Origin of the sequence: Alloactinosynnema sp. L-07, from assembly GCF_900070365.1 — a bacterium.
Taxonomy (GTDB): domain Bacteria; phylum Actinomycetota; class Actinomycetes; order Mycobacteriales; family Pseudonocardiaceae; genus Actinokineospora.
Genome location: NZ_LN850107.1, coordinates 3,491,174 through 3,547,834, shown reverse-complemented (window position 1 = coordinate 3,547,834; position 56,661 = coordinate 3,491,174). Strand labels below are relative to the sequence as shown.

Genomic DNA, 56,661 nt, shown 5'->3' with positions numbered 1-56,661 from the left:
AGGATCGTCGTGGCGGTCAGCGTTTTCGATTTGTTCAGCATTGGGATCGGCCCGTCCAGCTCACACACCGTGGGCCCGATGCGGGCCGCGCTGATGTTCGTCGACGGTCTTGGGCCCCGCCTTGGTGAGGTCGCGCGGGTACGGGCCGAGTTGTTCGGCTCGCTCGGCGCGACCGGCCACGGCCACGGCAGCGACAAGGCGGTGCTACTGGGCCTGGAGGGCGCGCGGCCGGAGGACGTCGACACCGACTCCGTGCCGGTCCGGGTCGCCGAGATCCGCTCCAGCGGCAGACTCTCGCTGCTGGGCACCCACGAGATCGCGTTCACTGAGGACGACGACCTCGTCATGCACCGTCGCAAGTCGCTTCCGTTGCACCCCAACGGAATGACCTTCGCGGCCTGGTCGGCGGACGGGACGCTGCTGGCCGAGCGGACGTATTACTCGGTGGGCGGCGGCTTCGTCCTCGACGAGACGGCGGCCGACGGTCCGGTCATCTCGGCCGACACGACGCCCGTGCCGTTCCCGTTCCGCACGGCGGCGGAACTGATGGACCACTGCTCGGCCAACGACCTGACCATCGCGCAGGTCATGCTGCGCAACGAGTTGGTGTGGCGCACCGAGGACGAGGTCCGGGCCGGGCTGCTCGCCATCTGGCAGGTCATGCAGGACTGCGTGACGCGCGGCTGCGAACAGGACGGCGTGCTCCCAGGTGGGCTGAAGGTGCCCCGCCGGGCCAAGGCGCTGCACGAGAAGCTGCTCTCCGAGGACGGCGCGGGCGACCCGCTGTACGTGATGGACTGGGTCTCGCTGTACGCGTTGGCGGTCAACGAGGAGAACGCCTCCGGCGGCCGGGTCGTGACCGCCCCGACCAACGGCGCGGCCGGGATCATCCCCGCGGTGCTGCACTACTACACGCGGTTCATCTCGGTGGCCTCCGAGGACGGTGTCATCGACTTCATGCTGACCGCCGCGGCGATCGGCGTGGTACTCAAGGAGACCGGCTCGATCTCCGGCGCCGAGGTCGGCTGCCAGGGCGAGGTCGGCTCGGCGTGCGCCATGGCCGCCGCCGGTCTGACGGCGGTGCTCGGCGGCTCGGTCGCGCAGGTGGAGAACGCCGCCGAGATCGGGCTGGAACACCACTTGGGACTCACGTGCGACCCGGTCGGCGGGCTGGTGCAGATCCCGTGCATCGAACGCAACGCCGTGGGGTCGACCAAGGCCATCAACGCCTCCCGCATCGCTTTGCGCGGCGACGGCACCCACGTGGTGCACCTGGACAAGGTCATCAAGACGATGCGTGAGACCGGCGCCGATATGCACACCAAGTACAAGGAAACGGCGCGCGGGGGCCTGGCCCTCAACGTCATCGAATGCTGATGTTCCTCCGGAACTCGAACGGCTGAACCGGCGCCTCAGTTCTTGTTCGACCTCCAGACCCTGGTAGCGTGGAGTGGCTGTGCGTAATTGCACAATCACTCAACGTGACGGTTGGCATGACCGCGACTATGAGCAGCACCGAAGTCGAGCCCACCGACGCCGAATTCGAGGCACTGGTGCGAGCCGAGGCCGCGCACGACATCGCCAGCGCCCAGTTGGCGCTGGCGGCGGGCTTCACCGGGAAGACGAAGCCGTACCCGTACACGGCCCAGTCCACCAGCACGGTCGAAGAGTCCGCGGACAAGCTGAGAGACCTGCTCAAGAAGGCCAGGACCGCTGCTGCGGCTGATCTCCAGTGCGATCAGCGCGTTCTTCACCTCGATCTGGAACAAGATCCAGACCTTCATCGTGGAGCTGTTCCGGAAGATCGTGACGTGGCTCAAGAACGCGTGGCAGAAGGTGAAGGAGTTCTTCGAGTCCGTCGGCCGGTTCTTCAAGAACCTGTTCTAGCCCGTCGACCGGGGATCTGCCGCCGCCTCGACATCCGGCGGCGGCGGATCCCTTCGTCGTTCAGGCGCAGGCGGAGCAGGTCACGAAGCCCTCCTCGGACGTGCGCCCGCGCCCTGTGCCGCCTTCACCGCCTTCTCCAACTCGTCACGGTTCAGCTTCGAGCGGCCTTTGACGTCCAGGTCGCGGGCCAGCTTGTCCAGCTCGGCCTTGGTCAGGCCTGCCAGATCCGCCTCCGGCTCCGGGGATTCCTCGCGGCGCTTCTTGCGGCTTTCCACGCTCTTGCTCAGCGCCTCGAACAGGTCCACGACCTTGGTCGGCTCGCTCGGGGCCTCCTCGGTGACTACCTCGCGGCCTTCCTTCTTGTCCTCGATGAGCTGCTCGACGCGCTGGGTGTACGTGTCGCTGTACTCCTCGGGCTTCCACTCCTCGCTCATCGACTCGATCAGCGAGATGGCCATGTCGAGTTCCTTGCCGCGCGCGGGGGCGATCTCCGGCATCGACTTCAGTTCCTTGGCCGGGTCGCGCAGGTCCTCGGCGAACAGCATGGTCGTCAGGATCAGCAGTTCCTCGCCCGCGCGCACGACCGTCAGGTATTCCTTGCCGCGCATGACGAAGGTGGCCACGCCCGCGCGGTTGGACTTGCGCATGGCCTGCAACAGCAGGCTGTAGGCCCGCGCGTATTCCTCCTTGGCGGGCGCCAGCCAGTACGTCTTCTGGTAGTGGATCGGGTCGATCTCGTCGATGTCGACGAAGGTGGAGATGTCGATCGTCCTGGAGCGCCCCGGCGCGATGGCGTCGAGCTCCTCCGGTTCGATGATGACGTAGTCGCCGCCGCCGATCTCGGCGCCTTTGACGATGTCGGAGTACGCGACCTCTTTGCCGGTGCGCTCGTTGACGCGCTTGTACCGGATCCGGTCGGCGGTGCCCCGCTCGAACTGGCGGAAGCTGATCGTGTGGTCCTCGGTCGCGCCGTAAAGCTCGACCGGGACCGTCACGAGCCCGAAGTTGATCGCGCCGTTCCAAATCGGCCGTGCCACGCTGCCTCCCCGGCAGTAGTTGTCCCGCTCACCCCAGTGTGGACCATCCCAACCCTATAAGTCCTGTTCGACCGCTGCCGGAGCGCACGATTGAAGTGGGGTTCGTTTCAGCCAGGGCGACCCCGGGTAACACCTCCGATAAGGAGCGGTGACGAGGGGAGCAGGGACATGAGTGAGCTATCGCGCCTGCCAGGGCCGGTCTCGGAGACGTGGGACTGGCAGCGCCAGGGTGCCTGCCGCGGCCTGGACAGCGCCTGGTTCTTCCACCCCGACGCCGAGCGCGGGCAGGCCCGCGCCGACCGGGTGCGCCACGCGAAGGAGATCTGTCAGAGCTGCCCCGTCATCGTGCAGTGCCGCCATCACGCACTCACCGTCATCGAGCCTTATGGCATCTGGGGCGGGCTGGACGAGGGCGAGCGCCGCGCCGCGTACGCGCGCAGGCGGGTCAGTCGCTGAGGCTCACTCTTGGGGCGCGCGTCTGGCGCAAGCCCATGCCGTGTGCTCTTCAGTCGCTGAGGCCCTCACGCAGCTTGGCCAACGTGCGGGTGAGCAGCCGGGACACGTGCATCTGGGACAGCCCGAGCCGTTCGGCGATCTGGGTCTGGGTGTCGTCGCTGACGTAGCGCAGGCCCAGGATGCGCCGCTCGCGGTCCGACAGGCGGGCGATCAGCGGCCGCAGCGCCTGGGCCACCTCCACACTCGCCAGCGCGTCGTCCGGCCGCCCCGGTTGGGGAGTCTCGTCCAGCTGCGCCGTGTGATAGGCCTGACCTGCGGCGATGGCCTCGAACACGTCCCGAAGGGGGCGGTCGAGGTGCCGGGCCAGCTCGCTGGGGGTCGGGGCCCGGCCCAGTTCCTGGGTCAGCTCGACGCCCGCGGCGCTCACCGTGCGGTACCGGTCCTGCAGGGTGCGCGGCACCCGAAGCGCCCACGCGGTGTCGCGGAAGTACCGGCGCACCTCGCCCATGATCGTCGGCACGGCGTAGCTCAGGAAGTCCGACCCGCGCGCCGGGTCGAACCGGTCGACGGCATTGATCAGCCCGACCATCGCCACCTGGGTCAGGTCGTCCTGGGGCACGCCCCGGTCGCGGAAGCGCGCGGCGATGTGTTCGGCCACCCGGCGGTGGCCGGTCACCAGCTCGGCGCGCACCGCGGCGTGGCGCGGATCGGTGGGGGTCAGGCGCGCGAGGTCACCGAAGAGGGGTTCGAGGTGGGCGTAGTCCGACCTCGACCTGGTCTCGACGGCTCGCGCGGTGATGGGCACCGGCCACACCCTGTCCTCGGCGGTTTCACCTCACCGTATGCACGCGCTGTCGGCCCGACAACTCGACTTCGAGATGTGGGTGACCCCCGAAAGTGGTTGGATCCCAGCGATCCCGGGTAGTCGAGGTGGGGACGATTCACCCCGGAGGAGGCGGCAGTGCGCGAGACACCGCGACCACTATGGCGCGGCCTGGACTACGGCCCCGCCCTGGTGGTCATCGACGACTCCGACACCGCCCCCGCCGACCTGCCCGCGGGCTGGGAGCCGCTCGCGCAGCGCTACCAGATCGCCTGGTGCTCGGTCGCTCACGGACAGTGCCTCAACGCCGTTGAGGACGTCCTGGAGTCGCTGGCGGACCGGTTCACCCGCACGCACCTCATCGCCCGCACGGTGGACGCCGGGACGGTGGCGCGGGTGGTCGACGAGTTTCCCGACGTGGTGCGCACCGTGGTCATGGTCGGCCCAGGCTGGGCGCCGAAGGCCAACGGCGTGCGCACGGTGCGGGTCGCCGGGACGAACCTGACCGACAGCGCGGTGGTGGGCTCGGTCGTCGCGGCGGTCGAAGGGGTGCGGCCCGCGTCACTGGCCGTGACCCAGTCGACGATGGATTGACGGGTCAAGTTGAGCGGCTTGCCCGCCACCCGCCCCTGGGCAATATCGTGGGCACCATGAGCACACATTTCGACGTCGTGGTCGTGGGGGCCGGGCCGGGCGGCTACGTCGCGGCCATCCGGGCGACGCAACTCGGGCTGAAGACGGCGATCATCGAGGAACGCTACTGGGGCGGGGTCTGCCTCAACGTCGGCTGCATCCCGTCCAAGGCGCTGCTGCGCAACGCCGAGCTGGCCCACCTGGTCCAGCACGAGGCCAAGACGTTCGGCATCCAGGTCGAGGGCACGGTCACCTTCGACTACGGCGCCGCCTACGAGCGCAGCCGCTCGGTGGCCGATGGCCGCGTCAAGGGCGTGCACTACCTGATGAAGAAGAACGGCATCACCCAGTTCCAGGGCAAGGGCACGTTCACCGACGCCAACACCATCGAGGTGGCGCTGACCGACGGCGGCACCGAGACGGTCACCTTCGCCAACGCGATCATCGCCGCTGGCGCGACCACCCGCCTGCTGCCGGGCACCAGCCTGTCCGAGCGCGTGGTCACCTACGAGGAGCAGATCCTCGCCGCCGAACTGCCCGAGAGCGTCATCATCGCGGGCGCGGGCGCCATCGGCGTCGAGTTCGCCTACGTGCTGCACAACTACGGGGTGAAGGTCACCATCGTCGAGTTCCTCGACCGGATGGTGCCGCTGGAGGACGAAGAGGTCTCCAAGGAACTCGCCCGCCGCTACAAGCGCCTCGGTGTCGAAGTGCTTGTCGGCACCCGCGTGGAGTCCATCGACGACACCGGCGCCAAGGTCCGCGTCACGGTGTCCAAGGGCGGCAAGGAGACGGTCCTCGAAGCCGACAAGGTCCTCCAGGCCATCGGCTTCCAGCCGCGCGTCGATGGCTACGGTTTGGACCGCACGGGCGTCAAGCTCACCGAGCGCGGCGCCATCGACATCGACGGCCGCTGCCGCACCTCGGTGCCGCACATCTACGCCATCGGCGACGTCACCGCCAAGCTCATGCTGGCCCACGCCGCCGAGTCCATGGGCGTCATCGCCGCCGAGACCATCGCGGGTGCCGAGACCATGGAACTCGACTACGTGATGATCCCGCGCGCGACCTACTGCCAGCCGCAGATCGCCAGCTTCGGCTACACCGAGGCCCAGGCCCGCGAACAGGGCTACGACGTCGAGGTGGCGAAGTTCCCGTTCACCGCCAACGGCAAGGCGCACGGCCTGGCCGACCCGGTGGGCTTCGTGAAGCTGATCAGCGACAAGAAGTACGGGGAGCTGCTGGGCGGGCACCTGATCGGGCCCGAGGTCACCGAGCTGCTGCCCGAGCTGACCCTGGCGCAGCAGTGGGACCTCACGGTGCACGAGATGGCGCGCAACGTGCACGCCCACCCGACGCTGGGTGAGGCGGTCAAGGAAGCCATTCACGGCCTCGCCGGCCACATGATCAATATGTGATTCGACGTCGGTCGGAATGCCCGTCCCCGGTCGCCGGGGACGGGCATTCCGCGTCCGGTGGGCGCCGTTTCGGTATCTTCCGGTTCATGGAGGGTTCGCTGACGCCTGTGGAGGGTCTGATGGCGGTCTATCGGGGCCTGCGTCCACTTGAGCCGGGTGCCGGGGGCACCGTCGAATTGGAGACCGACCGCGGCTACCGCGACCTGCACAACGATGCGACCCTGCGGTCCATCGACATGGTCGTGGCCCCGCGGGCAGGGGTGCGGTTCACCTTCGGCACGTCGGCGGGCGAGACTCTGGTGCTGGGCTTCGCCGACGTCGTCGGGTTCACGTTCGAGTCAGGGCAGGACCTTGGCGGGGCCTGGGACCCGGACACCGAGGAGACCCTGTACGAGATCGCCACCTGGGCAGGTGACGCGCACCGCGAGTCGTTTGCGGTCGACACGATTCTTGGCCGCGCGACTTTCGCGGCGGCCGAGGTCTCGGTGGAGTGGCCGGAGTCCCGATGAGCGAGTCGCGGATCCACACCGTCACCATCGAACTGCGCGAAGTCAACGCGAAGCGCTTGCGGAAGTCGCTGAGCGCGCACCTGCGCGAGCGGGGCATGAGCGCGGCCGAGGTCGCGGCGATGGGGCCGGGCGACCTGGTCGGCGAAGTCGTCCACGACCTGACCTCGCACCTCGCCGAGATCGTGGGCGACGCGGCCGAGCTCACGGTGACCATGCGAGAGCGGTAGCTGGCGATGTCGGTGCTCGTGTGGAGGTGTGATGGAGGAGTTCAGCGAGTACCGCGTCAGTCTCCGCCCGTGGGCGCCGCACGACCATGGCCGGTTCGTCGAGGGCGGCCACGACGCGCTCGTTTTGGACTGGGACAAGGAGTCGGTGGGCGATCTGGGTTTCCTGCGGACCCTGCCCGGCCTGCGCGCCGTGCACCTCGACGGGCCGCCTAGGCGTCGGGGTTGAGCTGGTTGCACTTCCCCAACCAGGGCCCGGTGCCGAGTCTGGCCCCGCTGCGGTCGATGCCCGCGCTGACCAGCATCGCCATCGGGTCGGGCGTGCTCGACGGCGACCTGACCCCGCTGCTGGACCTGCCCGCGACGACGTCGGTCGGCCCGGTCGACGCGTTCCCCGGGCACTCGCACACCGACAAACAGATCCGCGCCGCCCGACAGGCGCGTTCCTGATGAGGCGAGCCGACTTCGACGCCGTGGTTCAGGAGTTCCTCCCGGGAATCACCTCGCCTGGGCGGGATGCCCGGCGCGACCGCCCGTTCGTGGATTGCTTGCTCCGGCCAGGATGTCCTAAGTGGACATCAGGCTGGGGACCGGCCAGCCCATCTGCTTGGCCATCGCCGCCAGGGTGCTGGTCATGTTCTCGCGCAGCATCCGGGTGCGGCCCTCGATGATGGCGTCGGCGTGATCCGGGTTCGCCGCGGTCAGGGTGACCAGGTGGCTGCCGCCCTGGCCGTGGGTGAACGTGTGCCGGATGAGCGTGCCGCCGCTGGGCAGCGGGGCCAGTTCGTAGCTCCAGGTGGACGACGGCTGGTCGGAGTTCTCGTCGAGACCCCGCACCACCCAGGTCACCTTGTTGTTCTCCGCGATGGCCACGATCTCGCCTGTGACGTCCCAGGACCAGTCGCCCATCTTGTTCGTCGCCTCGAACCGGGTTCCCGGCTCGACGGGTGCCTCGTCCCGCCATGCGGCGTGGACGCACTCCGGGCTCCAGGTGGCCATGCGGGGGATGTCGGAAAGGACTGCCCACACGTCGGCTGCCTCGGCCAGGACGGGGAATTCGACCGTGATCTGCATCTCGGTGATCTTCACTCTGTGAGTATGCCTAGGATCGGGCGTGGAAACCATGAAACCTGAGGAGGTCGTGTGTCTTTCATAGGTTCACACTCAGCTGCCCAGTCGGTGTCGCCGTATGCCGGGGAGGCCGGTGAGGTCAGTGGGGTCTATCGGCCGGTCGATGCGGCGGAGTCGCTGGTCAGACCTAGTACGACGGCTCGGTTTGTGGCGCCGGGGTCGGTTACGGATGGCAAGTTCGGGCTGTTTCGGTGGGAGATGGCGCCGCGTGCGGGTGGGCCTGGGGCGCATTTCCACCGCACTTTCTCGGAATCTTTCTTCGTTATTGCTGGGACGGTTCGGCTCTTCAACGGGGAAGAGTGGGTGGATGCTACGGCTGGGGACTTTTTGTACGTGCCTGAGGGTGGGATCCATGCGTTTCGGAATGACTCCGACTCGCCCGCGGACATGTTGATCTTGTTCGCTCCTGGGCCGCCTCGGGAGCGGTACTTTCAGGAGTTGGCTGAGGTTGCTGAGCGGGGGCTTTCGTTGAGTGAGGAGGAGTGGAAGGACCTGTTCGCTCGGCATGATCAGTTCATGGTTTAGGCGGGTTCTGTCCGCACCATCGGGTGAAGCTGCTCGGGCGGTGGGTGCGGCTTGGTTGGTGGTTAGGCGGGGTAGAAGCGGGCTGCGCCCGCGACTGTGAGCCTTACGTCGTCGCCTTCTCTTACCCGTAGGGGGGCGGGGACGCGGGAGATCAGGTCGGTTTCGCCTGTGCGCAAGGTGATGGTGGCGTCGTGGCCGTGGAAGCTGGTGCGGAGTACTCGTGCGGTGACGCCGGTTCCGTTGGTGCTGGGCAGTAGTTGTTCGGGGCGCAGCATGACCATGCCGGGGCCGGTGGCGGTGTCGGTCAGCTCGACTTCGCCCAGGGTGCTTTCCGCGGTGCGGCCTTGGGCGATCGCGGGGAGTAGGACGGCTTCGCCGACGAAGGTGGCGACGGCGAGGTCGACTGGGCGGCTGTAGACCTCTTCCGGTGGGCCTGCCTGGACGACTCGGCCGTCGCGCATCACCGCGACGACGTCGGCCATGGAGAGAGCTTCGTCCTGGTCGTGGGTGACCAGCAGGGCGGTCGTTCCCGCAGCGCGCAGGACTCGGCGGACGTCGGCGCGGAGGTCGGCGCGCAGGCCTGCGTCGAGGGCGGAGAAGGGTTCGTCGAGGAGGACCAGGTCGGGGTGGGGGGCCAAGGCTCTGGCCAGGGCGACGCGCTGTTGTTGGCCGCCCGACAATTCTGCCGGGCGGCGTTTGGCGTAGCCGTTGAGGCCGATCAGGTCCAGCATCTCGGCGACCCTGGCCTCGCGTCCCGCGCGGGGGAGGCCGTAGCCGACGTTGGCGCCCACCGACAGGTGGGGGAACAGGGCGCCCTCCTGCGGTACCACCGTGGCCCGCCTGCGTTCCGGGGGCACGGTGGTCACGACGCGGCCGCCGAGGCGGACCTCGCCGCCGTCGGGGCGGAGGAAACCGGCCACGACCCGCAGCAGGGTGGTCTTTCCGCAGCCTGACGGGCCGAGTACGGCGGCCAGGGAACCGGACGGCACCGTCAGGTCGACCCCGCGCAGGACCCGGGTCGCGCCGTAACCGGCGGTGAGGGTGGTGATCGTCAGCTCGGTCACGACTGGGCTCCTCGGGTGGCTGACTCCATGACGGCTTCCTCCGGGCGGCGTCCCGAGCGGAACACCGACACCTCCAGCAAGATCGCGGGCACCGCCGACACCGCGACCAGCAGCGCCGCGTAGGGGGCGGCTTCGGCGAAGGCCGAGATGCCCGTCTTCGTCCACAGCGCGGTGGCCAGCGTGTCGGCGCCGGTCGGGCGCAGCAGCAGGGTGGCGGGCAGTTCCTTGGCGCAGGTGATGAACACCAGAGCGGCCCCGGCGGCGATACCGGGCGCGGCCAGCGGCAGGGTCACGGTGCCGAAGACCGCCACCCGGCCCCGGCCAAGCGACCGGGCCACGTCCTCCACCCCGGCGGGCGCCGAGCTGACCGCCGTGCGCACCGAGCTGATCGCGATCGGCAGGAACAGCGCCGCGTACCCGAGTACGAGCAGCGGAGTCTGCTGGTACCAGGGCTGAGCGAACCGGACGCCGAAGAAGACCAGCGCCAGGGCGACCGTGATGCCGGGCAGCGCGTGACCGGCGTAGGCGGCCAACTCCACCGCGCGCACCGGCTTGGACGAGTGGCGGGCGGCCAGGAAGCCGACCGGGACCGCCAGCACGATCGTGGCCAGCGCCCCGAGAGCGGCGAACTGCACGGTGGTCGCGGTGGTCTCGGCGAGCGCGGCGCCGTCGAAGTCCACCCGGCCCGCTCCCAGCCACCTGACCAGCGCGCCGATCGGCGCCCCGAGGGACACCGCGACGATGGCCGCCAGTCCCAGCAGCACCGGCGCGCTTGCTCGGCGCAGCCGCACCGGCTCGGCCTGGCGGGCCACCCCTGGGCCAAGGCGGGCCGCGTTCGTGCCGCGCATCCTGGCCTCGGCCAGCGCCAGCAGGATCGCCAGCACCACCAGCACCACGCCGATCACCGCGGCGGGCGTGCGGTCGAAGCTGCCCGCGTACGCGGTCTGGATGCCCAGTGTGAAGGTCTCGTAGCGCAGCAGTGACACCGCGCCGAAGTCGTGCAGCACATAAAGCGCCACGAGCAGGCCGCCCGCGACCGCCGACGGCCAGATCCGGGGCAGCGTCACCTTGGCGAAGGTCCGCCACGGGCCGTGGCCCAATGACCGCGACACCTCCTCCAGGGCCGGGTCGGCCGACCGCAACGCGGCGGCGACCGGCAGCAGCACCAGCGGCAGGTTGGTGGTGGTCAACGCCAGCCACGCGCCGGGGAAGCCCACGACGTCCATCGACAGCCAGGCGAACCCGGCCACATAGGACGGCACGGCCAGCGGCAGCACCAACAGCACCGTCCACACCCGCCGCAGCGGCAGCGCGGTCCGGGTGACCGCCCACGCCGCCGCGGTGCCCAGCGCCACCGCGCTCACGGCGACGGCGAGCAGCAGCCCGACGGTGTTGACCGTCAGCTCGGCCGTGCGGGAGCGCACAGCGATGGACCAGAAGACATCCCAGCCCTGGTCGGTGGCGCGCAACACCAGGTAGACCAGCGGCAGGACCGCCACGACGACGGCCGGGAGCGCCGCGAGCAGCCAACCGGTGGCTCGCGGCGCTCCCTGGACCCGGGTGGTGCCCACCTACAGAAGCCCGACCTGACGCAGCAGCTCAGCGGTCTTCGGCAGCGACTGGAGGTCGGCGAGCTTGAGGGTCGGCGGCTGCAACTCGCTCAGCGGGACGAGCTTGTGCTCGGTGGAGGTGACGCCCGCGCGCACCGGGTACTCCGCGGTCTTGTCGGCGAAGTACCGCTGGGACTCCTCCGACAGCAGGAACTCAGCGAACTTGTTGGCCAGTTCCTTGTTCTTGCTCAACTTGAGCACGCCGACACCCGCCGCGTTGACCAGCGAGCCCGGGTCGTCGCCCTTGATGTAGTGCAGCTTGGCGCGCATCTTGTCGATGCCGACCTGGCGGGCCTTCTCGAACCAGTAGTAGTGGTTGGACAGGCCCATCGGCAGCTTTCCCTCGTCGACCGCGTCGCGGATCTTGAGGTTGTTCTCGAACTTCTGCGGCTCGTTCGCCTTGAACTTCTCCAGCCAGGTCTTCGCGCCGTCCTCGCCGCGCAGCACGCGGATGGCGGTGACGAAGGCTTGCCAGGACGCGTTCGACGGCGCGAAGCCGATCTTGCCCTTCCACTTCGGGTCGAGCAGGTCGTCGATGCCCTTGGGCAGCTCGGCCTCGGCGATCTTGTCGGGGTCGTAGACCACCACGCGCGAGCGCAGCGACGTCGCCACCCAGGTGCCGTCGGCGGCCCGCCACTGCTCGGCGGCGGCGTCCAGCACGGTCTGCGGGAGTTTGTCCAGGCGGCCCGCGGAGGACAGCGCGCCCAGCGCGCCCGCGTCCTGGGAGAAGAACACGTCGGCCGGGGACTTGTCGCCCTCCTCCGAGATCTGGCCCGCGAGCGCCGCGGTGTCGCCGTAGCGGATCTCGACCTTGGCGCCGATGGCCTTCTCCGCCTTGTCCAGCAGCGGCTTGACCAGGCCCTCGTTGCGGCCGGAGTACACGGTCAAGGTCGGTCCGCCGCTGCCGGCGTCGTCGCCGCAAGCCGCGAGCGTCGTGCCGAGAACGGCGGCGAGTACCGCCGCCGCGAGCCGGGTCGATCGGAGTGCCATTGCTGCTCCCATACCAGGAAAGAAGTGGTGAGGTGAGGCTAACCTTCCGAATCCTAGTTCAGGCGGTGTCGTCCGCCACATCAGGTTGTGGGCAATTTAGTTGTGCACTATCTTTCTCGTTGTCGACTTCTGATCTGGAGGCACAAAGTGCAGGCTCTCTACGAGGCGAAGGCCATCGCGACGGGTTCCGGTCGGGGTGGCCACGTGCGTTCGTCCGACGGTGTGCTCGACAGCGCGCTCGCCGTCCCGGTCAGCCTCGGTGGCCCCGGTGGTGCGACCAACCCCGAGCAGCTCTTCGCCGCCGGTTACGCCGCGTGCTTCCACAGCGCGCTGCAGCTCGTCGCCCGCAAGGCCAAGGTCCGGGTCGACGGCTCCCAGGTCGCCGCGGTGGTCCAGTTGGGCGCGATCGAGGGCGGCTACGGGCTCGGCGTGAAGCTGGAGGTGTCGGTTCCCGACGTCGAGCGGTCCATCGTGGACGGACTCGTCGCCGCCGCGCACCAGGTCTGCCCTTATTCCAACGCCACGCGAGGCAACATCGACGTTGAGCTTGTCGTCGTTTAAGAGTCGCTAAGAGTCGTTCAGGAGGAGTCCGATGGCCGATCCGTTGGCGCTGGAGCAGCAGCTCTGCTTCGCCCTCTACACCGCGTCGCGCGCGCTGACGGGCCGCTATCGTCCGCTGCTCGACGACCTCGGCCTGACGTATCCGCAGTACCTGGTGATGTTGGCCCTGCTCGACCGCGGCCCGCTCACCGTCAAGGACCTCGGCCAAGCCCTGCAGCTGGACTCGGGCACGCTGTCGCCGCTGCTCAAGCGAATGGAGTCGGCGGGCATCCTGCGCCGCACCCGCGGGACCGCCGACGAACGCAGCGTGCTGGTCGAACTCACCGACGCGGGCGAAGCGCTGCGGCGACCGATCCGCGAGCTGCCGCGCACAGTGTTCCGTGACCTGGACACGCCGCTGGAGGACCTGATCGACCTGCACTCGCGGCTGACGAAGTTCCTGACGAAGATTTCTTAGGCTCCGCCGCGCTCTTCGGCGTCGTAGGCGAGGTCGGCGTAGTCCGGGGCCGGTTCGGTCTCGTTGAGCGGAACCAGGTCATCGGGCGCGACCCGGTGGGGCAGCGATCCGAAGCGCGCGTAGCGCAGGAACGCGTACTCCTCGTCGGTGAACTTCTCGGTCATGCGACCTCCCTCGTCCCCCCGATTGTGCCCTGGACGCGCCCGCGGCGGGGGCCGTTCTGTCGGTGGGTCTGGCTAGCGTGGCGGCAGCCGACTTTGGGGAGGAACCCATGAGCAGTGTGAACGTCAACCAGCCGCTCGGAACGCCGACGTGGCTCGACCTAGGCATCCCCGACCTCGACCGCGCGATGGCCTTCTACCACGCCGTGTTCGCCTGGGAGTTCGACATCGGGCCCGCCGAGACCGGGAACTACACGAACTGCCTGGTCAACGGCCTGCCGGTGGCGGCGCTGATGCCGAATCCCGATCCGGAGGCCACCGAGTTCTGGTGGAACGTCTACCTCGCCACCGACGACGTCGACGCCTCTGTGGACCGAGTCCGCGCGGCGGGCGGCACGGTGCTGGTCGAGGCGATGGACGTCATGGAGATCGGTCGGATGGCCATCGCGGCCGACCCGGCGGGCGGCCAGTTCGGGCTCTGGCAGGGCACCGGGTTTGTCGGCTCCCGGCTGGTCAACGAGCCGAACACCTTGCTGCGCAACGACTTGGTGACTCCAGCCCCGGAGCTGACGCGCCCGTTCTACGCCTCGGTCTTCGACTTCACCCTCGACGGCAACGAGGACATGCCCGGCGTCGACTTCACCTTCCTGCGCAGGCCCGACGGCCACGAGATCGGCGGCATCTTCGGCGACCCGACAGCCACGAAGACCGCCTGGGGCAACCTCTTCATGGTCGACGACTGCGACGCCACCGTGGCCAGGGCGGTGGCCGCGGGCGGCACGGCAGCCGAGCCGATGGACATGGTCTATGGCCGCCTCTGCACCATCACCGACCCGTTCGGTGCGACCTTCGACGTCGGTTCCCAACCGAAGGAGTGAAACAAAAGAACGGCCCGCGAGCGCCATTGCTCGCGGGCCGTCCGTCCAGCAAACCCTCAGACCAGAGGCCGGTCCGTGGGCTCGATCGGCCGCGGCAGAACCGCCCGGCCGGTCAGGAAGGCGTCGACTCCGGCCGCGGCGCTGCGGCCTTCCGCGATCGCCCAGACGATCAGTGACTGGCCGCGGCCCATGTCGCCCGCGGTGAAGACGCCGTCGACGGTGGTCTGGAAGTCGGTGCCGCGGGCGACGTTGCCGCGCGGGTCGTACTCGACGCCCAGGTCGTTCAACAGGCCGCCCTGTTCCGGTCCGACGAAGCCCATCGCGAGGGTGACCAGGTCGGCCGGGATCTCCCGCTCGGAGCCCTCGACAGGAACGAACTTGCCGCCCTCGCTGACGACCTCGGTCAGCAGCAGGCCCCGCACGTTGCCCTCGGGGTCGCCCACGAACTCCGTGGTCGACACCGAGTAGACGCGCTCGCCGCCCTCCTCGTGGGCCGAGGTGACCCGGTAGAGCATCGGGTACGTCGGCCACGGGTTGACCGCGGCCCGCGCCTGCGGCGGCTTGGGCATGATCTCCAGCTGGGTCACCGACGCCGCGCCCTGGCGGTGGGCGGTGCCGACGCAGTCCGCGCCGGTGTCGCCGCCGCCGATGACCACGACGTGCTTGCCCTCGGCGTGGATGGGGGAGCGGTCCAGCGCGCCACTGGCTACTTGGTTCGCAGGCGGCAGGTACTCCATCGCCTGGTAGATCCCCTGCAGCGACCGGCCGGGGATCGGCAGGTCACGCCACGCCGTCGCGCCGCCCGCCAGAACCACGGCGTCGAAGTCCTCGCGGAGCCGCGAAGCCGTCACGTCCACACCGACGTTGACGTTGACCCGGAACTCCGTGCCCTCCTGGCGCATCTGCTCGACGCGCCGGTCCAGCCGGGCCTTCTCCATCTTGAACTCGGGGATGCCGTAGCGCAGCAGCCCGCCGACCGCGTCGGCGCGCTCGAAGACCACGACGTCGTGGCCCGCGCGGGTCAGCTGCTGGGCGGCGGCCAGCCCGGCCGGGCCGGAGCCGACGACGGCGACCTTCTTGCCCGTGCGCGCCGAGGGCACCTCGGGCTTGATCCAGCCCTCGTCCCACGCGCGGTCCACGATGGAGATCTCCACGCGCTTGATCGACACGGGGTCATCATTGATCCCAAGCACGCACGCCGACTCACACGGCGCCGGGCACAGCGTCCCGGTGAACTCCGGGAAGTTGTTCGTCGCGTGCAGCCGGTCCGACGCCGCGCGCCAGTCCTCCCGCCACACCAGGGTGTTCCACTCCGGCACCAGGTTGCCCAGCGGGCAGCCCTGGTGGCAGAACGGGATCCCGCAGTCCATGCAGCGGCCTGCCTGCTTCTGCACGCGCTCGTTGCCGAACTCGTCGTAGACCTCGCGCCAGTCCTTGAGGCGCAGGAAGACCGGCCGGTGGGACGCGTTCTCGCGCGGGGTGGTCAGAAAGCCTTTGGGATCAGCCATGTGCGGCCTCCATGATCACGGTGCGGTGTGGCGTGTTGTCGCTGGGGGTTGTCGCACTGAGGTTTTGGGGGCAGCCTTTGGGGTCAGCCATGTGCGGCCTCCATGATCGCCTTGTCGATGTCGCGGCCGTCGCGCTCGGCGGCGGCACGCGCGGCCAGCACGCGCTTGTAGTCCTTCGGCATGACCTTGGTGAAGCGGCGGACAGCGTTGTCCCAGTCGGCCAGCAGGGCCCGCGCGACCGCGGACTCCGTCTCGGCCAGGTGCTTCGCGACGGCCTCGCGCAGGAAGTCGTTGTCCTCAATGGACAGCGGGTCCAGGTCCACCATCTCCGGGTTGACCCGCTGCGCGTTCAGGTCCAGCGCGTAGGCGATGCCGCCGGACATGCCCGCCGCGAAGTTGCGCCCGGTCGGCCCGAGCACGACCACGCGGCCGCCGGTCATGTACTCGCAGCCGTGGTCGCCGACGCCCTCGACGACCGCCAGCGCGCCCGAGTTGCGCACGCAGAACCGCTCACCGACCTTGCCGCGCAGGAAGATCTCCCCGCCCGTGGCGCCGTAGCCGATGACATTGCCCGCGATGACATGCTGTTCGGCGGTGTACTGCGAGCCGGGGTGCGGCCGGACGGTGATCCGCCCGCCGGACAGGCCCTTGCCGACGTAGTCGTTGCCGTCGCCGACCAGCCGCAGCGTGATGCCGCGTGGGATGAACGCGCCGAACGACTGGCCCGCGGTGCCGGTGAAGGTCACGTCGATGGTGTCGTCCGGCAGGCCCTCGCCGCCCCAGCGCTTGGTCACCTCGGAGCCGAGCATGGTGCCCACGGTCCGGTTGACGTTGCGCACGGGCAGCTCCAGCCGCACGTGGTCGCCGGAGTTCAGCGCGCCCTCGGCGAGCTGGATCAGCGTGTTGTCCAGCGCCTTCTCCAGGCCGTGGTCCTGGGTGGTCACACAGTGCCGGGCCGCGCGCGGCGCCAGGTCGGGCACGTGGAAGATCGGGGTCAGGTCGAGCCCCGAGGCCTTCCAGTGGTCGACCGCGTCGCGCATGTCGAGCAGCTCGGCGTGGCCGACGGCCTCCTCCAGCGAGCGGAAGCCCAGCTCCGCCAGGTACTCCCGCACCTCCTCGGCGATGAACTGGAAGAAGTTGACCACGTACTCGGCCTTGCCGCTGAACCGCTCGCGCAGCACCGGGTTCTGCGTGGCGACGCCGACCGGACAGGTGTCCAGATGGCAGACGCGCATCATGATGCAGCCCGACACCACCAGCGGCGCCGTCGCGAAGCCGAATTCCTCGGCGCCGAGCAGCGCGGCGACCATGACGTCACGGCCGGTCTTGAGCTGGCCGTCGGTCTGCACGACGATCCGGTCGCGCAGCCGGTTGGCCAGCAGCGTCTGCTGGGTCTCGGCCAGGCCGAGCTCCCACGGACCGCCCGCGTGCTTGATCGACGACAGGGGAGAGGCGCCCGTGCCGCCGTCGTGGCCGGAGATCAGCACGACGTCGGCGTGCGCCTTGGACACGCCCGCCGCGACCGTGCCGACGCCGACCTCGGACACCAGCTTCACGTGGATGCGGGCGGCCGGGTTGGCGTTCTTCAGGTCGTGGATGAGCTGCGCCAGGTCTTCGATCGAGTAGATGTCGTGGTGCGGCGGCGGCGAGATCAGGCCGACGCCGGGCGTCGAGTGCCGGGTCTTGGCGATCCACGGGTACACCTTCGTACCCGGCAGCTGACCGCCCTCGCCCGGCTTGGCGCCCTGGGCCATCTTGATCTGGATGTCGTCGGCGTTGACCAGGTACTCGCTGGTCACGCCGAACCGGCCGGACGCCACCTGCTTGATCGCCGAACGACGCTTCGGGTCGTAGAGGCGGTCCGAGTCCTCGCCGCCCTCGCCGGTGTTGGACTTGGCGCCCAGCTGGTTCATGGCGATCGCCAGCGTCTCGTGCATCTCCTGGGAGATCGAGCCGTAGGAGATCGCGCCAGTGCCGAACCGCTTGACGATCGACTCGACCGGCTCGACCTCCTCGATCGGCACCGGCGGGCGCACGCCCTGCTTGAAGGCGAACAGGCCGCGCAGCGTCTTCAGCGACGCCGACTGGTCGTCGACCGCGCGGGTGTACTCCTTGAAGACCTCGTACTTGCCCGCGCGGGTGGAGTGCTGCAGCTTGAACACCGTCTGCGGGTTGAACAGGTGCGGTTCGCCCTCGCGCCGCCACTGGTAGTCGCCGCCGACCCCGAGGTCGCGGTGGCTGGGCCGCACACCGTCGACCGGGAACGCGCCCTCGTGCCGCTGGGCCACCTCGGCGGCCAGCACGTCGAAGCCGACGCCGCCCAGCCGGGACGTGGTCCCGGTGAAGCACGCGTCGATCACCTCGGCGCCAAGGCCCAGCGCCTCGAAGATCTGCGCGCCGGTGTAGGAGGCCACAGTGGACACACCCATCTTGGACATGGTCTTGCGCACGCCCTTGCCCAGCGCCTTGATCAGGTTCCGGGTGGCCTGCCTGGCGTCCACACCCGGGATCAGACCCTGCTCGGCCAGCTCCTCGACGGTGGCCATCGCCAGGTACGGGTTGACCGCCGCGGCGCCGTAGCCGATCAGCAGCGCGATGTGGTGCACCTCGCGGGCGTCGCCGGACTCGACCAGCAGGCTGACCTGGGTCCGGGTCTTCTCCCGCACCAGGTGCTGGTGCACCGCGCCGACCAGGAGCAGCGACGGGATCGGGGCCTGGTTCTCGTTGACGCCGCGGTCGGACAGCACGACCACCCTGGCGCCGTTCTTGATCGCCCACGACACCTCGGCGCGGATCTCGTCGAGCTGCTCACGCAACGCGTCACCGCCGCCGCGCACGTCGTAGAGACCGTGGATGGTGACCGACTGGTACTCGGGCCGGTCGCCGTCGTCGTTGACGTGGACGATCTTGGCCAGCTCGTCGTTGTCCAGCACCGGGAACGGCAGCGTGATCCGGCGGCACGAGTCCGCGCCGGTCTCCAGCAGGTTGGGCTCGGCGCCGAGCTGCGCGCCCAACGAGGTCACCAGCTCCTCGCGGATAGCGTCCAGCGGCGGGTTGGTGACCTGGGCGAACAGCTGGCTGAAGTAGTCGAACAGCGGACGCTGGTGGGTCGACAGCGGGGCCAGCGGGGCGTCGTTGCCCATCGAGCCGATCGGCTCCGCGCCGGTGCGGGCCATCGGCTGCAACAGGATCGCCAGCTCTTCCTCGGTGTAGCCGAAGGCCTGCTGGCGGCGCACCAGGGAGGCGTGCGTGGGGATCTCGCGCTCGCGCTCTGGCAGCGAGTCCAGCGGGGTCAGGCCTGCGGCGACCCACTCGGCGTAGGGGTGCTCGGCGGCCAGCGCGCCCTTGATCTCCTCGTCGTCGACGATGCGGCCCGCGGCGGTGTCGACCAGGAACATCTTGCCCGGCTCCAGGCGTCCCTTGCGGACGATCGTGGTCGGGTCGATGTCCAGGACGCCCATCTCGGAGGCCAGCAGCACCAGCCCATCCTCGGTCACGCAGAAGCGCGCCGGGCGCAGGCCGTTGCGGTCGAGCACCGCGCCGATCTGGGTGCCGTCGGTGAACGAGACCAGCGCGGGGCCGTCCCACGGCTCCATCAGCGTCGAGTGGAACTCGTAGAACGCCCGGCGGGCCGGGTCCATCTCGGTGTGGTTCTCCCACGCCTCGGGGATCATCATCAGCACGGCGTGCGGGAGGCTGCGGCCGCCCAGGTGCAGCAGCTCCAGCACCTCGTCGAAGGACGCCGAGTCGCTGGCCCCGCGGGTGATGACCGGGAAGATCCGCTTGAGGTCGCCCGGGATCAGGTCGCTGGCCAGCATCGACTCGCGGGCGTCCATCCACGCCCGGTTGCCGCGCAGGGTGTTGATCTCACCGTTGTGCGCGATGTACCGGTACGGGTGCGCCAGCGGCCAGGACGGGAACGTGTTGGTGGAGAAGCGGGAGTGCACCAGGCCGATCGAGCTGGTGACCCGCTCGTCGCGCAGGTCGGTGAAGAAGAGGCCGACCTGTGGCTCGGTGAGCATTCCCTTGTAGACGATCGTGCGCGAGGACAAAGAGGCGAAATAGACCCCGTTCTCCCCAGCTGCGTCATGCTCGGCCCGCTTGCGCACGCAGAACGCGAGGCGCTCCAACGGCAGCCCGGACACCCCGTCGGCGGCGGCGATGAACAGCTGGACGAAATGCGGCATGACCGACGCGGCGGTGGCGCCCGCGTGCTCTGGCTCGACCGGCAGCTCGCGCCAGCCCAGCACGACGGCGCCCTCTTCGGCGGCGACCCGCTCGATGGCGGCCACGGCCTCGGCGCGCGCGGTCTCGTCGACCGGCAGGAAGGCGGTGCCCACGGCGTAGTGCTCTGGCAGGGGGAAGTCGACGACCGCGCGGAAGAACTCGTCGGGCACCTGGATCAGGATGCCCGCGCCGTCACCGGTGTCCGGCTCGGCGCCTCTGGCCCCTCGGTGCTCCAGATTGCGCAGGGCGACGAGAGCTTTGGCGACGATGCCGTGGTCTCTGCGACCGGCGAGATCGGCCACGAACGCGACACCACAGGCGTCGTGCTCATAGTTCTCGTCGTAAAGACCCCCGATGCGCGGGTCTTGGCGGGTCGTCATGCGAAGCGGCCCTCCCTTTGCTCTGGAGCGCACACGGGCGCGCCGAGTGACCAGGGGAAAGCCGCAATGGGCACTTTCACCGTCGACTCGGCCCGGCGTGCGTCGCGTCCTGTGTGGCGACGTGCGGAAAGATGCCCGGGCTTGGGCGGTTGAGCGCACCTCATCGTGCGGAGTGGCAGCGCACCTCGTCGTGCGGCCTCGCGCGCAGCGGTCTGGTCCGGTGTGGACGCCGATGTCGCGCGTTGAGCCCCAGGGTCATCCGGGACTTTCCATGACAATAGTGTGAACTCGGCGTTATCGGGATACGCCGAACGGCGCTCGTGGTGAACACCACGTGCCCTTGACGCCGGGTCTCAGCCGCCATCATAGCTCTGACCTGGGCTTTTGGTGTTTCGGGGACGTTTCGGGCAGCTGAGACGTTGGACAGATACTTGCTCGAATTTCCTTACGGAAAGGAACCGCGGTGCCGGTCCTGTTGGTCCTGCTGCTCGCCGTGGTCGCCGAGATCACCGTGATGGTGACGGTCGGCAACCTCATCGGCATCCTGCCCACCATCCTCCTGCTCATCGCCGCGACCGTCCTCGGCGGCGCTTTGCTGCGCCGCGAGGGCACGAAAGCATTTGCCGCTCTGCAAGATGCGGTCTTCGCCCGCCGCGCCCCGGAGCGCGAGTTGGTCGACGGCATGCTGATCGCGGGAGCGGGCTTCCTGGTGATCCTCCCGGGCTTTATCAGCGACGTGCTCGCGATCCTGCTCTTGCTGCCCCCGACCCGCGCGGTCATCCGCCGCTGGGTCACTCGGCGAGCGGAGATCGCGGTGGCGAACCGGCAGCGGCACACGATCGTCGTGGACTCGTTTGTCGTCGACCCCGACGACCGCCCGCAGCCCACCATCGTCATCCCCGAAAGCCGCCGCGAAGGCGAGTGACCCGCAGCGGCGAGTTCCGGCCGAGCATGTGCTCCCGTCGCCTGTCGAGACAATGAGTGACCTGCGTCACCGTGTCTGATTGGTCTAGAGGCATTGCGCCATTGGACGGTTGATGGCCAAGATTCGTGGTCATGCGCGTACTCGCCGTAGCACTTCTCGCCCTGTTCGCCCTCGCGACGCCCGCGAGCGCGACCCCCTCCGGCACCTTCGAGCCCTACAGCCCGGACGCGAAGGCGGTCACCTACGACCAGGTGAAGGTCCCGGTCGGCTCCCGGGCCACCGCCATCCGGTTCTCCACCGGCCGGGGGACCGCCGTCCTGCTCCTGGTCCACGGCCTGCTCCCCAACCGCCACTACGGCGCGCACGTGCACGTCAAGCCATGCGGCCCGCTGCCCGCCGACGCCGGGCCGCACTTCCAGAACGTGCCCGACCCGGTCCAGCCCTCCCTCGACCCGGCCTACGCCAACCCGCGCAATGAGGTGTGGCTCGACTTCACCACCGACGCCCGCGGTTCGGCCGTCGCGGTGTCGGTCAACCAGTGGCGGTTCGGCGGCAGGCCCGCCAAGTCGCTGATCATCCACGATCACCACACCCACTCCGACGGCACCGCCGGGCCTCGGCTCGGGTGTCTCAACAAGGAATTCTGATCAATCGGCGGACAACACGTGAAGATCCCTCCTATGTTGGTCTGAACGTCGACCGCACGGGAGAGCCGCGATGACCGACCCCTTGGCCAACGTCCAGCGGCTCGTCGACGAGTGGGAGCGCGACGCCGTCGAGAAGGCGGAGCGCTACGAGAACATGCGGCAGGAGGTCGAGCGGGTCTCGATCACCGAGTCCGCGGCCAACGGCGCCGTCAGCGTCACCATCGGGCACAACGGCATCCCCTCGGACGTCACGATGACCGACGCGGTTTCCCGGCTGCGACCCGAGCAGATCGCGGGCGCGGTCCTCGACGCGATGCGCAAGGCACAGGCGCGGTACCCGGCCGAACTCGCCCGGATCATGGGTGACACGGTCGGGGACACCGCGGCCACCCGGCACATCCTCGCCGAGGCTGAGCGCAACTTCCCCAGCGCCGAGCCCGACGATCCGCCCGCGCCGCGGCGGCGGGGTCCCGATGACGGGGACTTCAGCGACGAAACCTTCTTGAGGTGATCGGCCGTGCCTAGCGGATACGGTGTCCTCACGGGGGAACTCGACGCGATGGCGGGCCGGGTCGACGGCTTGGCCGACCGCCTGAGCACCGCCGCCGACGCCGCGCGGTCGGTGGCCATGAACGACTCCGCCTACGGCGTCGTGTGCCAACCGTTCGCGATGCTGCTCCAGCCGTTCGAGGAGCTGGGCGTCCAGGCGCTCACCAAGGCCGTGGAGACCGTCGCCGAGGGCGCGGCCAAGATCAAGGAGACCTCGCGGGCCTACGACGCCAACGAGACCGCCGAGTCGGCCCGCTTCGACGGGATGGCGCGATGACCAGTCTGCGCATGGCCGGCTCTCGGGTTGTGGCGCGATGACCAATCCGCTCATCGCCGCCCCCAAGAGCGACACGACGGCGTTCACCGGCATCGGGATCGCCGAGTCAGCGCAAGGTCTGGCCGACGGCGTCAGCAACGGCGACTGGGTCGAGGCCGGACTCGGCGCGGTCGGGGTCGGCCTGGAAGTGCTCTCCATGGTCATCGACCCGATCGGCACCGTAGCCTCCTACGGCGTGTCGTGGCTGATCGAGCACGTCGAGCCGCTCAAGGAGGCGCTGGACTGGTTCGCGGGCGACCCGCCGGTCATCCGCTCCTTCAGCGAGACCTGGGCCAACATCGCCGCCGAGGTCGGCAAGGTCGCCGGTGACCTCGGCACGGAGGCCACCACCGGCACCCCCGGCTGGCAGGGCCCGGCCGCCGACGCCTACCGCGGCAACGCCGCCGAGACCGCCGACGCCATCTCCGGCGCGGGCGCGCTGGCCGACGGCATCGGCGCGGGCGTCATGATCATGGGTGAGGTCGTCGCCGCGGTCCGTGAGCTGATCCGCGACCTCGTCGCCGAGGTCGTCGGCAAGCTGATCACGTGGGCGCTGGAGGCGGTGGCCACCCTGGGTCTGGCCACGCCGCTGATCGTCGCCCAGGCCACCTCGACCATCGCCAAGGTCACCAACCGCATCGCCGACCTGGTCCGCAAGCTGGTCAAGACCATCGGCAACGTCACCCCGCGCATCCGCAAGGTGATCGACAAGCTCGGCGAGATCATGGAGAAGCTGGGCAAGCTCGGCCGCCGCACCGACGGCGGCCCAGGCACCAGCCCGTCGAGCACCCCGAACACCCCCAAGGCCGACACCCCCACCGTCCGCGACCCCGACGCGCCGACCAGCCCGTCGAGCACGTCGCCCGATGGCACAAACCCTTCCGGCACAACGAATCCGTCGGGCTCGACCGCGCCGAACGGGACGTCGCCGAACTCGACCGACAGCCCGAACCGGCCCACCGACCCCAACGACACCAAGACCCCCGAGACCGACCGGGTCTGCGAGAACGACCCGATCGACGTCGTAAGCGGTGACATGGTCCTCGCGAACATCGACGTCGACCTGCCTGGGGTCCTCCCGCTGGTTCTGCGCCGGACCCATGTCTCGTCCTACCGCGCGGGCCGGTCGTTCGGCTCGTCGTGGGCGTCCACAGTGGACCAGCGGCTGGAGTTCGACCCACGCGGCGTGGTGTTCCTGGCCGAGGACGGGATGGTCCTGGTCTATCCGCGGCTACCCGCCGAAGGCTCGGTGCTGCCCGAGGTCGGTCCGCGCTGGCCGTTGTCCCGCACGGAGAACGGCTTCGTCATCGAGCCCCGGGGCACGGGACAGTCGCTGCACTTCCCGGCGGCCGACAAGGTCAGCCACCTCGCCGCGATCGTCGACCGCAACGCCAACCGGATCGACTTCGCCCGCGACGTCGCGGGCAACCTCACCGGAGTTCGCCACAGCGGCGGCTACCACCTCGACGCGCTCAGCGAGCGCGGCCGGATCACCGAGCTGCGCATGCGGGTCGACGGCGGCCACGTCCCGGTCATTCGCTACCGGCACGACGACAACGGCCGATTGACCGAGGTCGTCAACTCCTCCGACCGGCCGTTGCGGTTCGACTACGACCACGCGGGCCGGATCACGCAGTGGACCGACCGAAACGGCGAGTGGTACCGCTACCTCTACGACGCCCAAGGCCGCTGTGTGGCCAATGAGGGCTCCGGCGGGTTCCTCAACGGCACCTTCATCTACGGCGACGACACCACCAGGTTCACCGACGCGCTCGGCAACGCCACGACGTACCGGTTCGGCGAGAACCGCAAGGTCATCGCCGAGACCGACGCGTTGGGGCACACCGTCACCCAGCAGTGGGACGACGCCGACCGGCTTGTCGCGCGCACCGACGCGCTCGGCAACACGACGAAGTTCACCTACGACGACGCGGGCAACCTCGTCGCCACCACCCGCCCCGACGGTGTGCAGGCGCTCGCCGAGTACGACACGTACGGCCAGGTCGTCGCGTTCGTCGGCCCGGACGGTGCGGTGTGGCGCCAGGAGTTCGACGAGCGGGGCAACCTCGTCGCCGAGACCGACCCGACGGGCGCGGTCAACCGCTACGAGCACGACGAACGTGGACACCGGGTCGCGGTGACCGACGCCCTAGGCGGTGTCCGGCGGATCGAGACCAACGCGGCGGGCATCCCGCTCGCGGTCACCGACCCGACCGGCGCCACCACCCGCTACACCCGCGACGCCTTCGGCCGTGCCGCGGTGATCACCGACCCGCTCGGCGGCCGCGTCCAGTACTCGTGGACGGTTGAGGGCAGGATGCTCGCCCGCACCCGGCCCGACGGCGCCACCGAGCGCTGGCGCTACGACGCCGAGGGCAACGCCTTCGAGCACGTCGACCCGATGGGCCGGGTCACCCGCACCCAGACCACCCACTTCAACCTGCCCGCCGCCGAGGTCCGGCCCGACGGCACCCGGCTGGCCTTCGGCTACGACCCGACGCTGCGGCTGACCTCGGTCACCAACGCGCAGGGCCTGGTGTGGCGCTACGAGTACGACGCGGCCGGGAACCTGGTGCGGGAGACCGACTTCAACGGCCGCGTACTGACCTACCAGCACGACGCCGCGGGCAGGCTGGTCGGCCGGGTCAACGGCGCTGGGCAGGCCACCACGTTCGCGCGCGACGCGCTCGGCAAGATCGTCGAGCGGCGGTCCGGCGAGCAGGTCACCACGATCGAGTACGACCTGGTGGGCCGGGTGCGCCGGGCGCGCAACGCCGACGCCGACCTGGTCTACACCCGCGACCCGCTCGGCCGGGTGCTCGCCGAGTCGGTCAACGGCCGGACGGTCAACTCCGGCTACGACCCGCTCGGCCGCCGGGTGCGTAGGCGGACGCCGACCGGCGCGGAGAGCACGTGGGGCTACGACGAGGGATCACGGCCGGTGCGCCTGACCGTCGGCGAGCGGTCGATGTCGTTCGACTACGACCAGGCCGGTCACGAGATCAGCCGGTCCCTGGGCAACGGCGCGGTGCTCGACCAGGCATGGGACGCCAACCACCGGCTGGTCTCGCAGTCGACGCGGGCCGAGGGCCGGGACCCGCGGCGGCGCGGCTATCACTACCAGCCCGATGACCACCTCACCGCCGTGGACGACCAACTCGGCCGTTCGCGCCGCTACCAACTCGACCCGATGGGCCGGGTGACCGGCGTCGAGGGCGCGGGCTGGCGCGAGCAGTACGCCTACGACGCCGGGGGCAACGTCGCCGCGCCGGACACCGAGTACGGCGGCACGCTGGTGCGCACTGCGGGCGATGCCCGCTACGAGCACGACGCGCAGGGCCGCGTGGTGTTGCGTCAGCGCAAGCGCCTGTCGCGCAAGCCCGACACCTGGCGCTACCAGTGGGACGCCGACGACAGGCTGATCGCGGTGATCACCCCGGACGGGTCACGCTGGTCCTACCGCTACGACCCGTTGGGCCGCCGGATCGCGAAGCTGCGCCTGGCGCCGGACGGGTCGGTGGCCGAGCGCGTCGACTTCGCGTGGGACGGCTCGGTCATGGTCGAGCAGACCCACTCGGCGGGCCGGACGACCACCTGGGAGTTCGACCCCGCGAGCTTCCGGCCGCTCACCCAGACCGAGCGCGTGCCGTCCGGGCAGGACTGGGTCGACCAGCGGTTCTATGCGATCGTGACCGACATCGTCGGCACCCCGAGCGAACTGCTGGACGACCAGGGCGACCCCGCGTGGCGGCAGGAGTCGACGCTGTGGGGCCAGGCGCTCGGCGCGCTGACCCAGCGGGCGGACACGCCGCTGCGGTTCCCCGGCCAGTACTTCGACGCCGAGACCGGCCTGCACTACAACTACCTGCGCTACTACGACCCGGTCGCCGCCCGCTACACCAGCCCCGACCCGCTTGGCCTGCTCGGCGGCCCGTCGCCGCACGGGTATGTGCACAACCCGACCGGCTGGACCGACGCGCTCGGCCTGACCGAGTCCGGCGATATCGAGTTCCTCGACCCCAACGACATCAACTTCTCCCAGCGCACCGTCACCGAGAACGACTACGCCGACGCGATGCGCAACGGCCAGTGGGAATGGGACCGGTCGCCGGTCCATGTGATGGAGGTCGACGGCCAACTGGTCAGCTACGACAACCGTCGCCTCGACGCGGCTCGCGAGGCGGGCGTCCCGGTCTGTGTGCAGCGCGTCGACCCGAACGCGCCGCACCCGGATTCGTCCACCGGCAAGACCTGGGCGGAGAAGTTCCAGGAACGATTCCGCGACCCACGCAACCGGCTCAACGGCGAACCGGTGCCCAACACGGGCTTGAGTGAACGGCCCACCGCCACGCCCCCTGGCTGTGGCGGCGGCCGACGACGGAGAAGGCGATGACCGAGATCCAAACCCTGTGGCGAGCCGGTCGGCTCCCGATCGAGGACGGCGTCTTCTTCGCCGACGGTCGGTCCTACGCGGTCGACGTGGAGGGCACGTCGCTGGCGGTCGTCGAGGAACTGGACTTGGCGCAGGTGCTGGCCGAGGACCCGGACTGGGTGACGTCGATTGATGTCACTCGCACGGTTCCGGCGCCGGCGGGGTTCGTGTGCGCGGGGGAGGGATCCCACGGCTCCGAAGGGTTCTTCGCCCGGCTGGACGCGGACCGCGAACTTGTCTGGGTCTGCTACCTGTCGGAGTGCAACCCGTTCGACGGGCTGACCGTGACCGGCACGAGCCTCACCGCGACCTCGACCTCGGGGATCACGATCACCGTCGACTTGGACGCGCCGGTCGGCTGAGCAGCGCCAGGCGAGTTGGTTCAGCAGCCACTTCGGGCCGGTGACCTGCGCGCCCGCTTTCTCTCAGCGTTGGCGTAGTTGGCGGTTGGCGGTGACGACTGGGCAGGGGACGTCGAGCCGTGTCTTGGCCATCTGGACGATCGTGTCGCCGCCGCCCGGGGCGTCGACGACCGTGACGCCCGGGATCGAGTCGATGCCGTGGGCAGCGCCTCGACCACGATCAGGGCCTCGGGGAACGCCAGGTCCCGACGGTGGCCATCTTCGACCGATTCCAGAGTTCCAGGAGTTCCTAGTGGACTGAACCAACAAATACCGGCGGACCAGTCACGTCGCTCGTCAGCCGGCTCAGGCGAGCAGGTCGAGCAGCCATTTCGGGCCCCGAACCTGGGCGCCCGCCTTCTCGCAGCGGCGGCGCAGTTCGCGGTCGGCGGTGATGACCAGACAGGGCACGTCGAGCCTGCCGCGCACCATCTCGACGATCGTGTCGTCGCCGCTGCCCGGGGCATCGACCACAGTCACCGCGTCGACCGAATCGATACCGCGGGCCGCGCCCTCCACGATCAACAGGGTTTCCGGGTAGGCGGTGTCGAACGGGGAGATGCCTGGCAGGCCCGCGGCCGCCAGGGCGGCGACCTCATCGCGCAACCGGGTCGCGGCGCCCGCTCGGTCCTTCCACCAGCCGTCGGCGCGGGCGCCCACCACGTTGGCGGCATCGATGATCAGCACCGGGTGGCGCAGGCCCGTGCGCAGGATCGGCCACGCCTTCGCGAACGGCTCGTAGAGCGCGAGCGAGGCAACCTCGTCGACGTGGATCCAGGCGGCGTCACGGGTCTCGCGCGACGCCGCGCGGACGGTGGGCATTGTGTCGATCGAGCCGAACACGGTGTCGTAGGCCCACTTGCCGTGGTCGTCCCGGACGACGCCGAACGGGCGCACGAGGCCGGTGTCGAGGGTGCTCTCCTCGCTGGTCTCGCGCAGTGCGCCGGTGATCGTGTCCTCATGGCTGTCGCGGGCGCCGCCGAACAGCGCCCACGTGTTGCCGCCGGGCGTCCACCAGGCGCGGTGCTGCAGGAGTACGTGCTCGCCGTGCACGGCCAGCAACCCGGCCGCTCCGAAGCGGCCCCAGTGCAGGTGCCCGCGTGCGCAGCGCACGACTCGGTCACCGTCTCCGCGTGGCATGGATCTCCGGGGGTCGACGAGGGTTCTGGCAGTGGACGGTACCTGGCCGGGGATCCGAGGGGGAGCGGGCAACCCGCGGTGTTCGGTTCGTGTAGGTCAGCGTCAGGGAGTTCGAAAATCGTTCAACAAGAGGATTGTTCAATGAGGGGATTGTCGGACAATCGCTCAGCGTGCCGCGATGGGGCATGCCAAGTCGAACGGTGCGACGGCAGGTACTAGCGGGCCACGGGCTGGTCGAGCTGAGACCACGGCTTCGCGGCCTCCCACATGCGCTCGGCCTCGGCGACATAATGCTGGAACCAGCGGCCGTCCTTGGGTTCGAGCGTGATGATCGGGCCCGCGTCGGCGGTCGGCTGGAACTCGTAGTGCTGCACGCAGACGAACCCGCGTGGGCTGGTCACGTCCAGGCAGTTGAACCCGGCCGAGGGGATGATCGACAGCACCCGGACCTCCAGCCGCCCCTCCATCCGGGCACGCAGGGCCGTCATGTCGTCCAGCGTGGTGAGGATGCGCTGTCGGACCCGCCCGGCGCCCAGGCTGTGGGCCATGCGGCGGTCGGCGGTCGCCATGAGCGCGTCGTCGTCGGGGTCGAGCACCAGCACTCGGATCCGGCCGCCCGCGGTGAGGATGGCCGGGAAGTCGCTGCGCATGCCCTGCACGGTTCTGGTCATGGTGAGCCCGATGAGCAGGATGTCGAACGACGCCGCGCGGCGGGCGATCAGGTCGGGTGGGAACTCGGGCTGGAGCAGGGCCGACGGGTTGGGCCGCTGGGCTCCCGAGAGCTGGTCGAGTTGGCGCCGGGACTTGATCTGCGACAGCGCCAGCCACGCCAGCAGGCCGAGGACCACCGACGACAGCGTCTTGACGTCGGAGATCCCGGCGGCGCCGAGGATGGTGAACAGGATGGCCACCGTGGCCAGGATGTAGAGATCGACGTTGTCGTCGTTGATCAAGCGGACCAGTAATCGCCGCACCCTGCCGCCAGCCACCCGTGCCCGCCTCTCAGAGTTCGACGCTGTCGTTGTTGATCAAGCAGGGTTCGAGCATCGCCGCATCCTTGCCGTCAGCCCCGCGCCCCGCCTCTCAGAGTTCGCCGACCTCGGTGATGTAGAGGACCGCCGTGCCTGCCTCGTCCGACGCCGCCAGGTCGATTTCCGCGGTGAAGCCCCAGTCGTGGTCACCCGCTGGGTCGTCGAAGATCTGGCGCACCAGCCAGCGTTCCGGTTCCGTCTCGATGATCAGCAGTGCCGGGCCGCGGGCGTTGGGGCCGATGCCGATCTGGCTGTGCGCCTCGAAATACGGCTCCAGGGCGTCTTCCCAAGCGCCCGCGTCCCAGCCGTTGTCGCCGTCGAGGTCGCCAAGGTCGTGGTAGGCGCGGCGGGCGGCCAGTTGCACGCGGTGGAACAGCGCGTTGCGGACGAGCACGCGGAAGGCGCGCACGTTCTTGGTGACCGCGGGCGGGGCCTCGTCGACCGGTTCCTCCAGCTCGCCGGTCTCGGGGTTGGTGAGCTTCTCCCACTCGTCGAGCAGGCTGGAGTCGACCTGGCGGACCAGCTCGCCGAGCCACTCGATGAGGTCGGTCAGCTCCTCGGTCTTGGCTTCGTCGGGAACCGTCTGGCGGACCGCGCGGTAGGCGTCGGCCAGGTAGCGCAGGACCAGCCCCTCGGAGCGGGCCAGCGCGTAGAAGGCGACGTACTCGGTGAACGTCATCGCGCGCTCGTACATGTCGCGCACGACGCCCTTGGGGGAGAGCTGGTGGTCGCCGACCCAGGGGTGGCCGCGCCGGTAGGTCTCGAACGCCGCGTTGAGCAGCTCCGCCAACGGCTTGGGGTGGGTGACGTTCTCCAGCAGTTCCATCCGCTGGTCGTACTCGATGCCCTCGGACTTCATCGCCGCGACCGCCTCGCCGCGCGCCTTGTGCTGCTGGGCCGAAAGCACCTGCCGCGGGTCGTCCAAAGTGGACTCCACAACGGACAGCACGTCGAGCGCGTAGCTCGGGGACTCGCGGTCGAGCAGTTCGATGGCGGCCAGGGCGAACGGGGACAGCGGCTGGTTGAGGGCGAAGTTCAGCTGCAGGTCCATGGTCAGCCGGACGTTGCGGCCCTGCTCGTCGGGCTCGTCCAGCTTCTCCACGACACCGGCGGCCAGTAGCGCCCGGTAGATGGCGATGGCGCGGCGGATGTGGCGGCGCTGGGCCGGGCGGTCCTCATGGTTGTCGGTCAGCAGCTTGCGCATCGCGGTGAACGCGTCGCCTGGGCGGCCGATGACGTTGAGCAGCATCGAGTGGCTGACGTGGAAGCTCGACGTCAGCGGTTCCGGCTCGGCGGCCACGAGACGCTCGAAGGTCGGCTCGCCCCACGAGACCATGCCCTCCGGCGGCTTCTTGCGGACGAACTTGCGCCGCTTCTTCGGGTCGTCGCCCAGCTTGGCCAGCGACTTCTCGTTGTCGATGACGTGCTCGGGGGCCTGCACCAGCACCGTGCCGAGCGTGTCGTAGCCCGCCCGGCCCGCGCGCCCGGCGATCTGGTGGAACTCGCGGGCCTTGAGGATGCGCGTCTTCACACCGTCGTATTTGGACAGTGCGGTGAACACGACGGTGCGGATCGGGACGTTGATGCCCACGCCGAGGGTGTCGGTGCCGCAGACGATCTTCATCAGCCCGGCCTGCGCCAGCCGCTCGACCAGGCGCCGGTACTTGGGCAGCATCCCGGCGTGGTGCACGCCGATGCCGTGCCGGACCAGCCGCGACAGCGTCTTGCCGAATCCGGAGGAGAACCGGAAGTTCCCGATCAGCGCGGCGATCTTCTCCTTCTCCTCGCGCGTGCACACGTTGATGCTCATCAGCGCCTGCGCGCGTTCCAGGGCGGCGGCCTGGGTGAAGTGCACGACGTAGACGGGGGACTGGTTGGTGCTGAGCAGTTCCTCCAGCGCCTCGGTCAGCGGGGTCATGCCGAAGGAGTAGAACAGTGGCACCGGGCGCTCAGCCGACGTCACGACCGCCGTGGGCCTGCCGGTGCGCCGGCTCAGGTCCTCCTCGAACCGCTTGACGTCGCCCAGGGTCGCCGACATCAGCACGAACTGGACCTTGGGCAACTCCAGCAGCGGGATCTGCCACGCCCAGCCGCGGTCGGGCTCGGCGTAGAAGTGGAACTCGTCCATGACGACCTGGCCGACATCGGCGTCGGCGCCGTCGCGCAGGGCGATGTTGGCCAGGATCTCCGCGGTGCAGCAGATGATCGGCGCGCTGCCGTTGACGCTGGAATCGCCGGTCATCATGCCGACGTTCTCCGCGCCGAACGTCTCACACAGCGCGAAGAACTTCTCCGACACCAGCGCCTTGATCGGCGCGGTGTAGAAGCTGCGCACGCCTTGGGCCAGCGCGGTGAAGTGCGCGCCCGCCGCGACCAGGCTCTTGCCGGAGCCGGTGGGGGTGTTGAGGATGACGTTGGCCCCGGAGACGATCTCCATCAGGGCCTCTTCCTGCGCCGGATACAGCGACAGGCCCTGTTCGCCCGCCCAGGTGGCGAAGGCGTCGAAGAGGTCGTCGGGTTCCGGGGTGGCGGGCAGCCGCGAGGTCAGCGTCATGGTGGGTCGATCGTGCCTGGTTCCCTGGGGCGCGCGCTACGCGGGGTCGACCTCGCCCGCGCGCGCGGCGTTGACTGTGCAGACCGCTGAGATGATCGCGGTGAGGACGGCGCCGCCGAGCAGGATGACACCTTGCTGCCAGTGGACGCTGACGTCGGCGGCCGGGTAGGTGCGCAGCCAGCCGAGCGCCTGGGCGCCGGTCGCGAATACCATGCAGGTCACGATCACCGACGCACCGACGCCGAGGACGGCGGCGAACCGACGGCCGCGGTGGGTCGACCATGGCAGCGCGGCACCGACGGCGGCGACCATCGCGGCGATCAGGGCGACCGCGGCCAGGATCAGGAGTCTGCTGTCCATCGGCACCTCGGGCGGCCGGTAGCCGCTGCCAGGCGCGATACCCCACGGCGCCACCGTCACCAAGAACCGGGCATCCGGGACGATGCGGAGTTCGGCCACCAGCAGCGGGGCGAACACCGCGACCACGGTCAGCGTGGCCGCGGCGACCGCGAACACCGCACCGGCTATCGAACCGCGAGCTTCGGCCATACGGCCGATGATGCCCTAGAGGACCATCGCGCTGAACAGGGGCAGCGCCCGTTGGGTGCCGCAGTCGCTCTGTCCGGAACCGGTGCCTATCACTCAGCTGGGCAGGGGGCAGGGCGCTGGGGTGCGGCAGTGCAACGGAACGCAAGGGGCACAACGGAACGGCCTGTTTGGGTGGTTCGCCTTGATTTGGGGGAAATGGGCCTAAAATCGCGGTGCGGGTGAGGTTCCTTGAGCTCGCCTTTTGACCCGCACAGGCCCATTTCTAGGGGCCCCAAATCAAGGCGAACCACCCAAACAGGCACCCCACCACCAAACTGGCGCACAACCGATCGCAGGCAGAACCGCCCAAACAGGACGCGGCGCTGAACAGACGCACCGCTCTGGGGGACTGTCTAGAACCGGTGCCCGTACAGAACGCTCCGCACCGCGCCGACCACCGAGCTGAATAGGGGCAGCGCGGGGTGCACCGGATCCGGCGCCGTGGCCCAGTGCGCGACCGTGCGGTCGATGTGTCCGGTGGGGAGCAGGACCCGCGCGGTCACCGACTCCACGCCGGGCGGCAGGGGCCTGCGGCGCTGTTCGTCGGTCATCGGCTGGGTCAGGAAGGTCCATTCGGTCCGCTTGCCGGGCGTCGCGAGCACCGGGCCCGCGAGCATCCGCAGGCGCAGCCACCACTGGACCTCGGCGCCGAGACCGGCGCGCATCCGCAGGCCGCCGACCTGCTCTCCGAGGTCGAGGTACGCGCCGAACGCGTCGCCGTCGACCGGCCAGCCAAGGGTTGTCCGGTAGTCGGACACTTCAAAGGCGAGTGTGCCGGGTTGGGCGCCACCTTCGAGTGCGTGCAAGTCGGACAGTTCCGCCGCTGTCATGGCGAGCCACCTTTCAAGGTCGACTGGCCGGGGCGCCGCTACTGGCGTGGTTGGTTCGGTCGTCGACTTCCGTTCACCAGGATGAGTGAAAGTGGTACCGGTCACCCCATCCCAGTGACCTATAACTTTGCGCTGATAACGGGCCCCCAAACGGCGGTGAGCTGCGGTTTTACCCGGTCGGGGCGGCCGCTTCACCAAGGTCTCGTTACCGACCCGCGATCCACTCTCGACGGTCGGCGGCGGTCTCGGCAGCTTGCGGCCATCGCACTCGTTGGCGGTGGGGGTGCTGAGAGCATGAGCACCATGATCGTATTCCGAGCCGGGTCGCCGCTCAGGCGGCTCGCGGTCACCCTGCTCGCGGTGGTGATCTTCCGGGTCGGGCAGAACGTGCCGCTGCCCACCGTGGACCTCGCGGCGAACTCCGTCGAGGACGACAGTCCCCTCTACTGGGTGATCGATCTGCTCACCGGCGGCGGGTTCCGCTTACCCGCGGTGATCGCGTTCGGCGTGCTGCCCGTGCTGGTCGCCCGAGTCCTCATGCGCAACCTCGTCCCCGTCATTCCGAGGCTGTCCGCTCTCGCCGCGGAGGGTGAGGCGGGCACGGCCAGGATCGCCCGGTACACCCGCGTTCTCGCGGTGGTGCTCGGCGGTGCGGGTGTGGTGGCCGCGGGCATCGGCGACCGCGGTGCCATCCCGCTCGTTGTCATGGCGGCCACCGCGGCGGCGGGAACGGCCCTGGCGATCTTGCTGGCCGAGCTCATCACGAAACGCGGATACGGCGACGGGGTGCGCATCCTGTTGCTCACCCAGGTCCTCGCCGTCGCCGCCGTCGAGTTCTGGCGCCTTGTCCAGGCCAAGGGCGTCGCCGCGGTCATCGTCGCGCTCGTCGTGGTGGTGGTCGTGGTGATGGGAACGATCCTGGTCGCGCAGGTGCAGCGCCGGATCCCGGTGCAGTACGCGAAGCGGCTGATCGGGCGGCGGACGCACGGCGGGACCCCGACCTACGTCCCGGTGCAGATGGCCCAGCGCAGTGGGCCCATCGTGCTGGCCGCGGTGGTGCTCGCCGTGCCTGCCCTGCCCGGCCTGCTGTGGTCGGACGCGACCTGGCTCAGCGCGATCACGGCGGTCCTGTGGGACGAGGCCGACCCGGTGCGGATGGTCGCCTACGCCGTGCTCGTCGGCGTGTTCGCCTACGCCAGGTCGGCGGCCACCTCCGTGCCCACGACGATCGCCTCGAAGCTGGTCAGGGAGGGCGGGTTCATCCCCGGCATCCGTCCCGGCAACCCGACGGCCCAATACCTCGAGTACGTGGACCGGCGGATGAACGCGGCGGGCGCCCTCTACCTGGGCGCGGTGGCTCTGCTGCCGGAGATAGCCATCGCCGTGCTCGACGCGGCTCCGAGGTTCCCGTTCGCGGGCGTCGCGATCCTGGTCTCGCTGATCTTCGTGGTCGACGTCGCCCTGACCACGGCCAAGCAGGTCGAGACCCAGCTCCAGATGATTCGCTACCAGGGTTACCTGCGTTAGACGCGCGCGGGAGCGGTCAGCACGCGGCGGAGGATCCCGTGCGGGTTGCCGTGGCGGCGCCACTCGCGCGGGTAGCCGAGCGACACCTCCTGGAACCGCACGCCGTCGTGGTGGGTGATGCGAGGGATGTGGAGGTGGCCGTAGACCATGGCGGCGGTGTTGAACCGGGTGTGCCAGTCGGCGGTCAGCACGGTGCCGCACCACTGGGCGAACTCGGGGAACCGCAGGATCCGGGTTGGTTCGCGTACCAGCGGATAGTGGTTGACCAGCACCAACGGCACCGCCGGGTCGCATTCGGCCAGCCGGGCCTCGGTCAGCGCGACCCGGGCGCGGCACCAGTCGTCGCGGCTCTCATACGGATCCGGGGACAGGTAGACCTCGTCGGTGCAGACGATCCCGGTGTCACGGGCGTAGGCCAGCGACTCTTCCTTGGTGGTGCAGCCGGGGGCGTTGAAGGTGTAGTCGTAGCCGATGAACAGCGGCGCGATGAGTACGGGGCCGCCCTCGCCGGTCCACTGGACGTACGGGTCTTCCGGGGTCAGCACGCCGAGTTCCCGGCACATCGCGACCAGGTCCTCGTAGCGCTGTACGCCGAGAGACTGCACCGGGTCGGCGCGCACGGTCCACAGCTCGTGGTTGCCCGGCGTCCAGATCACCTTCGCGAAGCGGCCCGCCAGCGTCTCCAGCGCCCAGCGCACGTCGTGCAGCTGATCGGCGACGTCACCGGCCACGAGCAGCCAGTCGTCAGGCGATTCCGGGCGCAGACCGGCCACGATCTCGCGGTTCTCCGCGTAGGTGATGTGCAGATCGCTGATCGCCAGAAGTGAGCCCACGGTCCGATCTTCCCATCCCGTTCGGCCCTCGTGGGCGTGATCTCAGTGACCCATCACACCGCGACGAACGACGGCGAGCCGGTGCGGGTGCCAGGCGGTGGCCGGGATGGCCAGGACGCCCGAGTCCGGGTTCTTCGAGTCGCGCAGGCGGACCAATGCCGAAAACGCGACCTCCACGCAGTCGGGCTGCCCGCCATTGCTGAAGGTCGACTTCCGCCACTCTCCGTGCATGGTGTTTCAGCCCCGTTCGTAGTCGGCCGCGACCCTGCTCAAGAAGTTCACCGATTCGGCGGACCCCAGCGCCACCCGTTCCAGCGTAGCGACAATCTCGCGGAACCTGTGCACATCACCGGGTTCGTGCAGGAAGCCGGTGGCACCCTCCTGCTCGACATAGACGATTCCCGGTTTCTCGTGGAAATCGAGCAGCGAGAAGTAGCCCGGGGCGCGGTAGCCGCCGTGCCGGAAGGGGATCACGTGGACAGAGATGTGGGGCAGCTTCCCGAGGTCGATGAGCCACTGGATCTGATGTGCCATCACGTCCGCACTGCCATATGCCCGGCGCAGCGCCGCTTCATCCAGGAAGGCCACATACCGTGGGCCGCCCAAGCGATTGAGCACCTTCTGTCGCTCCAACCGTTCCGCGACCAGGGTCTCGACCACCTCGGCTGAGGTGGCGAGCGCGGTGATCGCGTGCGCGTACCCGGGTGTCTGCAACAGACCCGGCACTTACCCGGAAAGGGTCACTGTGATGACGGTCGGTGTCCGCAGGGCGTTCTCTGTCCGGCTCAGGGTCGCGATGGAGATGTCCAGGCGTGCCGACACATCGCGGAGTTCAAACCGGATCGCACTCTCGCGGCGGTCAGTTCCGTTGCCAGGGCGCGCATCCGCGCGGACAGGTGTTCGCTCATGTGGTCAGGAGATCACGTTTCCCGACACCCGCAACCGCCACCAATGGGTGACCTGTTTCAGGTCTGATACCGACGAGCGTCAGAGCGGGTTGAGGCGGGCTTTGAGAAGGCAGAACTCATTGCCTTCCGGGTCGACCAGGACATGCCACTGCTCCTGCCCTGTCTGGCCGACGTCGGCCGGGCGCGCACCAAGCCGCAGAAGGCGTTCGAGTTCGGCGTCCTGATCGCGGTCGGTGGCGTTGACGTCGATGTGCAGCCGGGATTTCCCCTTCTCCGGCTCATCCCGGTAACTGAGGATGATCGTTGGCTGCGGACCGCCGAACCCTTCACGCGGCCCGATCTCCAGCGTGCCGTCGTCCTCGCGATCGAGCACGACGAAGTCCAGTACCTCGCACCAGAATCGCGCCAGCAACTCTGGGTCGCGGCAACCGAGCACGAGCTCACTGATACGACATGCCATTGATGAAACCCGCTCTCATGCGACAGCTATTGGTTCAGGGTATCGAGGATTTGCTGGCCGTACTTCGCCAGCTTGTTCTCGCCGATGCCGCTGATCGTGCCGAGATCGCCCAGCGTAGACGGCTTCTGGGTGGCGATCTGACGGAGGGTGGCGTCGTGGAAGATCACGTAGGCGGGGACGCCTTGTTCCTTTGCGGCCGCGGCTCGCCAGGCGCGGAGGAGGTCGAAGATGGGGGCGGCCTCGGCGGGCATGTCGACCGCCGCCGCCGCCGCAGGCTTGCGGGTGCGGGGTTGGCGGGTGCGTTCGGGTTCGCGGCGGAGCATGACGTCGCGGGTGCGGCCGAGGACTTCGTTGCTGGTCTCGGTCAGGGTGAGGACGCCGTAGTCGCCTTCGACGGCCAGGAGGCCTTGGGCGAGGAGTTGACGGACGACGCCGCGCCATTCGCTGTCGTTGAGTTCGGTGCCGATGCCGTAGACCTTGAGCTGGTCGTGGCGGAACTGGGTGATCTTCTCCGTCTGCTTGCCCAGCAGGATGTCGATCACCTGACCCGCGCCGAATTTCTGGCCGCGTTCGCGGTCGAGGCGGAAGACCGTCGACAGAAGCTTTTGGGCGGGGATGGTGCCGTCCCAGGACTCCGGCGGGGTGAGGCAGGTGTCGCAGTTGCCGCAGGCGGCGGCGTCCTGGCTGAAGTAGTTCAGCAACTGGACCCGCCTGCAGGACACCGTCTCGCACAACGCGAGCATCGCGTCGAGATGGGCGCTCAACCTGCGCCGATGAGCCAGATCGCCCTCGGATGAGTCGATCATCTTGCGCTGCTGCACGACATCGGCCAGGCCGTACGCGAGCCAGGCGGTCGATGGCTGGCCGTCGCGGCCGGCGCGGCCGGTCTCCTGGTAGTAGCCCTCGACGGACTTCGGCAGGTCGAGATGGGCCACGAACCGCACGTCCGGCTTGTCGATCCCCATCCCGAACGCGATCGTGGCGACCACGATCAGCCCGTCCTCCCGCAGGAACCTCGACTGGTTGCGCGCCCGGGTCCGCGCGTCGAGCCCCGCGTGATACGGCACGGCGGGGATTCCGTTCTGCGACAGGAATTCCGCCGTCTTCTCCACCGACGCGCGCGACAGGCAATAGACGATGCCCGCATCGCCCTTGTGCTCGCTTGTCAGCAGATCGAGGAGCTGTTTCTGGGCGCCGTTCTTGGGCACGATCCGGTACTGGATGTTCGGCCGATCGAAACTGGCCACGAAGTGCTTGGCATCCCCCAGATTCAACCGCTGCGCGATCTCGGTGTGCGTGGCCTTCGTGGCGGTCGCGGTGAGGGCGATGCGGGGGACGTCGGGCCAGCGTTCGTGCAGCTCGGACAGGGCCAGGTAGTCCGGCCGGAAGTCATGTCCCCACTGCGACACACAATGCGCTTCATCAATGGCGAACAGCGCGATCGTCCCGCGCTCCAGCAACCGCGTGGTCGCCTCGACCCGCAGCCGTTCGGGGGCGAGGTAGAGCAGGTCCAACTCGCCGTCGAGGAACGCCTCTTCTACCTCCCGCCGCTCCTCATACCCCTGGGTCGAGTTGAGGAACCCCGCGCGAACCCCCAACGCCCGTAGTGCGTCGACCTGGTCCTGCATGAGCGCGATCAAGGGCGAGATCACCACGCCTACGCCGTCCCGCACCAACGCGGGGATTTGATAGCACAATGACTTGCCGCCACCGGTCGGCATCAGCACGAGGGCGTCGCCACCGCTGACGACCTGCTCGATGATCTCCGCTTGGTCACCGCGGAAGGCGTCGTAGCCGAAGACTCGGCGGAGGACTTCGAGGGCGGGTGTGAGTGTCTCGGCGGAAGTCACGCCCGCGATCCTACGAGGTCCCCACCCACCACGACGGCAGGCGCGGCCTGCCTGTGGACAAGTGCTCGGCACGCACCGTGCATAGGATGCCTCCGTGCAGCAGCCCTCCGACCTCGAGACGGTCCGCGAGTCCTACGACCGGGTCGCCGATGCCTACGTGGAACTCGGCGTGGGCCGGTTGGAGGCGGTGCCGTGGCTACGGGCCGTGCTCGCCGCATTCGCCGAGTCCGTCCGCGGCCTTGGCCCGGTCTTGGACGTCGGCTGCGGCCCCGGCAACGTCACCGCGCACCTCACCGAACTCGGTCTGGACGCCTCGGGCGTCGACCTGTCGCCGCGGATGGTCGAACACGCCCGCAGACAGTACCCCGACCTGCGGTTCTCCGTCGCCTCGGCGACTGAGCTCGACCTCGCGCCTGCTTCGCTCGGCGGCGTGCTCGGCTGGTGGTCGCTGTTCAACCTGCCGCGGGCGGCGCTGCCGGGCGTGCTGCGGACTTTCGCCGAGGCGCTCGTCCCCGGCGGTCAGGCGTTGATCGGCACGCATGTCGGCGACGGCGACGTCCCGCGGACTGAGGGGTACGGTGGCCTTCCGGTGTCCTGGACGACCCACCTGTACCGCCCCGAGGAGCTGGCCGGGATGCTGGTCGACGCCGGTCTCGAGGTGATCGCCGAGCTGCGGCTGCCCGCGCAGCCGCCGTCGATGCGCCCGCAGGTACTGCTTGCCGCGCGGCGCCCGGCCTGACCCCGCGTCAGCCCAAGTCGCGGGCCAAGGCTCGGCCCGCGGCTCGGCCCGAGAAGACGCAGCCGCCCAGGAAGGTGCCTTCCAGTGCGTTGTAGCCGTGGACGCCGCCGCCCCCGAAGCCTGCGACCTCGCCCGCCGCGTAGAGGCCGTCGAAGGTCGATTCGTCTGGGCGGATGACCTGTGAGTCGAGGTTGGTTTCCAGGCCGCCCAACGTCTTGCGGGTCAGCAGGTTCAGGCGGACCGCAATGAGAGGACCGTGGGCCGGGTCTTGGAGTTTGTGCGGGCTTGCGATGCGCATGATCTTGTCCGACAGATAAGTCCGGCCGTTGCGGATCGCCATGATCTGCATGTCTTTCGAGAACGTGTTGTCCAGTTCCCGGTCTCGGGCGACGACCTCCCGCTCGACCTGAGCGAAGTCCACGCCACCTTCAAGCTCGTTCATACTGTCGACCAACTCACGCAGGGTCGGCCGGACGACGAAGTCGACACCGTGTTGTTTGAACGCCTCGACCGGGCCCGGGGCGCCTTTGCGGACTCGGCTCAGGAGCAGTTTCAGGTCCTTGCCGGTGATGTCCGGGTTCTGCTCGGAGCCCGACAGGGCGAACTCTTTCTCGATGATCGACTGCGTCAGGATGAACCAGGTGTGGTCGTGCCCGGTCGACAGAATGTGTTTCAACGTCGCGAGGCTGTCGAAGCCGGGGAACAGGGGGACCGGCAGGCGCTTGCCGGTCGCGTCGAGCCACAGTGAGGACGGGCCGGGCAGGATGCGGATGCCGTGGGACGGCCAGATCGGGTCCCAGTTCTGGATGCCCTCGGTGTAGTGCCACATCCGGTCGCGGTTGACGATGCTCGCCCCAGCCGACTCGGTGATCTCCAGCATCCGGCCGTCCACGTGGGCGGGCACGCCGGTGATCATGCGGGCCGGAGCGCGGCCGAACCGTTCCACCGGCCAGTTCTTGCGGACCAACTCCGGGTTGCCGCCGATGCCGCCCGAGGTCACCACGACGGCTTGGGCGCGCAGTTCGAACGACCCAACAGCTGTCCGGGACGAGGACACCCCGCGCGGTGTGTCCGAGGGTTCGAGGACGGTGCCTTGAACGCCTACGGCCGCGCCGTTCTCCATGATCAACGAGTCGACCTGGTGGCGGTGGCGGAAGGTGACCAGGCCGCGGGCGGCGGCCTCCATCACGGGCTCCAAGAACACCCGGACCACCTCGGGTCCCGTGCCCCAGGTCAGGTGGAATCGGGGCACCGAGTTGCCATGGCCCCACGCCAGGCCGCCGCCGCGTTCGGCCCAGCCGACGGTGGGCATGACGCGCAGACCCAAGGCGTGGAGGTAGGCGCGCTTCTCGCCCGCGGCGAAGTCGACGTAGGCGTGGGCCCACTGCCTTGGCCAGTGGTCTTCGCGGTCGCGGTCGAAACCGGCGCTGCCCAACCAGTCCTGCAGCGCCAGCTCGTGCGAGTCGTGGATGCGGAGGCGGCGCTGTTCTGGACTGTCCACAAGGAACAGACCACCGAGGGACCAGAACGCTTGGCCGCCAAGGTTCGCCGCGTTCTCCTGGTCGACGACCGTGACCCGCTTGCCTGCCTTGGTGAGCTCGTAGGTGGCGACCAGGCCTGCGAGACCGGCGCCGACCACGATGACGTCGGTCATGATTCCTCCACATCCATGACAACCGCGGTTTCCGAAGGGCGCAGACACAGATCGACGCTCCGGCTTGACACCGTCATGATTGCTCCTCGCTGTAAGCGCGGACGACGGTGGCGAACAGGCGGTGTCTGGCCGCTCGGATGCTCTCGTCGTCGGGGTCCATCAGGCATTGGGTGGCGGTCCCGTCGTGGACGGCGACCAGGGCCAGGCCGAAGGCACGGCGGTCGGGGACGACGCGGCCCGCGGTGGCCAGGGCGGGCTCCAGGATGGGCATGATCGTCTCCAGGATCGCGTCCTCCCTGGCCGCCATGACCCGCTTGAGCGCGGGGTTGCGCAGGGCGTGCGCGGTGAACTCGGCCGTGACGCGGTACCACTCGTCGTCCACTGGGATGGCCGCCAGGAGCTGTTCGATGGCGGCTTCCAAGGTCGGTGGCGTCTCGACGAGGGTGGCGCGCAGGTCGGCGAGCATCTCGGCGGATCGCTGTTCCCACATGGCCAGGAACAGCTCGTCCAGGGACACGAAGTTCGAGTAGAAGGCGCCGCGGGTGTAGCCGGCGCGGTCGCAGACCTGCTCGACCGTCGAGGCGCCGAATCCCTGCTCGGCGAAGACGGTCAGAGCGGCGTCGAGGAGCCGTTGGCGGGTTTGGGTCCGCCGCTTGGTGACGCGCTTGGTCTCCGACATGGCGGGCAGCCTAGCCGATACACCTCTGTATCCGATACATCCATGTATTCAAATGGACGTGCGGGGCGGCTGGGGGAGGCGCACTCTCTTGGGAGAGTCCCCGCCGTGCCACCGAGGAGGAACCCGATGACCGGTCTCCCCGAACCCTCCGTCCAGGAAGTCCAGCACGAACTCGACCGGGTCACCGAGTTCCTGGCCGACCGCTTCGGCACCATCGACCGGGCCACGGTGCGGCGGTTCGTGACGGACACCTACGACCAACTCGCACGGCAGGCCACCGTCCGTACGCACCTGATCGCACTGACCGAGCGCGCCGCCAGGGACCGGCTGCGGGACCACGCCGCTGAGTGAACCCCGGCGTACTGAGGGTGGAGGCGGCCAACAGGGTTGACATGACTACCTCCTCACCCGGAGGAATGCCCGGAATCGGACCGACCAAACCCGCACGGGTACCCGATGTCCCGGGCGGGTCACGCACCCGAGATCATCACCGCCATGACACGGGCGAGGGTGGGGATCGGCGGAGTCCGCGCGCTGTTGGTCAGCCTTGGGCTGGTTGCCCTCTCCGGGTGCGCGATACCGTCCGCGACCGGGACGACGCCGATGCCGGTGGACGAACGGGTGCCCGTGGGCACGCTCGACATGGCCGCCGCCCGCACCGCCCTTGACGGGCTGACCGTCGCCGTGCCGGGAAGGATGGGTGGCTACGAGCGCGACTGCGACAAGGGTGCCCAGTGTGTGTTCGGCAGGCCATGGCAGGACACCGACGGCGACGGCTGCGACCAGCGCTCCCAGGTGCTCGCACGCGACCTGGTCGACGTGGAGCGCAAACCGGGTAGGTGCGCGGTCACCGCCGGGACGCTGCACGACCCGTACACCGGCAAGACGGTCGACCGGGCCAAGGTCCAAATCGAACACGTCGTGCCACTGGCCGAGATGTGGCGCTCCGGCGCGGCCAAGTGGCCGATCGCCGACCGGGTCACCGCTGCCAACGACCTGGGCAACCTGATCGCGGTCGACGGCAAGACCAACCAGTCGCGCGGCGACAAGATCCCCGGCGGAATCGGCGCGCAGCACTGGTTGCCGCCGAACACCGGCTACCACTGCTCATTCGCGCGGATCTACGCCACGGTCAAGGGCCGCTACAAGCTCACGGTCACCGCTCCCGAACGGGCCGAGCTGATCAAAGCGCTGGAGACCTGTCCGGCCTGACGTGAGGCCGCCTGCTCCCCCACCTCAGGCGGCATCAGCGCGAGCAGGCCGATGGCCTCGGGTTCGTCGGGCATCAGTCCATTGTGGTCTCACGCGCGGGGCTTGGCGCGGACGTGCATGCGCTCGCCCTGTTTGCCGAAGAGGCTCAGGAGCTCGACGGGCCTGCCGTCCGCGCTCCCGAACCAGTGCGGCACCTTGGTGTCGAACTCGGCGGCCTCGCCGGGTCCGAGGACGACGTCGTGTTCGGCCAGGACGAGGCGCAGCCTGCCGTCGAGCACGTACAGCCACTCGTAGCCCTCGTGGGTGCGCGGTTCCGGCTCACCCCGGTCAGGGATGATCATCTTGTACGCCTGGATCGGGCTCGGACTCCTGGTCAGCGGGATGTACGTGCCGCCGCCGTGCATGCTCCGAGGGGTCAGCCGGACCCTTGGATCCCCGACCTCGGGCGCACCGACCAGATCGTCGAGGGGCACGTTGTACGCCCCGGCGAGCGGGAGCAGCAGCTCCAGGCTGGGCTTGCGCTGACCGGACTCCAGCCGCGACAGGGTGCTGGTGGAGATGCCGGTCGTCTCGGACAGGGCGGCCAGGGTGATGCCGCGCTTGGTGCGCAGCCGCTTGAGCCGGGGCGCGACCTCGTCGAGGACCTCTTGGTAGGGCGGTGGCTTGTCCATACCCGCCATTCCACCCGTTTGTCCCGGAATCGGCAACAAAGGTTGCCGTCTTCGCCCGCGTGCGGGCACCCTCGGTCGTATGAGCAACGGACACGGACACCACCACACCGACATCGACTGGGCGGTCATGGCCACCTGGCTGGAGGACAGCGGCGAACTGCAACTGCCCGCCCTCCGCGACACGGCGACCCGCCTCGCCGACCTACTGGACCCCAACCACAAGATCCGGCGCGTCCTGGACATCGGCAGCGGCCCCGGCGTGATGACCAGCGTGCTGGCCGATGCCTTCCCCGACGCCGAAGCGGTCGCCGTCGACGGTTCGCCGGAACTGCTGGACCGCGCACTGGCCCGCGCGGAGCGACTCGGCCTCGGCGGCCGGGTCACTGTCAGGCATGCGGAACTGCCAGAAGGTCTCGACGGTATCGGCCAGGCGGACCTGATCTGGAGCAGCCGCGCGGTACACCACCTCGGCGACCAGCAGGCCGCGCTGACCGCGCTCGCCGAGGTGCTGCGGCCCGGCGGTCTGCTCGCAGTGGCCGAGGGCGGTCTGCCGATGCGCTTCCTCCCCCGCGACATCAACATCGGCAGGCCAGGCCTCCAGGCCCGACTCGACGTCGCCCAAGAGGAGTGGTTCGAGGTCATGCGGACCGAACTGCCCGGCAGCACCCCCGTGGTCGAGGACTGGACCGCGATGCTCAGCCGCGCCGGCCTGACCCACGTCGGCAGCTTCACGTCGCTACTGGACCTGCCCGCGCCCCTGGGGGAGACAGGCCGCGCCTACCTCCACGCCCACCTGTCCCGGATCCGACACACGGTGACCGACGCCTTGGACACACAGGACCGCGACACCCTCGACGCGTTGCTCGACCCCGACTCCCCGGAGAGCATCCTGCGGCGACCCGACGCTTTCATCCTGTCCGCCACCACGGTCTTCACCGGCACCCGCACCGACGCCTAGCGCGCGAAGTGATACCTGCCGGGTTGTGGGCCTGTCGATGACGGCGCCGGAGCCGCACCAACAACGCTGTACCCAACCACCTGAGCGGCATCGGCAGCAAAGCCGCACGGACCCACAAAGCAGCATCGGGTGAAACTGGGCGTTCTCGCTTTGTCTGGGGGGACGACGGCCCTAAGCTGCTTGGCGTGTGGGGTGCCTTATCCGCCACCGCTTTTTCCCCACAGGGCCGTCGTAGGGGCCCCAGGCAAAGCGAGAACGCCCAGTTTCACCCGATGGTGCGGCCGAACCACGGTCGCCGCGCATCGCCCACCATCGATGGTGCGGCCTCAACCACCCTCGCCGCGCATCGCCCGGCGAATCTCCTCCAGCTTGCTCTTCCCCGCCTTCTCCCGTTCAGCCAGCTGTTCCTCAACCGACTTAGCCTCAGGCAGCTCACCCGCGAGTTCAGTCGCGCCCGCCGAGCCGGCGAGCTTCCCCTCAACCCGCTCCCGGACATAGTCAAACGTCGGCACCCCACCACCGGTGTAGTCGGTCTCGATGGGTTCCTGTGGCGCGGTCATCGTCGGGCTCCGTTCGGTCGTTGCCACCATTGTCCTGACGAACACGTCTCGCCGCAGAAGGTCATGCTCAGTCTCGCGACGGACCAGGACTCGGGTCGAGCCGTCGCACACTCCAATGATCGGCGGTCGCCCCACCTGGTTGTAGTTGGCGGCCATCGCGTGGTGATAAGCCCCGGTCACAGGCACCGCCAGCAGATCGCCCGAGTGGATATCCGCTGGTAGCGGCACGTCCTCGGCCACAATGTCGCCCGCCTCGCAATGCCTGCCCACCACCGTCATCCGGCGGCGCACGGCCTTGGTGGTCCGGCCGACGAGTCGTACGGCGTACCGGACGCCGTACAGAGCGGGCCGAGGGTTGTCGCTCATCCCGCCGTCGACAGCGACGAACCGATCCTTGACCGACACCACCCGATACAGCGTGACCCCGGCGGTGGCGACCAGCGACCGCCCCGGCTCGACCGCCAGCCGCGGAACCGGGACCCGCCTGCCCGCGCACTCGTCGGTCACGGCCGTCCGCAGACGGGTGGCAAACCCCAGCAGGTCGAAATCCGCCTCACCCGGCAGATACGGCACCGCGAACCCGCCACCGAGATCGAGTTGGGGGACGGTCACCTGGTACCGGGCCCACAGGTCCGCGATCAGGCCGACCATCCGGCGGGCGGCGTCCTCATAGGCCGCCACCCGCCGGACCTGGGAACCCAGGTGGCAGTGCAGCCCCGCGAAGCGCAGCCCCGGCTGGGCCAGCACCTGGCCGACCGCCGTCGCCGCGGCCCCGGACGCCAGGGAGAGGCCGAACTTCTGGCCCTCCACCCCGGTCGCGATCGCCCGGTGGGTGTGCGCGTCGACGCCGGGCGTGACCCGCACGAGCACGTCCTGCCCGGTGGTCAGACCCGCCAGCCGGTCGATCTCGTCGGCCGAGTCGACCACGATCCGGCCGACCCCGTAGGACAGCGCGGCCTTGAGGTCGTCGTCGGTCTTCACGTTGCCGTGCAGCAGGATCCGCTCGGCCGGGAACCCGACGGCCCGCGCCACCGCCAGCTCACCGGCCGAGCAGACGTCGAGGGACAGCCCTTCCTCGTCGGCCCAGCGGAACGCCGCCGCGCAGGGCAGGGCTTTGCCCGCGTACACGATCTCCACGCCGTCGAGGGTCCGGTGGAACCGGCGCGCGCGGCGCCGGATCTCGGCCTCGGCCAACACCTGGCACGGGGTGCCGAAGCGGGCCGCGACCTCGGTCATGGCCACGCCGCCGACGGTCACGTCACCGCCATCGACCACCCGGGTTCCCGCGGGCCACAGGTCCTCCTCCAGGGGCGGCGCACCGGCCAGGCCGATGCTGGGCACCAACTCCGCGAGCGTCACGGCTCCTCCACATCCGCGACAACCGCTGCTCCGCCAGGGCGCACGCCCCGATCAACGCTTCGGTTTGACACGATCATTGAAACTCCTCGTTCGGTTACTTCGAGGAGACGCCGGAACGGTGCCGCTGTGGGGAATCCAGACGCGGTCTTGACGCGTCACGGCCCGATCGTTGCGGCGTCCTGACGCTGTCCACAGTGGAGCATGGCGTGGGTCACATCCAGCCAAGGGTCAGCCGCGGCCGACCATCTCGTCGGCCCAGCGCGTCACGAAGTCGTGGTAGGCGGGGGCGTCGGGGGCGAAGTTGATCGCGTGACCGTAGCCGTGGTGGACATAGGCGCGCAATCGCGCGGCGGGCGAGTAGTACAGGGCCTCGGCGCCGCGCAGGCCCTCGGCGCTGGAGCAGTCGGTGCCGAGCAGGCCGCAGAAGGCCGGGTCGTCGCCGAGGGCGAGCAGTACCGGCACGTCGATGAGCCGGGTGTAAGGGATCACCGCGCCGATCAGCGCGCCGTCGAGGACCTCGCCGGGGGCGACCACGTCCTTGGTCGTCTCGTCGGTCCCGGTGACACCGGTGTCCCTGGGGCCGGGGCTGTGGAAGGAGGTGTAGCGGGTGCCCGCGCGGGTGGTCAGGTAGCCGATGTCGAGGCCGAGGCCTGCGAACTTGCTGTCGAGGGCGGCTGGGATGAGTGAGCTGAACAGCGGCAGCGTGCCCAGCACGCTGAGCCGGTGGGCCATTCCGGTGATCAGCACGCCGTCGACGTCGTGGTAGGTGCCCGCCTCCATCATCGCGATGGCCGAGCCGAGCGAGTGCCCGCCGAGGATCACCTTGTCGAACGCCGGGCCGAACGTGCCCGCGCGCAGCTTCCGCACGACCTGGTGGATCGCGTCGGCCTGGCCGATCGCGGTCACGGTGGCGCTGAGCGGCTTCGAGCTGCGCCCGGAGCCGAGCCGGTCGACGGTCAGCGTGGCGTAGCCCGCGTGGTTGGCCGCGAGGCGGAACGACCGGGTTGCCGCGTCGTAGGGGGAGTCCCAGTACGTGCTGTTGTAGGTCCCGCCGGGGATGAGCACCTGCACGGTCCGCGCGCCGTCGGGGACGCAGAGCTTGCCGTACATGGTCTGCGGTAGGCCCGCCAGGGTGACCGGCATGTCCAGCTCCCGGCAGGTGATCTCACTGGCCTGCGACTGCGCGGCGGGCAGCAGCACGCTCAGGCCGAGTGCGGCGACGCCGATCGCGCAGGCGCGGCGAATCCGCTTGAGTCCACTGTGGAACACGGTAAGAACCTCCAAATAGGACTAGTATCCGCACGGCGCTAGTGGGGGAACGGTCGTCATGGGCAGGCGGCTGGGGAACGCTGTCGAGGTCACCTTCACCACGACCGGACTATCTGGGCATGGTCGTCATGGGCAGGCGGCTGGGGTACGCCGTCGAGGTCACCTTCACCACGACCGGCTTGCCCGGCACCGGGACCAAGTCCCAGCGGGCGGCGACGGTGGCCACCACGGCGATGATCTCGGTCAGCGCGAACGAGTTCCCGATGCACTGGCGGGTGCCCGCGCCGAACGGGATGTAGGCGCCCTTGGGCAGCGCCGCGGACCGCTCGGGGGTCCAGCGGTCGGGGTCGAACCGCATCGGGTTGGCGTAGGAGTGTGGGTCGTGGTGCAGCGCGTGCGGACTGACGATCACCTCGTCGCCCGCGGTCAGGCGCACGTCTCCCAGGTCGACCTCGGTGGTGGCGCGTCGCATCAGAATCCACAGTGGATACTTGCGCAGGGTCTCGTCGACCACTCGGCGCGTGTATTCCAGCTTGGGGACATCGTCGAAGGTGATCGTCCGTCCTGAGAGGACCTCGTCCACCTCCGCGTGCACCCGCTGTCGCACCTCCGCGTCGCGGCCGAGTTCGTGGAAGATCCAGGCCAGGGCCAGCGCGCTGGTCTCGATGCCCGCGCTGAGCAACGTGATGACCTCGTCGTGGACCTGCTCGTCGTCCATGCCTGCACCGGTCTCGTCCCGCGCGAGCAGGAGTCTGGACAGCAGGTCGCCGCGGTCGACCCCCGTGGCGCGGCGCTGGGCGATCAGGTCGAGCACGATGGCGCGCATGCGCGCGGTGGCCTCGTCGAACCGGCGGTTGACCGGGATCGGCAGCCGCTCCAGCAGACTGGGGGACAACACGCGCAGCATCCCGTATTTGATGACAAGGGGAATCGACCGGCGCGCTTCCTCGATGGCGGCGCGGCCGAGTCCGGCGGAGAACAGCGTCTCGCCGACGATGGTCACAGCCACCGCTTGCATGTCCTGGTCGACCTCACGGACCGCGCCCGGCTCCCAGGAGTCGGTCAGGTCTGTCGTCGCGCGCACCATCGTCTCCGGGTAGCGCGCGAGTTCGTCGCGGTGGAACGACGGCTGCATCAGCCTGCGCTGTCTGCGGTGGAACGCGCCGGAGGACAACACGAGACCATTTCCCACGTAGGCGCGGAACTTGTCGAACATCGCGCCCTTCTCGAACGCGGCGCCCTCGGTCACCAGGACCCGGTGGGCCAGTTCGGGAGTGGTCACGACATGGGCGGGCATCGGCCCGAGATCGATGCGCACGACATCGCCGTACTGGCGCAGCGACGACGTGAAACCCAAGCGGTGTCGCAAAATCGCCGGGGTGTGACCGAGAACGGGCCAGCGGCCGGGGGCGACCGGGACGGTCATCCGAGCTCCTGGGTCCGAGAAAAGGGAGGCCCCACCTTAGAACCGTTCGGTAGCGCACCAAAGCCCCCGAATGGGTTAGGGATGATCACTCTGTCGGGTGGACTTGGACTCGGCCGGAAAGCGGTACTCTGCTGGCCTCTCCCCAGAAACTCCGTCGAAGAGGGTGTTCGCCGTGAACCTGTCTGAGTGGCAGGGTTGGGTCCCGTCGAGCGTCGATGTGTCGGTGCCGAGCATTGCTCGCGCGTACGACTATCTGCTCGGCGGCGCGCACAACTTCGAGGCCGACCGCGAGCTGAGCCGCAAGGCCGAGCAGATGCTGCCCGGCCTGCGCCAGCTCGTTCGGATGAACCGCGCGTTCCTTGGCCGCGCGGTCCGGTTCATGATCAGCCAAGGTGTCCGGCAGTTCCTCGATGTCGGCGCGGGCATCCCGACCGTGGGCAGCGTGCACCAGGTCGCCCACGGCGAGGACCCGACGTGCCGCGTGGTCTACGTCGACCGTGACCCGGTGGCCGTCGCGCACAGCGAACTGATGCTGGCCGACCAGGACCAGGTCGCCATCGTCCGCGCTGACATCCGGGACCCGGAGGGCATCTTCGACAGCCCGGAGGCCCGCCGCCTGCTCGACCTCGACGAGCCGGTCGGCGTGCTGATGCTCTTCATGCTGCACTGGGTCCCCGATGACTGGGACCCGATCGGCCTGTTGGCCAAGTACAACGAGCGCCTCGCCCCCGGTAGCATGCTGGCGATCACCCACGCCAGCGCCGACCGCAAGACCGAGGAGATCACCAAGGTGGCGGGCCTGGTCGAGCAGAGCAAGAGCCGCGACCTGGTCCAGCTGCGTTCGCACGCCGAGATCGAGCCGCTGTTCGCCGGATTCGAGCTGGTCGAACCCGGGCTGGTCGGGTGCGGGCTGTGGCGACCGTCCGGGGCGGGCGACATCGCGGGCGAGGCCGACATGAACTCCCAGTTCTACGCGGGAGTGGGCCGCAAAATCTGAATAGGCGCTGAGGAAGGGATGCCGTGAACCGGCCCCTGGAGCGCGACGACCACTCGCCGCCGGACGACGGCGCGCGCGAGCGGTTGATCCTGACCAGGAAATGGGCGTACCTGCTCAGCGATGTCGGGTTCGTCCGGATCTCCCGCGAGGCGCTCGAACGCGAGCTGGCGGCGATGGTCGACGCGCTGTGCGCCGACGTCCGCGACCCGAACGACACCGGACGCGCGCGGGCGGCAGGCGCCCGGCTGGTCGAGTTGGAGGTCATCGGCGAGGGCACCCTTGAGCGCACGGTGGAGGTCCTCAGCCGGGGACTCTCGGCGCTGCCGGGGCTGGCGGGCGAGCGGATCGCGCTGTGCGTCGGCGCCCTGGCCTGTGGTTTCGCCGCGGCGAACCGGGACAGGACGCTGCTCCAGCAGGACAACATCAAGCTGTCGCTGCTCAAGGCGGTCCGCGACGCCAAGTGGCACCTGCGCGAGAGCGAGGCGCGCTTCGACGGCGTCGCAACGGCCTCGGCGAACGGCATCGTGATCACCGACCTCGACGGCGTCATCGTGCGCGTCAACGGCGCGATCGGCGAGATCGTCGGCCACGCCGCCGACGAGCTGACCGGCCAGGACTTCTTCGCCATCGTCCATCCCGACTTCGCGCCGATCCTGCGGGCGGACTACGCCGCCCTGTTGGCTGGCAAGCGTTTGCGGATCAAGCAGTCCCAGCAGTTGCTGCGCGCCGACGGTGACGTCGCCAGGGTCACGCTGACCGCGTCGCTGCTGCGCGGTGGCGACGGCGGCCCGCGCCAGTTCGTGACGGTGGTCGAGGACGGAACGGAACTGATGCTGCTGCAAAGCGAGTTGAGCCGCCAAGCGCTGCACGATGTGCTCACCGGTCTGCCCAACCGTCAGTTCTTCGACTCCCGCCTCGAAGGCGCGCTACAGCGGGCCGACCCGCGCCACGGGATCACGCTGATCCACCTCGGCCTCGACGCTGTGGCCGCGGTGGGCAACAGCCTGGGCAGGCGGGCCGCGGACCGGCTGCTGACCATGACCGCCCAGCGGCTCAGCGCGGTCGTCTTCGCCGAGAAGTCCATGGTCGCCAAGTTCGAGGGCGACGAGTTCGCGATCCTGCTGGAGAACTCCGCGACCACCCCCGACGTCGCCGCCACGGTGTCCGCGCTCACCGCCGAGCTGGCCGAAGTGACCTATGTGGACAGTGTGGGCGTTGCCGCGCCCGCCTGCTTCGGCGTGGTCCACCGCCCCCACCCCGACCTCGGTCCAGCCGAGGTCCTGCGCGCGGCCGATGTCGCCCTGCGCCGGGCACAACGCAGCGGGCCAGGTCAGTGGGAGCTCTACGACGTGGACCAGGACGCCGAGGACCGGAGCGCCTACGCCCTCGCCGCCGCCATGCCGGGCGCGTGGGAGACCGGTGAGCTGACGGTGCGCTACCGCCCGCTGGTGCGGCTCGCCGACGGCGCCACGGCGGGGGTCGAGGCCGGGCTGTGGTGGGACCATCCCGATCTTGGTCCACTTCCGCACGAGCGTTGCCTTGCCCTCGCCGAACAGACCGGCCTCGTCCTGTCGATGGGCGCGTGGGCCTTGGGCACGGCGGCCATCCGGGTGCGCTGGTGGCCGGGCCGCCGCGCCGGGCGCCCCCTGCTGGTCGGCCTCACCGCCCACCAGTCCGCCGACGCCGACCTGGTCGCCCGCGTCCGCGCCGCGCTGCACGAGAGCGGTCTGCGACCCGAGGACCTGCTGCTGGGCATGCCCACCCACGTAGTGGCCGCGGACCGGGGCGAGAGCGTCGCCAACCTGTCCGGCCTGTCCGACATCGGCGTGTCCCTGTTCCTCGACGGCTTCGGGGCCAGTCCCGGTGACCTGGCTTTGGTCGAGGACCACCCGGTCCACGCGGTCCGTGTCGCCCGCACCCTGGTCGCCCGGCAGGCCCGCTCGCCTGATTCGCCGGTGAGCGTCGCGTTGGCCGCGCTTCCGTCGCTTGTCCATGACGCGGGTGTCAAGGTCATCGTCGATGGCGTGGGTACGCCCGCTCAGGCTCAGTGGTGGCGGGCGGCGGGCGCCGACTTGGCCTTGGGCGACCACTTCGGTCGTTCGGCCACCGACCTCCCACAGCTCACAAGACCGTCAGATCCTTGATCGAGCCGAGAAAGTCGCGGGCGTCGAACACCGATCCTGGGGCCAGGACGCCGGTGCGGTCGGACTTCAGGACGCGCTCGGTGGCCTCCACCACCAGGGGAGCGCTGATCGCGTAGATGTCGCGGCCCGATGCGGTGATCCGGCGTTCCTGGCCTGCCTGGTGGACGACGATCTCGATCAGGAACGCCTGGTCCGAGCGGCCGCGTTCGTCGGTGGGCGCCGGTGGGGTCGCGCCCGCCAGGTCCTGGACCGCGTTGGCCGCCATGTAGGTGCTGATCACCGGCACGTCAAGGTGTCGGGAGACGACGATCGAGTCGGCCATCGTGAACTCCGCCTGCACAGGCACGCGGCCGATCGGCGGCGGGAACGTCCACTCCGTGCGGGTGGCCGTGTCCTCGCGCAGGGTCAGCCTGCCGTCGACCATGACCGGACGCCTGCCGTCGCGGCGCTGGCTGGACACCTGGCCGGAGGCCAGGGTGCCCCCGGTGGGGTGCCAGCTGCTGAGCCAGTAGGCCACGTCGATCCGGTCCGGCGTGGTCCAGTCGTCCAGGGCGGCGGTGGTCAGCAGGTCGCCGAGGCCGCCGAAGAACGCCATCGCGGGGATGACCGGGACGCCCGCCGCGACGGCCCGGTCGTGGTGGCCGTAGGCGTCGGCGACGGCTTCGAGTTCGGCGGCGACGTCGAGGTACGGGATGCCCGCCCGCAGCGCGGCGTCCACCACGGGAGTGGCTGTGGCGGCGAACGGGCCTGCCGCGTTGATCACCGCGGCCGACCCGGCCAGCGCCTTGTCCAGCGTTGCCGGGTCGTCCAGCGCGGCGGGCCGGACCTCGCCGCCGAGTGCGGCGAGCTTGTTCGGGTCGCGGCCGGACAGCACCGGGGTCAAACCCCGTTCGCGCAGCTCGGCGACGATGAAGCGTCCTGTGTGTCCGGAGGCGCCGTAAACGGTCACTGATGTCATGCACCTAGTTTCGACTCGATCGGGTGCCGAGTGTGAGTGGCTGGAACGCCACGTGCCGTACACTTCCGGCCATGAGATCGATCGCGCTGGCCGTCGTCGCCGGGGTGCCGCTGTACGAGCTGGCCGCCCCCAGCGATGTCTTCGGCGTCAATCGGCACTGGCTGGCCGACCCCTGGTACGACTTCACCGTGTGCACCCCCGACCGGGACCGCCTGTCGGCCTGGTACCCGCCGGGGAGCGTGCGCGGCTTGGACGATCTCGCCGCCGCCGACACCGTGGTCGTCCCCGCGGTCCCCGACGTCGACTCAGCCCCACCCGCCGACCTGGTCGACGCGGTCCGCGCCGCCCACGCCGCGGGAGCGCGCGTGGTCTCCCTGTGCACGGGCGCGTTCGTCCTGGCCGCCGCGGGCCTGCTCGACGACAAGCGGGCCACCACCCACTGGATCCACGCGCCCGTCCTGGCCGCGCGCCACCCGGCGGTGCAGGTGGACCCGAGCGTGCTCTACATCGACAACGGCACGATCCTCACCTCCGCGGGCAAAGCCGCCGCGATGGACCTCTGCCTGCACATAGTCCGCACCGACTACGGCGTCGCGGTGGCGAACGCGCTGGCCCGCGTCCTGATCGTGCCGCCGCACCGTTCCGGCGGGCAGGCCCAGTTCATCGCCAACCCGGTGCCTGAGGAGCGCGGCCATCCGCTGTCGGACCTGTTCGCCTGGCTGCTCGCCAACCTCGACCAGCCGCTGACGGTCGCCGACATGGCCCGTCGGATCCACTTGAGCGCGCGCAGCCTCACTCGCCACTTCGCCGCTGTCACCGGCACCTCACCCCTGCAATGGGTGCTGACGCAGCGCATCCACCGTGCGCAGGAGCTCCTGGAGACCACGGCGGACGGTGTGGACGCCATCGCCACCCGCACCGGCATGGGCACGGCCACCACCATGCGCCGCCACTTCCACCGCGCGGTCGGCGTCTCGCCGGACACCTACCGGCGCACGTTCGGGACCGCCAAACCTGTTCCCTAGAGCGGAGTCGGCCGGGCAAGGGCGCGACGGTTTCGGAGTGTCCCCACCCACAGAGCTGCACCAGACCGCCTGAGCAGCATCGGGTGAAACTGGGCGATCACGCTGTGTCTGGGGGGACGACGGCCCCTAAGCTGCTTGGCGTGTGGGGTGCCTTATCCGCCACCGCTTTTTCCCCACAGGGGCCGTCGTAGGGGCCCCGGGCACAGCGTGATCGCCCAGTTTCACCCGATGGTGCGGCCCCAAGCCTGACGAGCCCGGCCCCCGATGTCGATCTTGTGGGTTGGGCTGGGCCGTCTGGGTGGTTGGCCGGCGGGTTACGGGCGGGCAATGATCGCTTTGGGTGTTCGAGCGTGTGCACGGTGGTACGTTGCCCGCCGGGACCGCTCACTCGGGCGGGTGATCATCGGGAGTGGACGTGCCAGGCGAGCGGCGGCACCGCGGTGGATCTAGCTGAGCTGGCGGAGCGGTGGGCGGGGGCACTCAACCAGGATTCGGGGGTACGGGTCCGCGTCGGGCGTGAGCTGATCGGATCCGTGGAGCGACTCGTCGAGGTGCTTGGCGCCGAGCCGTTCGATTCGCACGCGGCCGCTGAGGTCGGTGCGCTGGTGGTTGAGGCGGGCTTGGTCGAGCCGAGCGATCTCGACGCCACCACGACTGTGTTGGTCCAGGGACTTTCCCGCGTCGTCGGGTTGGACGGGCGGGTCGAGTCGGTTCTGGCGGCGTTCGCGGCCGGGGTTCGGTTGGCCGCGGCGGAACACGCGTTGGCGACGAGTGAGGAGCAGTCGCGGCTGCTGTTCAGCCTCGCCGCGGTTGGGGTGTTGGTGACCGATCTCGACGGCACGGTGATCCAGGCGAACGGCGCGGCGCTGGCGATCCTGGGGCGCAAGGCGAATGGGATGCCGGGTACGCCGCTGGCCGATCTGCTGCACCCGCTGGACCGGGAGACAGTGCTGGCGGGCTACGCCGAACTGCTCGACTCGGATGAGGAATGGGGGCGGCCGAGGGAACGCACGCGGCTGATCCGGGCCGACGGGGACCTGGCCTGGGTGCACCTGGCGGTGCTGGTCCAGCGGGACCGGGCCGGGCGGCCGGACGCGGTGGTGACCCTGGCGCAGGACGTGTCGCACCTGCACCTGCTCGAACACCGGCTGGGCTACCAGGGCACCCACGACCCGCTCACCGGGCTGGCCAACCGGCACGCGTTCATCGGCAAGCTGGAGGAGGCCCTCGGCGGCACGGCGTCCGCCTCGGTGCTGCACCTCAACCTCGACGCGTTCTCGGTGATCAACCACGGGCTTGGCTGGACCGTAGGCGACGCGCTGTTACGCGCGGTCGCGGCCAAGCTGAACTCGGTGGTGGGCGACGCGGCGTGTGTGGCGCGGTTCGGCGCCGACGAGTTCGCGGTGTTGTTGCGGCGTGGGCGCGACGTCGCGGCGCTGGCGCAGCGGATCAACGTCGAGCTCGCCGAACCGACCTATGTGGACGGTCATGGGGTCGCGGCGTCGGCGACCATCGCCGTGGCCCGCGATGTCGAGCCCGG

General features: G+C 69.5%; 53 protein-coding genes and 1 pseudogene (1 of these 54 running past the window's edge). 27 read left to right on the top strand and 27 right to left on the bottom strand.

The genetic code is table 11. From position 1 onward, the window contains the following. Positions 1 to 9 precede the first annotated feature (9 nt). Positions 10 to 1,377 (top strand): L-serine ammonia-lyase, encoded by a 1,368-nt coding sequence (locus BN1701_RS15485; protein ID WP_054049509.1) that lies wholly within the window; start codon positions 10 to 12, stop codon positions 1,375 to 1,377. A gap of 95 nt (positions 1,378 to 1,472) precedes the next feature. Here BN1701_RS15485 and BN1701_RS15480 read toward each other — a convergent pair whose 3' ends face one another. Both BN1701_RS15480 and BN1701_RS15475 read right to left on the bottom strand, forming a co-directional pair. Beyond that, positions 1,473 to 1,784, bottom strand: coding sequence for a hypothetical protein (locus BN1701_RS15480; RefSeq protein ID WP_054049507.1), 312 nt, complete (start codon positions 1,782 to 1,784; stop codon positions 1,473 to 1,475). A 183-nt stretch (positions 1,785 to 1,967) separates the two neighbouring features. Next, positions 1,968 to 2,924 (bottom strand): Ku protein, encoded by a 957-nt coding sequence (locus tag BN1701_RS15475; protein ID WP_054049505.1) that lies wholly within the window; start codon positions 2,922 to 2,924, stop codon positions 1,968 to 1,970. Between the two features lie 168 nt (positions 2,925 to 3,092). Here BN1701_RS15475 and BN1701_RS15470 point away from each other — a divergent pair, with 168 nt between their 5' ends. Further along, positions 3,093 to 3,380 carry a WhiB family transcriptional regulator gene (locus tag BN1701_RS15470; RefSeq protein WP_054049503.1) on the top strand — a complete coding sequence of 96 codons (288 nt, stop codon included), beginning with the start codon at positions 3,093 to 3,095 and terminating at the stop codon, positions 3,378 to 3,380. Positions 3,381 to 3,429: 49 nt separating this feature from the next. Here BN1701_RS15470 and BN1701_RS15465 read toward each other — a convergent pair whose 3' ends face one another. Continuing rightward, positions 3,430 to 4,185, bottom strand: coding sequence for a SigB/SigF/SigG family RNA polymerase sigma factor (locus tag BN1701_RS15465; RefSeq protein WP_054055880.1), 756 nt, complete (start codon positions 4,183 to 4,185; stop codon positions 3,430 to 3,432). A 156-nt stretch (positions 4,186 to 4,341) separates the two neighbouring features. Between BN1701_RS15465 and BN1701_RS15460 the strand changes: the two genes are divergently transcribed. The 6 genes from BN1701_RS15460 (at position 4,342) to BN1701_RS15435 (ending at position 7,437) form a co-directional block, all read left to right on the top strand. After that, positions 4,342 to 4,797: a hypothetical protein gene (locus BN1701_RS15460; protein WP_054049501.1), complete on the top strand. Its 456-nt coding sequence runs from the start codon at positions 4,342 to 4,344 to the stop codon at positions 4,795 to 4,797. A gap of 56 nt (positions 4,798 to 4,853) precedes the next feature. Beyond that, positions 4,854 to 6,254 carry a dihydrolipoyl dehydrogenase gene (gene lpdA, locus BN1701_RS15455; RefSeq protein ID WP_054049499.1) on the top strand — a complete coding sequence of 467 codons (1,401 nt, stop codon included), beginning with the start codon at positions 4,854 to 4,856 and terminating at the stop codon, positions 6,252 to 6,254. 119 nt (positions 6,255 to 6,373) lie between these two features. Beyond that, positions 6,374 to 6,763: a hypothetical protein gene (locus tag BN1701_RS15450; protein ID WP_157368004.1), complete on the top strand. Its 390-nt coding sequence runs from the start codon at positions 6,374 to 6,376 to the stop codon at positions 6,761 to 6,763. Next, positions 6,760 to 6,990 carry a hypothetical protein gene (locus BN1701_RS15445; protein WP_054049495.1) on the top strand — a complete coding sequence of 77 codons (231 nt, stop codon included), beginning with the start codon at positions 6,760 to 6,762 and terminating at the stop codon, positions 6,988 to 6,990. The genes BN1701_RS15450 and BN1701_RS15445 overlap by 4 nt, the downstream gene beginning before the upstream one ends. A gap of 31 nt (positions 6,991 to 7,021) precedes the next feature. Next, positions 7,022 to 7,216: a hypothetical protein gene (locus tag BN1701_RS15440; protein WP_054049493.1), complete on the top strand. Its 195-nt coding sequence runs from the start codon at positions 7,022 to 7,024 to the stop codon at positions 7,214 to 7,216. Beyond that, complete coding sequence (locus BN1701_RS15435; protein ID WP_054049490.1) at positions 7,213 to 7,437, top strand: hypothetical protein; 225 nt, start codon at positions 7,213 to 7,215, stop codon at positions 7,435 to 7,437. The genes BN1701_RS15440 and BN1701_RS15435 overlap by 4 nt, the downstream gene beginning before the upstream one ends. 117 nt (positions 7,438 to 7,554) lie before the next feature. On the opposite strand, the gene BN1701_RS15430 is transcribed toward BN1701_RS15435, so the two are convergent. Beyond that, complete coding sequence (locus tag BN1701_RS15430) at positions 7,555 to 8,076, bottom strand: SRPBCC family protein (protein ID WP_054049488.1); 522 nt, start codon at positions 8,074 to 8,076, stop codon at positions 7,555 to 7,557. Positions 8,077 to 8,316: 240 nt separating this feature from the next. Between BN1701_RS15430 and BN1701_RS15425 the strand changes: the two genes are divergently transcribed. Continuing rightward, positions 8,317 to 8,643: a cupin domain-containing protein gene (locus tag BN1701_RS15425; RefSeq protein ID WP_157368438.1), complete on the top strand. Its 327-nt coding sequence runs from the start codon at positions 8,317 to 8,319 to the stop codon at positions 8,641 to 8,643. Between the two features lie 62 nt (positions 8,644 to 8,705). On the opposite strand, the gene BN1701_RS15420 is transcribed toward BN1701_RS15425, so the two are convergent. Genes BN1701_RS15420 through BN1701_RS15410 form a run of 3 tightly spaced genes read right to left on the bottom strand, consistent with a single transcriptional unit; the run spans position 8,706 to position 12,307 of the window. Further along, on the bottom strand, positions 8,706 to 9,707 hold the full coding sequence (locus tag BN1701_RS15420) for an ABC transporter ATP-binding protein (RefSeq protein WP_054049484.1): 1,002 nt from the start codon (positions 9,705 to 9,707) through the stop codon (positions 8,706 to 8,708). Next, positions 9,704 to 11,278 carry an iron ABC transporter permease gene (locus BN1701_RS15415; protein ID WP_231949606.1) on the bottom strand — a complete coding sequence of 525 codons (1,575 nt, stop codon included), beginning with the start codon at positions 11,276 to 11,278 and terminating at the stop codon, positions 9,704 to 9,706. The genes BN1701_RS15420 and BN1701_RS15415 overlap by 4 nt, the downstream gene beginning before the upstream one ends. Next, positions 11,279 to 12,307, bottom strand: a complete 1,029-nt coding sequence (locus tag BN1701_RS15410; RefSeq protein ID WP_157368003.1) for an iron ABC transporter substrate-binding protein — start codon at positions 12,305 to 12,307, stop codon at positions 11,279 to 11,281. It lies immediately after the preceding gene. Positions 12,308 to 12,454: 147 nt separating this feature from the next. Here BN1701_RS15410 and BN1701_RS15405 point away from each other — a divergent pair, with 147 nt between their 5' ends. Next, positions 12,455 to 12,868, top strand: coding sequence for an organic hydroperoxide resistance protein (locus BN1701_RS15405; protein ID WP_054049479.1), 414 nt, complete (start codon positions 12,455 to 12,457; stop codon positions 12,866 to 12,868). A gap of 31 nt (positions 12,869 to 12,899) precedes the next feature. After that, positions 12,900 to 13,325: a MarR family winged helix-turn-helix transcriptional regulator gene (locus BN1701_RS15400; protein WP_054049477.1), complete on the top strand. Its 426-nt coding sequence runs from the start codon at positions 12,900 to 12,902 to the stop codon at positions 13,323 to 13,325. Here BN1701_RS15400 and BN1701_RS36455 read toward each other — a convergent pair. Continuing rightward, positions 13,322 to 13,489, bottom strand: coding sequence for a hypothetical protein (locus BN1701_RS36455; RefSeq protein ID WP_172803259.1), 168 nt, complete (start codon positions 13,487 to 13,489; stop codon positions 13,322 to 13,324). The two genes, BN1701_RS15400 and BN1701_RS36455, sit on opposite strands and share 4 nt — an antisense overlap. A 107-nt stretch (positions 13,490 to 13,596) precedes the next feature. Between BN1701_RS36455 and BN1701_RS15395 the strand changes: the two genes are divergently transcribed. Continuing rightward, positions 13,597 to 14,364 (top strand): VOC family protein, encoded by a 768-nt coding sequence (locus tag BN1701_RS15395; protein WP_054049475.1) that lies wholly within the window; start codon positions 13,597 to 13,599, stop codon positions 14,362 to 14,364. Positions 14,365 to 14,420: 56 nt separating this feature from the next. Here BN1701_RS15395 and BN1701_RS15390 read toward each other — a convergent pair whose 3' ends face one another. Together BN1701_RS15390 and gltB are read right to left on the bottom strand one after the other, a co-directional pair. Further along, positions 14,421 to 15,872, bottom strand: a complete 1,452-nt coding sequence (locus BN1701_RS15390) for a glutamate synthase subunit beta (RefSeq protein ID WP_054049473.1) — start codon at positions 15,870 to 15,872, stop codon at positions 14,421 to 14,423. Between the two features lie 83 nt (positions 15,873 to 15,955). Next, complete coding sequence (gltB, locus tag BN1701_RS15385; RefSeq protein WP_054049471.1) at positions 15,956 to 20,479, bottom strand: glutamate synthase large subunit; 4,524 nt, start codon at positions 20,477 to 20,479, stop codon at positions 15,956 to 15,958. Between the two features lie 463 nt (positions 20,480 to 20,942). Here gltB and BN1701_RS15380 point away from each other — a divergent pair, with 463 nt between their 5' ends. The 6 genes from BN1701_RS15380 to BN1701_RS15355 all read left to right on the top strand — a co-directional run bounded on the left by BN1701_RS15380 (position 20,943) and on the right by BN1701_RS15355 (position 27,710). Further along, a complete protein-coding gene (locus tag BN1701_RS15380) occupies positions 20,943 to 21,404 on the top strand; it encodes an FxsA family protein (protein WP_231949605.1) in 462 nt (153 codons plus the stop codon). A 131-nt stretch (positions 21,405 to 21,535) separates the two neighbouring features. Continuing rightward, the gene (locus tag BN1701_RS15375) at positions 21,536 to 22,051 is read left to right on the top strand and encodes a superoxide dismutase (protein WP_054055877.1); all 516 of its coding nucleotides are present in this window, start codon (positions 21,536 to 21,538) and stop codon (positions 22,049 to 22,051) included. Between the two features lie 70 nt (positions 22,052 to 22,121). After that, positions 22,122 to 22,562 carry a YbaB/EbfC family nucleoid-associated protein gene (locus BN1701_RS15370; protein ID WP_054049469.1) on the top strand — a complete coding sequence of 147 codons (441 nt, stop codon included), beginning with the start codon at positions 22,122 to 22,124 and terminating at the stop codon, positions 22,560 to 22,562. A gap of 6 nt (positions 22,563 to 22,568) precedes the next feature. After that, positions 22,569 to 22,877: a type VII secretion target gene (locus BN1701_RS15365; protein ID WP_082859867.1), complete on the top strand. Its 309-nt coding sequence runs from the start codon at positions 22,569 to 22,571 to the stop codon at positions 22,875 to 22,877. 37 nt (positions 22,878 to 22,914) lie between these two features. Next, the gene (locus BN1701_RS15360; RefSeq protein WP_054049467.1) at positions 22,915 to 27,309 is read left to right on the top strand and encodes an RHS repeat-associated core domain-containing protein; all 4,395 of its coding nucleotides are present in this window, start codon (positions 22,915 to 22,917) and stop codon (positions 27,307 to 27,309) included. Continuing rightward, the gene (locus BN1701_RS15355; RefSeq protein ID WP_054049465.1) at positions 27,306 to 27,710 is read left to right on the top strand and encodes a hypothetical protein; all 405 of its coding nucleotides are present in this window, start codon (positions 27,306 to 27,308) and stop codon (positions 27,708 to 27,710) included. The genes BN1701_RS15360 and BN1701_RS15355 overlap by 4 nt, the downstream gene beginning before the upstream one ends. Before the next feature lie 345 nt (positions 27,711 to 28,055). On the opposite strand, the gene BN1701_RS15350 is transcribed toward BN1701_RS15355, so the two are convergent. The 5 genes from BN1701_RS15350 to BN1701_RS15330 all read right to left on the bottom strand — a co-directional run bounded on the left by BN1701_RS15350 (position 28,056) and on the right by BN1701_RS15330 (position 33,892). Then, positions 28,056 to 28,889 (bottom strand): NUDIX hydrolase, encoded by an 834-nt coding sequence (locus BN1701_RS15350; RefSeq protein ID WP_054049463.1) that lies wholly within the window; start codon positions 28,887 to 28,889, stop codon positions 28,056 to 28,058. Between the two features lie 215 nt (positions 28,890 to 29,104). Then, positions 29,105 to 29,878, bottom strand: a complete 774-nt coding sequence (locus BN1701_RS15345) for a hypothetical protein (protein ID WP_157368002.1) — start codon at positions 29,876 to 29,878, stop codon at positions 29,105 to 29,107. A gap of 94 nt (positions 29,879 to 29,972) precedes the next feature. After that, on the bottom strand, positions 29,973 to 32,474 hold the full coding sequence (locus tag BN1701_RS15340; protein WP_054049459.1) for an RNA helicase: 2,502 nt from the start codon (positions 32,472 to 32,474) through the stop codon (positions 29,973 to 29,975). Positions 32,475 to 32,510: 36 nt separating this feature from the next. Beyond that, entirely contained in the window at positions 32,511 to 33,023 is a 513-nt protein-coding gene (locus BN1701_RS15335) for a hypothetical protein (RefSeq protein ID WP_054049458.1), read from the bottom strand. 392 nt (positions 33,024 to 33,415) lie between these two features. Further along, entirely contained in the window at positions 33,416 to 33,892 is a 477-nt protein-coding gene (locus tag BN1701_RS15330) for a hypothetical protein (RefSeq protein ID WP_054049456.1), read from the bottom strand. A 294-nt stretch (positions 33,893 to 34,186) separates the two neighbouring features. Between BN1701_RS15330 and BN1701_RS15325 the strand changes: the two genes are divergently transcribed. Continuing rightward, entirely contained in the window at positions 34,187 to 35,419 is a 1,233-nt protein-coding gene (locus tag BN1701_RS15325) for a preprotein translocase subunit SecY (RefSeq protein WP_067520741.1), read from the top strand. Here BN1701_RS15325 and BN1701_RS15320 read toward each other — a convergent pair. The 5 genes from BN1701_RS15320 to recQ form a co-directional block, all read right to left on the bottom strand. Then, positions 35,416 to 36,252 (bottom strand): metallophosphoesterase, encoded by an 837-nt coding sequence (locus BN1701_RS15320; protein WP_054049454.1) that lies wholly within the window; start codon positions 36,250 to 36,252, stop codon positions 35,416 to 35,418. The two genes, BN1701_RS15325 and BN1701_RS15320, sit on opposite strands and share 4 nt — an antisense overlap. Before the next feature lie 42 nt (positions 36,253 to 36,294). Then, positions 36,295 to 36,483: a DUF397 domain-containing protein gene (locus BN1701_RS15315; RefSeq protein WP_054049452.1), complete on the bottom strand. Its 189-nt coding sequence runs from the start codon at positions 36,481 to 36,483 to the stop codon at positions 36,295 to 36,297. Between the two features lie 6 nt (positions 36,484 to 36,489). Beyond that, a complete protein-coding gene (locus BN1701_RS15310; protein ID WP_054049450.1) occupies positions 36,490 to 36,978 on the bottom strand; it encodes a DUF5753 domain-containing protein in 489 nt (162 codons plus the stop codon). A gap of 261 nt (positions 36,979 to 37,239) precedes the next feature. Further along, the gene (locus tag BN1701_RS15305; RefSeq protein WP_054049448.1) at positions 37,240 to 37,620 is read right to left on the bottom strand and encodes a VOC family protein; all 381 of its coding nucleotides are present in this window, start codon (positions 37,618 to 37,620) and stop codon (positions 37,240 to 37,242) included. 26 nt (positions 37,621 to 37,646) lie between these two features. Next, entirely contained in the window at positions 37,647 to 39,470 is a 1,824-nt protein-coding gene (gene recQ, locus BN1701_RS15300) for a DNA helicase RecQ (RefSeq protein ID WP_082859866.1), read from the bottom strand. Positions 39,471 to 39,564: 94 nt separating this feature from the next. Between recQ and BN1701_RS15295 the strand changes: the two genes are divergently transcribed. Further along, the gene (locus BN1701_RS15295; RefSeq protein ID WP_054049446.1) at positions 39,565 to 40,209 is read left to right on the top strand and encodes a class I SAM-dependent methyltransferase; all 645 of its coding nucleotides are present in this window, start codon (positions 39,565 to 39,567) and stop codon (positions 40,207 to 40,209) included. 7 nt (positions 40,210 to 40,216) lie between these two features. Here the strand turns inward: BN1701_RS15295 and BN1701_RS15290 are convergent, their stop codons facing one another. After that, positions 40,217 to 41,863, bottom strand: a complete 1,647-nt coding sequence (locus BN1701_RS15290; protein ID WP_054049445.1) for an FAD-binding dehydrogenase — start codon at positions 41,861 to 41,863, stop codon at positions 40,217 to 40,219. A 73-nt stretch (positions 41,864 to 41,936) separates the two neighbouring features. Continuing rightward, entirely contained in the window at positions 41,937 to 42,542 is a 606-nt protein-coding gene (locus BN1701_RS15285) for a TetR/AcrR family transcriptional regulator (RefSeq protein ID WP_054049443.1), read from the bottom strand. 126 nt (positions 42,543 to 42,668) lie between these two features. Here BN1701_RS15285 and BN1701_RS15280 point away from each other — a divergent pair, with 126 nt between their 5' ends. Continuing rightward, entirely contained in the window at positions 42,669 to 42,893 is a 225-nt protein-coding gene (locus tag BN1701_RS15280) for a three-helix bundle dimerization domain-containing protein (RefSeq protein WP_054049441.1), read from the top strand. 144 nt (positions 42,894 to 43,037) lie between these two features. Then, positions 43,038 to 43,754 carry an HNH endonuclease family protein gene (locus BN1701_RS15275; protein WP_197672100.1) on the top strand — a complete coding sequence of 239 codons (717 nt, stop codon included), beginning with the start codon at positions 43,038 to 43,040 and terminating at the stop codon, positions 43,752 to 43,754. Positions 43,755 to 43,843: 89 nt separating this feature from the next. Here the strand turns inward: BN1701_RS15275 and BN1701_RS15270 are convergent, their stop codons facing one another. Beyond that, entirely contained in the window at positions 43,844 to 44,425 is a 582-nt protein-coding gene (locus BN1701_RS15270; RefSeq protein ID WP_054049436.1) for a helix-turn-helix domain-containing protein, read from the bottom strand. 79 nt (positions 44,426 to 44,504) lie between these two features. Between BN1701_RS15270 and BN1701_RS15265 the strand changes: the two genes are divergently transcribed. Continuing rightward, on the top strand, positions 44,505 to 45,383 hold the full coding sequence (locus tag BN1701_RS15265; protein WP_054049434.1) for a trans-aconitate 2-methyltransferase: 879 nt from the start codon (positions 44,505 to 44,507) through the stop codon (positions 45,381 to 45,383). 602 nt (positions 45,384 to 45,985) lie between these two features. Here the strand turns inward: BN1701_RS15265 and lysA are convergent. The 3 genes and pseudogenes from lysA to BN1701_RS15250 all read right to left on the bottom strand — a co-directional run. Next, positions 45,986 to 47,302: pseudogene (gene lysA, locus BN1701_RS15260) on the bottom strand (diaminopimelate decarboxylase); the annotation flags it as partial. A gap of 228 nt (positions 47,303 to 47,530) precedes the next feature. After that, the gene (locus tag BN1701_RS15255; protein WP_054049432.1) at positions 47,531 to 48,571 is read right to left on the bottom strand and encodes an alpha/beta hydrolase; all 1,041 of its coding nucleotides are present in this window, start codon (positions 48,569 to 48,571) and stop codon (positions 47,531 to 47,533) included. 109 nt (positions 48,572 to 48,680) lie between these two features. Next, the gene (locus BN1701_RS15250) at positions 48,681 to 49,997 is read right to left on the bottom strand and encodes a cytochrome P450 (protein WP_054049430.1); all 1,317 of its coding nucleotides are present in this window, start codon (positions 49,995 to 49,997) and stop codon (positions 48,681 to 48,683) included. Between the two features lie 178 nt (positions 49,998 to 50,175). Between BN1701_RS15250 and BN1701_RS15245 the strand changes: the two genes are divergently transcribed. Both BN1701_RS15245 and BN1701_RS15240 read left to right on the top strand, forming a co-directional pair. Continuing rightward, a complete protein-coding gene (locus BN1701_RS15245; RefSeq protein ID WP_067521213.1) occupies positions 50,176 to 50,994 on the top strand; it encodes an SAM-dependent methyltransferase in 819 nt (272 codons plus the stop codon). A 23-nt stretch (positions 50,995 to 51,017) separates the two neighbouring features. Beyond that, a complete protein-coding gene (locus tag BN1701_RS15240) occupies positions 51,018 to 53,138 on the top strand; it encodes a bifunctional diguanylate cyclase/phosphodiesterase (RefSeq protein WP_054049429.1) in 2,121 nt (706 codons plus the stop codon). On the opposite strand, the gene BN1701_RS15235 is transcribed toward BN1701_RS15240, so the two are convergent. Continuing rightward, positions 53,116 to 54,096, bottom strand: a complete 981-nt coding sequence (locus BN1701_RS15235) for a trans-acting enoyl reductase family protein (protein ID WP_054049427.1) — start codon at positions 54,094 to 54,096, stop codon at positions 53,116 to 53,118. The two genes, BN1701_RS15240 and BN1701_RS15235, sit on opposite strands and share 23 nt — an antisense overlap. A 71-nt stretch (positions 54,097 to 54,167) precedes the next feature. Here BN1701_RS15235 and BN1701_RS15230 point away from each other — a divergent pair, with 71 nt between their 5' ends. Continuing rightward, positions 54,168 to 55,121, top strand: a complete 954-nt coding sequence (locus tag BN1701_RS15230) for a GlxA family transcriptional regulator (protein WP_054049425.1) — start codon at positions 54,168 to 54,170, stop codon at positions 55,119 to 55,121. A 440-nt stretch (positions 55,122 to 55,561) separates the two neighbouring features. Beyond that, positions 55,562 to 56,661: the 5' portion of an EAL domain-containing protein gene (locus BN1701_RS15225; protein ID WP_157368001.1), read on the top strand. 865 nt of this gene lie beyond the right edge of the window; only the first 1,100 of its 1,965 coding nucleotides appear in the window; it begins with the start codon at positions 55,562 to 55,564; its stop codon lies off the right edge, out of view.

Coding starts and splice junctions, on each gene's coding strand:
- BN1701_RS15480 (WP_054049507.1), bottom strand. CDS start 1,784: ATGAAGGTCTGGATCTTGTTCCAGATCGAGGTGAAGAACGCGCTGATC.
- BN1701_RS15470 (WP_054049503.1), top strand. CDS start 3,093: ATGAGTGAGCTATCGCGCCTGCCAGGGCCGGTCTCGGAGACGTGGGAC.
- lpdA (WP_054049499.1), top strand. CDS start 4,854: ATGAGCACACATTTCGACGTCGTGGTCGTGGGGGCCGGGCCGGGCGGC.
- BN1701_RS15450 (WP_157368004.1), top strand. CDS start 6,374: ATGGCGGTCTATCGGGGCCTGCGTCCACTTGAGCCGGGTGCCGGGGGC.
- BN1701_RS15445 (WP_054049495.1), top strand. CDS start 6,760: ATGAGCGAGTCGCGGATCCACACCGTCACCATCGAACTGCGCGAAGTC.
- BN1701_RS15440 (WP_054049493.1), top strand. CDS start 7,022: ATGGAGGAGTTCAGCGAGTACCGCGTCAGTCTCCGCCCGTGGGCGCCG.
- BN1701_RS15425 (WP_157368438.1), top strand. CDS start 8,317: ATGGCGCCGCGTGCGGGTGGGCCTGGGGCGCATTTCCACCGCACTTTC.
- BN1701_RS15410 (WP_157368003.1), bottom strand. CDS start 12,307: ATGGCACTCCGATCGACCCGGCTCGCGGCGGCGGTACTCGCCGCCGTT.
- BN1701_RS15400 (WP_054049477.1), top strand. CDS start 12,900: ATGGCCGATCCGTTGGCGCTGGAGCAGCAGCTCTGCTTCGCCCTCTAC.
- BN1701_RS36455 (WP_172803259.1), bottom strand. CDS start 13,489: ATGACCGAGAAGTTCACCGACGAGGAGTACGCGTTCCTGCGCTACGCG.
- BN1701_RS15395 (WP_054049475.1), top strand. CDS start 13,597: ATGAGCAGTGTGAACGTCAACCAGCCGCTCGGAACGCCGACGTGGCTC.
- BN1701_RS15390 (WP_054049473.1), bottom strand. CDS start 15,872: ATGGCTGATCCCAAAGGCTTTCTGACCACCCCGCGCGAGAACGCGTCC.
- gltB (WP_054049471.1), bottom strand. CDS start 20,479: ATGACGACCCGCCAAGACCCGCGCATCGGGGGTCTTTACGACGAGAAC.
- BN1701_RS15375 (WP_054055877.1), top strand. CDS start 21,536: ATGCGCGTACTCGCCGTAGCACTTCTCGCCCTGTTCGCCCTCGCGACG.
- BN1701_RS15370 (WP_054049469.1), top strand. CDS start 22,122: ATGACCGACCCCTTGGCCAACGTCCAGCGGCTCGTCGACGAGTGGGAG.
- BN1701_RS15360 (WP_054049467.1), top strand. CDS start 22,915: ATGACCAATCCGCTCATCGCCGCCCCCAAGAGCGACACGACGGCGTTC.
- BN1701_RS15355 (WP_054049465.1), top strand. CDS start 27,306: ATGACCGAGATCCAAACCCTGTGGCGAGCCGGTCGGCTCCCGATCGAG.
- BN1701_RS15350 (WP_054049463.1), bottom strand. CDS start 28,889: ATGCCACGCGGAGACGGTGACCGAGTCGTGCGCTGCGCACGCGGGCAC.
- BN1701_RS15340 (WP_054049459.1), bottom strand. CDS start 32,474: ATGACGCTGACCTCGCGGCTGCCCGCCACCCCGGAACCCGACGACCTC.
- BN1701_RS15335 (WP_054049458.1), bottom strand. CDS start 33,023: ATGGCCGAAGCTCGCGGTTCGATAGCCGGTGCGGTGTTCGCGGTCGCC.
- BN1701_RS15330 (WP_054049456.1), bottom strand. CDS start 33,892: ATGACAGCGGCGGAACTGTCCGACTTGCACGCACTCGAAGGTGGCGCC.
- BN1701_RS15325 (WP_067520741.1), top strand. CDS start 34,187: ATGAGCACCATGATCGTATTCCGAGCCGGGTCGCCGCTCAGGCGGCTC.
- BN1701_RS15315 (WP_054049452.1), bottom strand. CDS start 36,483: ATGCACGGAGAGTGGCGGAAGTCGACCTTCAGCAATGGCGGGCAGCCC.
- BN1701_RS15305 (WP_054049448.1), bottom strand. CDS start 37,620: ATGGCATGTCGTATCAGTGAGCTCGTGCTCGGTTGCCGCGACCCAGAG.
- BN1701_RS15290 (WP_054049445.1), bottom strand. CDS start 41,863: ATGACCGACGTCATCGTGGTCGGCGCCGGTCTCGCAGGCCTGGTCGCC.
- BN1701_RS15285 (WP_054049443.1), bottom strand. CDS start 42,542: ATGTCGGAGACCAAGCGCGTCACCAAGCGGCGGACCCAAACCCGCCAA.
- BN1701_RS15280 (WP_054049441.1), top strand. CDS start 42,669: ATGACCGGTCTCCCCGAACCCTCCGTCCAGGAAGTCCAGCACGAACTC.
- BN1701_RS15275 (WP_197672100.1), top strand. CDS start 43,038: ATGACACGGGCGAGGGTGGGGATCGGCGGAGTCCGCGCGCTGTTGGTC.
- BN1701_RS15270 (WP_054049436.1), bottom strand. CDS start 44,425: ATGGACAAGCCACCGCCCTACCAAGAGGTCCTCGACGAGGTCGCGCCC.
- BN1701_RS15265 (WP_054049434.1), top strand. CDS start 44,505: ATGAGCAACGGACACGGACACCACCACACCGACATCGACTGGGCGGTC.
- BN1701_RS15250 (WP_054049430.1), bottom strand. CDS start 49,997: ATGACCGTCCCGGTCGCCCCCGGCCGCTGGCCCGTTCTCGGTCACACC.
- BN1701_RS15235 (WP_054049427.1), bottom strand. CDS start 54,096: ATGACATCAGTGACCGTTTACGGCGCCTCCGGACACACAGGACGCTTC.
- BN1701_RS15230 (WP_054049425.1), top strand. CDS start 54,168: ATGAGATCGATCGCGCTGGCCGTCGTCGCCGGGGTGCCGCTGTACGAG.